General features: G+C 65.1%; 57 protein-coding genes and 1 tRNA gene (2 of these 58 running past the window's edge). 27 read left to right on the forward strand and 31 right to left on the reverse strand.

What is annotated here, in order from left to right:
* Positions 1–425, forward strand: the end of a protein-coding gene (locus N3C64_RS03830) for a glutamine synthetase family protein (RefSeq protein WP_218628475.1). Its footprint begins 943 nt before the window's first position; the window shows 425 of its 1,368 coding nt (coding positions 944–1,368); the start codon falls outside the window, past its left edge; its stop codon occupies positions 423–425.
* 4 nt (positions 426–429) lie between these two features.
* Positions 430–1,734, forward strand: coding sequence for an NAD(P)/FAD-dependent oxidoreductase (locus N3C64_RS03835; protein ID WP_260012089.1), 1,305 nt, complete (start codon positions 430–432; stop codon positions 1,732–1,734).
* Positions 1,735–1,811: 77 nt separating this feature from the next.
* Here N3C64_RS03835 and N3C64_RS03840 read toward each other — a convergent pair whose 3' ends face one another.
* Positions 1,812–2,231, reverse strand: a complete 420-nt coding sequence (locus N3C64_RS03840) for a CoA-binding protein (protein WP_260012091.1) — start codon at positions 2,229–2,231, stop codon at positions 1,812–1,814.
* Between the two features lie 186 nt (positions 2,232–2,417).
* Positions 2,418–3,200, reverse strand: coding sequence for a 23S rRNA (guanosine(2251)-2'-O)-methyltransferase RlmB (rlmB, locus tag N3C64_RS03845; protein ID WP_260012093.1), 783 nt, complete (start codon positions 3,198–3,200; stop codon positions 2,418–2,420).
* A 196-nt stretch (positions 3,201–3,396) separates the two neighbouring features.
* Between rlmB and N3C64_RS03850 the strand changes: the two genes are divergently transcribed.
* From N3C64_RS03850 to N3C64_RS03870, 5 genes are all read left to right on the forward strand, one after another.
* A tRNA-Tyr gene (locus N3C64_RS03850) sits at positions 3,397–3,480 on the forward strand.
* Between the two features lie 118 nt (positions 3,481–3,598).
* On the forward strand, positions 3,599–4,594 hold the full coding sequence (locus tag N3C64_RS03855) for a GT-B fold glycosyltransferase domain-containing protein (RefSeq protein ID WP_260012096.1): 996 nt from the start codon (positions 3,599–3,601) through the stop codon (positions 4,592–4,594).
* An 80-nt stretch (positions 4,595–4,674) separates the two neighbouring features.
* Positions 4,675–5,958 (forward strand): O-acetylhomoserine aminocarboxypropyltransferase/cysteine synthase family protein, encoded by a 1,284-nt coding sequence (locus N3C64_RS03860; RefSeq protein ID WP_260012098.1) that lies wholly within the window; start codon positions 4,675–4,677, stop codon positions 5,956–5,958.
* 153 nt (positions 5,959–6,111) lie between these two features.
* Complete coding sequence (locus N3C64_RS03865; protein WP_260012100.1) at positions 6,112–8,820, forward strand: hypothetical protein; 2,709 nt, start codon at positions 6,112–6,114, stop codon at positions 8,818–8,820.
* A gap of 153 nt (positions 8,821–8,973) precedes the next feature.
* Positions 8,974–10,863, forward strand: a complete 1,890-nt coding sequence (locus N3C64_RS03870; protein ID WP_260012103.1) for a monovalent cation:proton antiporter-2 (CPA2) family protein — start codon at positions 8,974–8,976, stop codon at positions 10,861–10,863.
* Between the two features lie 48 nt (positions 10,864–10,911).
* On the opposite strand, the gene N3C64_RS03875 is transcribed toward N3C64_RS03870, so the two are convergent.
* The 5 genes from N3C64_RS03875 to N3C64_RS03895 form a co-directional block, all read right to left on the reverse strand.
* Entirely contained in the window at positions 10,912–11,421 is a 510-nt protein-coding gene (locus tag N3C64_RS03875; protein ID WP_218628483.1) for a CarD family transcriptional regulator, read from the reverse strand.
* A 314-nt stretch (positions 11,422–11,735) separates the two neighbouring features.
* A complete protein-coding gene (fdxA, locus tag N3C64_RS03880) occupies positions 11,736–12,074 on the reverse strand; it encodes a ferredoxin FdxA (RefSeq protein ID WP_218628484.1) in 339 nt (112 codons plus the stop codon).
* 108 nt (positions 12,075–12,182) lie between these two features.
* Positions 12,183–12,497, reverse strand: coding sequence for an RNA-binding S4 domain-containing protein (locus N3C64_RS03885; RefSeq protein WP_260012107.1), 315 nt, complete (start codon positions 12,495–12,497; stop codon positions 12,183–12,185).
* 3 nt (positions 12,498–12,500) lie between these two features.
* Positions 12,501–15,257 carry a helicase-related protein gene (locus N3C64_RS03890; RefSeq protein ID WP_260012110.1) on the reverse strand — a complete coding sequence of 919 codons (2,757 nt, stop codon included), beginning with the start codon at positions 15,255–15,257 and terminating at the stop codon, positions 12,501–12,503.
* A gap of 15 nt (positions 15,258–15,272) precedes the next feature.
* Positions 15,273–15,833 carry a tetratricopeptide repeat protein gene (locus N3C64_RS03895; RefSeq protein ID WP_260012111.1) on the reverse strand — a complete coding sequence of 187 codons (561 nt, stop codon included), beginning with the start codon at positions 15,831–15,833 and terminating at the stop codon, positions 15,273–15,275.
* 65 nt (positions 15,834–15,898) lie between these two features.
* Here N3C64_RS03895 and N3C64_RS03900 point away from each other — a divergent pair, with 65 nt between their 5' ends.
* Together N3C64_RS03900 and N3C64_RS03905 are read left to right on the forward strand one after the other, a co-directional pair.
* Entirely contained in the window at positions 15,899–16,186 is a 288-nt protein-coding gene (locus tag N3C64_RS03900) for an SCP2 sterol-binding domain-containing protein (RefSeq protein WP_218628488.1), read from the forward strand.
* A complete protein-coding gene (locus N3C64_RS03905) occupies positions 16,186–17,133 on the forward strand; it encodes an alpha/beta fold hydrolase (protein WP_260012113.1) in 948 nt (315 codons plus the stop codon). The genes N3C64_RS03900 and N3C64_RS03905 overlap by 1 nt, the downstream gene beginning before the upstream one ends.
* On the opposite strand, the gene N3C64_RS03910 is transcribed toward N3C64_RS03905, so the two are convergent.
* The 4 genes from N3C64_RS03910 to N3C64_RS03925 form a co-directional block, all read right to left on the reverse strand.
* Complete coding sequence (locus N3C64_RS03910; protein ID WP_218628490.1) at positions 17,130–17,855, reverse strand: proteasome-type protease; 726 nt, start codon at positions 17,853–17,855, stop codon at positions 17,130–17,132. The genes N3C64_RS03905 and N3C64_RS03910 overlap by 4 nt on opposite strands.
* A gap of 34 nt (positions 17,856–17,889) precedes the next feature.
* Positions 17,890–18,702 carry a transglutaminase family protein gene (locus tag N3C64_RS03915; RefSeq protein ID WP_260012116.1) on the reverse strand — a complete coding sequence of 271 codons (813 nt, stop codon included), beginning with the start codon at positions 18,700–18,702 and terminating at the stop codon, positions 17,890–17,892.
* On the reverse strand, positions 18,699–19,652 hold the full coding sequence (locus tag N3C64_RS03920; RefSeq protein ID WP_260012118.1) for an alpha-E domain-containing protein: 954 nt from the start codon (positions 19,650–19,652) through the stop codon (positions 18,699–18,701). Before N3C64_RS03920 ends, N3C64_RS03915 begins: the two co-directional genes overlap by 4 nt.
* Before the next feature lie 73 nt (positions 19,653–19,725).
* Positions 19,726–21,138 carry a circularly permuted type 2 ATP-grasp protein gene (locus N3C64_RS03925; protein ID WP_260012120.1) on the reverse strand — a complete coding sequence of 471 codons (1,413 nt, stop codon included), beginning with the start codon at positions 21,136–21,138 and terminating at the stop codon, positions 19,726–19,728.
* 229 nt (positions 21,139–21,367) lie between these two features.
* Here N3C64_RS03925 and N3C64_RS03930 point away from each other — a divergent pair, with 229 nt between their 5' ends.
* Complete coding sequence (locus N3C64_RS03930; protein WP_260012122.1) at positions 21,368–23,185, forward strand: M3 family oligoendopeptidase; 1,818 nt, start codon at positions 21,368–21,370, stop codon at positions 23,183–23,185.
* 29 nt (positions 23,186–23,214) lie between these two features.
* On the opposite strand, the gene N3C64_RS03935 is transcribed toward N3C64_RS03930, so the two are convergent.
* From N3C64_RS03935 to lgt, 4 genes are all read right to left on the reverse strand, one after another.
* Positions 23,215–24,000 (reverse strand): Hint domain-containing protein, encoded by a 786-nt coding sequence (locus N3C64_RS03935; protein WP_260012124.1) that lies wholly within the window; start codon positions 23,998–24,000, stop codon positions 23,215–23,217.
* Between the two features lie 240 nt (positions 24,001–24,240).
* Positions 24,241–25,002, reverse strand: a complete 762-nt coding sequence (pgeF, locus tag N3C64_RS03940) for a peptidoglycan editing factor PgeF (protein WP_260012125.1) — start codon at positions 25,000–25,002, stop codon at positions 24,241–24,243.
* Positions 25,003–25,004: 2 nt separating this feature from the next.
* Entirely contained in the window at positions 25,005–26,087 is a 1,083-nt protein-coding gene (locus N3C64_RS03945) for a class I SAM-dependent methyltransferase (RefSeq protein WP_260012129.1), read from the reverse strand.
* The gene (gene lgt / locus N3C64_RS03950; RefSeq protein ID WP_260012130.1) at positions 26,084–26,962 is read right to left on the reverse strand and encodes a prolipoprotein diacylglyceryl transferase; all 879 of its coding nucleotides are present in this window, start codon (positions 26,960–26,962) and stop codon (positions 26,084–26,086) included. The genes N3C64_RS03945 and lgt overlap by 4 nt, the downstream gene beginning before the upstream one ends.
* A gap of 116 nt (positions 26,963–27,078) precedes the next feature.
* Here lgt and N3C64_RS03955 point away from each other — a divergent pair, with 116 nt between their 5' ends.
* Entirely contained in the window at positions 27,079–27,324 is a 246-nt protein-coding gene (locus N3C64_RS03955; RefSeq protein WP_233675717.1) for an accessory factor UbiK family protein, read from the forward strand.
* A gap of 1 nt (position 27,325) precedes the next feature.
* Here the strand turns inward: N3C64_RS03955 and N3C64_RS03960 are convergent, their stop codons facing one another.
* Positions 27,326–27,745 carry an NUDIX hydrolase gene (locus tag N3C64_RS03960; protein ID WP_260012136.1) on the reverse strand — a complete coding sequence of 140 codons (420 nt, stop codon included), beginning with the start codon at positions 27,743–27,745 and terminating at the stop codon, positions 27,326–27,328.
* Positions 27,742–28,053, reverse strand: coding sequence for a DUF6476 family protein (locus tag N3C64_RS03965; RefSeq protein WP_260012137.1), 312 nt, complete (start codon positions 28,051–28,053; stop codon positions 27,742–27,744). The genes N3C64_RS03960 and N3C64_RS03965 overlap by 4 nt, the downstream gene beginning before the upstream one ends.
* Here N3C64_RS03965 and N3C64_RS03970 point away from each other — a divergent pair.
* From N3C64_RS03970 to N3C64_RS03985, 4 genes are all read left to right on the forward strand, one after another.
* Positions 28,052–29,101, forward strand: a complete 1,050-nt coding sequence (locus N3C64_RS03970; protein WP_375546101.1) for an RluA family pseudouridine synthase — start codon at positions 28,052–28,054, stop codon at positions 29,099–29,101. The genes N3C64_RS03965 and N3C64_RS03970 overlap by 2 nt on opposite strands.
* A 151-nt stretch (positions 29,102–29,252) precedes the next feature.
* Positions 29,253–30,152 carry an RNA polymerase sigma factor RpoH gene (gene rpoH / locus N3C64_RS03975; RefSeq protein ID WP_260012142.1) on the forward strand — a complete coding sequence of 300 codons (900 nt, stop codon included), beginning with the start codon at positions 29,253–29,255 and terminating at the stop codon, positions 30,150–30,152.
* A 69-nt stretch (positions 30,153–30,221) separates the two neighbouring features.
* A complete protein-coding gene (locus tag N3C64_RS03980; protein ID WP_260012144.1) occupies positions 30,222–31,160 on the forward strand; it encodes an ankyrin repeat domain-containing protein in 939 nt (312 codons plus the stop codon).
* A 56-nt stretch (positions 31,161–31,216) separates the two neighbouring features.
* A complete protein-coding gene (locus N3C64_RS03985; RefSeq protein WP_260012147.1) occupies positions 31,217–32,191 on the forward strand; it encodes a Gfo/Idh/MocA family protein in 975 nt (324 codons plus the stop codon).
* Here the strand turns inward: N3C64_RS03985 and N3C64_RS03990 are convergent, their stop codons facing one another.
* The gene (locus tag N3C64_RS03990; RefSeq protein ID WP_260012150.1) at positions 32,192–32,692 is read right to left on the reverse strand and encodes an Lrp/AsnC family transcriptional regulator; all 501 of its coding nucleotides are present in this window, start codon (positions 32,690–32,692) and stop codon (positions 32,192–32,194) included.
* A gap of 168 nt (positions 32,693–32,860) precedes the next feature.
* Here N3C64_RS03990 and trxB point away from each other — a divergent pair, with 168 nt between their 5' ends.
* Entirely contained in the window at positions 32,861–33,802 is a 942-nt protein-coding gene (gene trxB / locus N3C64_RS03995) for a thioredoxin-disulfide reductase (protein ID WP_260012153.1), read from the forward strand.
* A 115-nt stretch (positions 33,803–33,917) separates the two neighbouring features.
* Here trxB and N3C64_RS04000 read toward each other — a convergent pair whose 3' ends face one another.
* Entirely contained in the window at positions 33,918–34,145 is a 228-nt protein-coding gene (locus N3C64_RS04000) for a DUF1150 family protein (RefSeq protein ID WP_260012156.1), read from the reverse strand.
* A gap of 10 nt (positions 34,146–34,155) precedes the next feature.
* Positions 34,156–34,569: an Hsp20 family protein gene (locus N3C64_RS04005; protein WP_218628509.1), complete on the reverse strand. Its 414-nt coding sequence runs from the start codon at positions 34,567–34,569 to the stop codon at positions 34,156–34,158.
* A 206-nt stretch (positions 34,570–34,775) separates the two neighbouring features.
* Here N3C64_RS04005 and N3C64_RS04010 point away from each other — a divergent pair, with 206 nt between their 5' ends.
* Genes N3C64_RS04010 through N3C64_RS04020 form a run of 3 tightly spaced genes read left to right on the forward strand, consistent with a single transcriptional unit; the run spans position 34,776 to position 36,594 of the window.
* A complete protein-coding gene (locus N3C64_RS04010; protein WP_218628510.1) occupies positions 34,776–34,994 on the forward strand; it encodes a YdcH family protein in 219 nt (72 codons plus the stop codon).
* A gap of 54 nt (positions 34,995–35,048) precedes the next feature.
* On the forward strand, positions 35,049–35,537 hold the full coding sequence (gene purE, locus N3C64_RS04015; protein WP_218628984.1) for a 5-(carboxyamino)imidazole ribonucleotide mutase: 489 nt from the start codon (positions 35,049–35,051) through the stop codon (positions 35,535–35,537).
* Entirely contained in the window at positions 35,530–36,594 is a 1,065-nt protein-coding gene (locus N3C64_RS04020; protein ID WP_260013075.1) for a 5-(carboxyamino)imidazole ribonucleotide synthase, read from the forward strand. The genes purE and N3C64_RS04020 overlap by 8 nt, the downstream gene beginning before the upstream one ends.
* A 67-nt stretch (positions 36,595–36,661) precedes the next feature.
* Here N3C64_RS04020 and N3C64_RS04025 read toward each other — a convergent pair whose 3' ends face one another.
* From N3C64_RS04025 to N3C64_RS04035, 3 genes are all read right to left on the reverse strand, one after another.
* Complete coding sequence (locus tag N3C64_RS04025; protein ID WP_260012158.1) at positions 36,662–37,504, reverse strand: DMT family transporter; 843 nt, start codon at positions 37,502–37,504, stop codon at positions 36,662–36,664.
* A 54-nt stretch (positions 37,505–37,558) separates the two neighbouring features.
* Entirely contained in the window at positions 37,559–38,224 is a 666-nt protein-coding gene (locus N3C64_RS04030; RefSeq protein ID WP_260012161.1) for an esterase/lipase family protein, read from the reverse strand.
* A 103-nt stretch (positions 38,225–38,327) separates the two neighbouring features.
* Complete coding sequence (locus N3C64_RS04035; RefSeq protein WP_218628514.1) at positions 38,328–39,347, reverse strand: ribose-phosphate pyrophosphokinase; 1,020 nt, start codon at positions 39,345–39,347, stop codon at positions 38,328–38,330.
* A 114-nt stretch (positions 39,348–39,461) separates the two neighbouring features.
* Between N3C64_RS04035 and N3C64_RS04040 the strand changes: the two genes are divergently transcribed.
* Entirely contained in the window at positions 39,462–40,058 is a 597-nt protein-coding gene (locus tag N3C64_RS04040) for a 2-hydroxychromene-2-carboxylate isomerase (protein ID WP_260012165.1), read from the forward strand.
* A complete protein-coding gene (locus tag N3C64_RS04045) occupies positions 40,058–40,870 on the forward strand; it encodes an alpha/beta fold hydrolase (protein WP_260012167.1) in 813 nt (270 codons plus the stop codon). Before N3C64_RS04040 ends, N3C64_RS04045 begins: the two co-directional genes overlap by 1 nt.
* 8 nt (positions 40,871–40,878) lie before the next feature.
* On the opposite strand, the gene N3C64_RS04050 is transcribed toward N3C64_RS04045, so the two are convergent.
* The 5 genes from N3C64_RS04050 to ppk2 all read right to left on the reverse strand — a co-directional run bounded on the left by N3C64_RS04050 (position 40,879) and on the right by ppk2 (position 45,221).
* Positions 40,879–42,222 carry an MATE family efflux transporter gene (locus N3C64_RS04050; RefSeq protein ID WP_218628517.1) on the reverse strand — a complete coding sequence of 448 codons (1,344 nt, stop codon included), beginning with the start codon at positions 42,220–42,222 and terminating at the stop codon, positions 40,879–40,881.
* 86 nt (positions 42,223–42,308) lie between these two features.
* Complete coding sequence (locus tag N3C64_RS04055) at positions 42,309–42,890, reverse strand: cytochrome b/b6 domain-containing protein (RefSeq protein ID WP_260012178.1); 582 nt, start codon at positions 42,888–42,890, stop codon at positions 42,309–42,311.
* A 65-nt stretch (positions 42,891–42,955) separates the two neighbouring features.
* The gene (locus N3C64_RS04060; RefSeq protein ID WP_218628519.1) at positions 42,956–43,405 is read right to left on the reverse strand and encodes a c-type cytochrome; all 450 of its coding nucleotides are present in this window, start codon (positions 43,403–43,405) and stop codon (positions 42,956–42,958) included.
* 112 nt (positions 43,406–43,517) lie between these two features.
* Positions 43,518–44,114: an SAM-dependent methyltransferase gene (locus N3C64_RS04065; RefSeq protein ID WP_260012181.1), complete on the reverse strand. Its 597-nt coding sequence runs from the start codon at positions 44,112–44,114 to the stop codon at positions 43,518–43,520.
* A 78-nt stretch (positions 44,115–44,192) separates the two neighbouring features.
* On the reverse strand, positions 44,193–45,221 hold the full coding sequence (gene ppk2, locus N3C64_RS04070; protein ID WP_218628521.1) for a polyphosphate kinase 2: 1,029 nt from the start codon (positions 45,219–45,221) through the stop codon (positions 44,193–44,195).
* Between the two features lie 157 nt (positions 45,222–45,378).
* Here ppk2 and N3C64_RS04075 point away from each other — a divergent pair, with 157 nt between their 5' ends.
* From N3C64_RS04075 to ilvD, 4 genes are all read left to right on the forward strand, one after another.
* On the forward strand, positions 45,379–46,044 hold the full coding sequence (locus N3C64_RS04075) for a glutathione S-transferase family protein (protein ID WP_218628522.1): 666 nt from the start codon (positions 45,379–45,381) through the stop codon (positions 46,042–46,044).
* Positions 46,045–46,142: 98 nt separating this feature from the next.
* Entirely contained in the window at positions 46,143–48,101 is a 1,959-nt protein-coding gene (gene parE, locus N3C64_RS04080; RefSeq protein WP_260012183.1) for a DNA topoisomerase IV subunit B, read from the forward strand.
* The gene (gene ybaK / locus N3C64_RS04085; RefSeq protein ID WP_260012184.1) at positions 48,101–48,577 is read left to right on the forward strand and encodes a Cys-tRNA(Pro) deacylase; all 477 of its coding nucleotides are present in this window, start codon (positions 48,101–48,103) and stop codon (positions 48,575–48,577) included. The genes parE and ybaK overlap by 1 nt, the downstream gene beginning before the upstream one ends.
* 110 nt (positions 48,578–48,687) lie before the next feature.
* Positions 48,688–50,523 (forward strand): dihydroxy-acid dehydratase, encoded by a 1,836-nt coding sequence (gene ilvD, locus N3C64_RS04090; RefSeq protein ID WP_260012185.1) that lies wholly within the window; start codon positions 48,688–48,690, stop codon positions 50,521–50,523.
* A 51-nt stretch (positions 50,524–50,574) separates the two neighbouring features.
* On the opposite strand, the gene N3C64_RS04095 is transcribed toward ilvD, so the two are convergent.
* Positions 50,575–50,970, reverse strand: coding sequence for a VOC family protein (locus tag N3C64_RS04095; protein ID WP_260012186.1), 396 nt, complete (start codon positions 50,968–50,970; stop codon positions 50,575–50,577).
* A 99-nt stretch (positions 50,971–51,069) separates the two neighbouring features.
* Entirely contained in the window at positions 51,070–51,768 is a 699-nt protein-coding gene (locus tag N3C64_RS04100; protein WP_218628527.1) for a GntR family transcriptional regulator, read from the reverse strand.
* 107 nt (positions 51,769–51,875) lie between these two features.
* Here N3C64_RS04100 and N3C64_RS04105 point away from each other — a divergent pair, with 107 nt between their 5' ends.
* Together N3C64_RS04105 and N3C64_RS04110 are read left to right on the forward strand one after the other, a co-directional pair.
* Complete coding sequence (locus N3C64_RS04105) at positions 51,876–53,264, forward strand: aspartate aminotransferase family protein (RefSeq protein ID WP_260012187.1); 1,389 nt, start codon at positions 51,876–51,878, stop codon at positions 53,262–53,264.
* Positions 53,261–53,671, forward strand: a complete 411-nt coding sequence (locus tag N3C64_RS04110; protein WP_260012189.1) for a nuclear transport factor 2 family protein — start codon at positions 53,261–53,263, stop codon at positions 53,669–53,671. The genes N3C64_RS04105 and N3C64_RS04110 overlap by 4 nt, the downstream gene beginning before the upstream one ends.
* Positions 53,672–53,777: 106 nt before the next feature.
* On the opposite strand, the gene N3C64_RS04115 is transcribed toward N3C64_RS04110, so the two are convergent.
* Positions 53,778–54,354: the final stretch of an ABC transporter substrate-binding protein gene (locus tag N3C64_RS04115; protein WP_260012192.1), read on the reverse strand. 623 nt of this gene lie beyond the right edge of the window; the window shows 577 of its 1,200 coding nt (coding positions 624–1,200); its start codon lies off the right edge, out of view; it ends in the stop codon at positions 53,778–53,780.

The following is a 54,354-nucleotide window of genomic DNA, read 5'->3' on the forward strand; positions in this document are numbered from 1 at the left end:
GCTACCGCCGATACGTCCCTGATTTCGCTGCGCCGATCAATCTCGAATGGGGCCGCGACAACCGCACGACGGGCCTGCGGGTGCCGATCTCGGGGCCGGCCGCGCGGCGGGTCGAGAACCGTCTGGCGGGGATGGATTGCAACCCCTATCTCGGCCTGGCGGCGACGCTGGCCTGTGTCTATCTGGGCCTCAAGGAGCGCAAGATGCCGCGCCCCGAATGCCTGGGCGATGCCTATATGGGCGACACCGACCTGCCCTACAATCTGGGCGACGCGCTGGACATCCTGGCCGATTCCGCGCCGGTGCGCGAGGTGCTGGGGATCGAGTTCTGCACCGTCTACGAGGCGGTGAAGCGCAACGAATACAAGGAGTTCCTGCAAGTGATCTCGCCCTGGGAGCGTGAGCACCTGCTGCTGAACGTGTGATGCCATGAACCTGCTTTTCGCGAATGACAAACCGGGCCACTACCCGGCGAGCTTCTATGCCGATACGCGGGATGCCGCGCCCGAACGGGCGGCGTTGCAAGGGGCGGTGCAGGCCGATGTCTGCATCGTCGGCGCGGGCTACACGGGGCTGGCGGCTGCGCTGCATCTGGCCGAGGCCGGGCGCCGCGTGATCCTGCTAGAGGCGCACCGGGTGGGCTTTGGCGCCTCGGGGCGCAACGGCGGGCAGATCGGCTCGGGCCAACGGCTCGAGGTGACCGAGCTTGAAAAGATGATGGGCAAGCCCGCCGCGCGGCGGCTGTGGGATCTGGCTGAAGAGGCCAAGGCGCTGACCTACGATCTGGCCGCGCGCGCAGGCGTGCCGACATATCGCGGCATCGCCCATGCCGCGCTGAAGCCCTCCGAGGTCACCCATGCCCATGAGATGGCCGAGCATCTGGCGACGCATTACGGATATGATCAAATCACGCCGCTCGACCGTGACGGGCTGCGCGCGCTGATCCCGTCCGAGCGTTATATCGGTGGCGACGTCGACCGTGGCGCGGGCCATGTACATCCGCTGAACCTGACGCTTGGCATGGCGCGCCTGGCCGAGGCGGCGGGCGCGGTGATCCATGAAACCTCGGTCGTGACCGGGATCGAACATGGCACCGGCACACAGAAAAGCCGCGTTCGAACCGCGCAAGGCCATGTCGAGGCCGAGCATGTGATTCTGGCCGCGAACGGGTATCTCGACCGGCTGGAACCCAAGGTGACCGCGCGGGTCATGCCACTCAACAACTATATCGTTGCGACCGAGCCCTTGGGGGAGCGCGCGCGCGAGTTGCTGACGGAGAACATCGCCGCGCATGACACCAAGTTCGTGGTGAACTACTGGCGCCTGCACGAAGACCGGCTGATCTTCGGCGGCGGTGAGTCGGTGACCTATCGCTTTCCGCGCGACATTGCCGCCAAGGCGCGGGTGCCGATGCTGCAGGTCTATCCGCAACTGCGCGACGTCAAGATCACCCATGCCTGGGGCGGAACGCTGGCGATCACGCTCAACCGGATGCCCTATTTCGGGCGGCCTTCGCCGAACTGCCTCTCGGCCTCGGGGTTCTCGGGGCATGGGGTGGCGCTGGCGACGCTGGCGGGCAAGCTGATGGCGCAGGCGGTGACCGCGACGGGCGACGGGTTCGACATGATGGCCTCGGTGCCGACATACCCTTTCCCCGGCGGCGGCTATCTGCGTTGGCCGATCCTTGTGGCGGGGATGACCTTCTACGGGTTGCGCGACAAGCTGGGGATCTGAGAAGGGGGGCTATGCGCCCCCCTCTGCTCCTGCGGAGCATTCACCCCTGCAAGGTATTTTGTCCAAGAAGAAAGGGATCACGCCATCAGGCGGCGGTATTCGATCTTGGGGCAACGGTTCATGATCACGGATTTGCCCGCGGCGACTGCGGTTTCGGCCGCAGCGTCGTGCTGGACGCCGATTTGCATCCAGATCGTGCGCAGCGCGGGAAGGTTCGCCAGCGCGGCCTCGACAATGGCGGGCACGGCGCTTGACTGGCGGAAGATGTCAACCATATCGACGGCGATCTCTTTGGGGATCGCGGCGAGGTCCGCATAGACGGTTTCGCCCAGAATCACCTGCCCCGCGAGGCCGGGGTTGACCGGAATGATGCGATAGCCAACCGCCTGAAGGAACTCGGCCACGTAATGCGAGGGGCGACCGGGATCGGCGGAAAAACCCACCACGGCGATGGTCCGGGTCTCGGTCAGTATGTTTCGAATTTCAGGATCTTGCATGGCGCGCTCCGTTTTAGTGCGACACTAAAGAAAAAGGCGCCCAAGCCAAGGGCTGGGCGCCAAGTGGCGGAACGAGGGACAGTGAACCGAAGCGCGGAGGTTCCGCAACCGCGCTTCCACAATCATGAGATAGGTATGTAAAATCCCGATTAAAGGGCCTCACGGCGATCTCGCGTCCTTGTGAACTCAGCGGTTCACTGCGGCATAGAGTGAAATCGCCGCCGCGTTCGAGACGTTGAGCGAACCGAACTCCCCCGCGAAGGGAATCTTGACGAGCTTGTCGCAGGTCTCGCGCGTCTTTTCGCGCAGGCCCGGCCCCTCGGCACCCAGCACTAGCGCAACGGGGCGGGTGCCCACTTCGGCAAGGCCCTCGGCAAGGGTCATCTCGGCCTCGCCCGCAAGGCCGAGCAGCACGAATCCCATGGCGCGCAGTTCCTCCATCGCATCGGCGAGATTGGTGACGCGCAGATAGGGCTGGCGTTCCAGCGCCCCCGAGGCAGTTTTCGCCAGCGCCCCGGTTTCGGGGGCCGAATGACGTGCGGGCGCCACGACCGCGCGGGCGCCGAAGACCTCGGACGAGCGCAGGATCGCGCCGACGTTATGCGGGTCTGTCACGCGATCCAGCATCACCACCAGCGGCGCGCCGCGGCCGGTCAGGCAGACCTCTTCGAGCGAACCCCAGTTGAGCGGTTTGACCTCAAGCGCCGCGCCCTGGTGGACGGAATCGGGGGCCAGAGTGACGTGATTGTCAAACTTGCGCGGATCGACGATCTCGGGCTCGACCCCGCTTGCCGCGATCGCCTCGAGCAGCTTGTCCGAGGCGTTCTTGGTCAGCACGAGGCGCAGCTTTTGCCGCGCGGGATTCATCAGCGCATCGCGCACGGCGTGCAGGCCGAAAAGCCAGACCGTCTCGGCGGCGGCGGCGCGTTTGGCGCGTTCCTTGTCGATTACCCAGCTCGGCTTTTTCATGTCTTACTCCTGCATTGCCGCCGTTGATGCGCGCAAATGCACAAAATCGCAAGCCTGCCGCCGATGCAGGCGGCGTTATGCAGGGGGTCCAAGGGGCAAATTTCGGCCCCTGGGCGGCGTGTGCGATTTTCTTCACGCACCGCGTTCTGCCCCCCTTGACGCCCCCCGCCCCCTTCGGTATTCCCCGCCCCACGTCGGGTGACGAGCTGCAAGGTGCGGCAGCGGACTGTAACTCCGCCGGGGAGACCCATGCCTGGTTCGATTCCAGGGTCACCCACCATCCCCCTCTCAGGAATGGTGATTACACGGGGCCTGCGCCCCGCCGTTCGCGGCGGGTGAGTGCCTTCCCCCCCTGCCGAATTCCGCTATAGTGCCGAAGCATTCAGGACTGCGGACCCATGGGCACTTCGGCTGACAACCCTCTCGATTACAACGTTTTCTGCGTCGTTCAGGCGGGGCGGCTGGAGTATGAGGCGATCATCTTCGCGCGTTCGTTCCGCGCGGCGAACCCGGGCTTTCGGGGCCGGCTGTTGATGGCCGAGCCCTCGGGGGTGCGCTGGTCGCAGCCCACACAGATATCGGAGCCGGTGCGCGAATTGTTGCTGGCAGAAGGCGTCGAATTCATTCCCTTCGAGAACCGGCACTTTGGCGAGTCCTACCCGCAGGGCAACAAGATCGAGGCGATGGCCGCCCTTCCCGCGGCCCCCTTCGTCTTTTTCGACACGGATACGGTGTTCACCGGCCCGCTTGCGTCGGTGGCGTTCGATTTCCACCGTCCCTCAGCCTCGATGCGGCGCGAGGGGACCTGGCCCGCACCGCCGCTTTACGGCCCCGGTTACACGGGTATCTGGAAGGCGCTTTACGACCGCTTCGGGTTGGATTTCGAAAGTTCGCTCGATCTGAGCCAGTTCGACGAACACTGGGAGCGGTATCTCTACTTCAACGCGGGTTGGTTCTTTGGCGCCGATGCGCAGGCCTTTGGCGAGCGTTTCCTGCATTACGCCCATGCGATCCGTTGGGATACGCCCGATGAGCTGGCCTGTCAGTCGCTCGATCCGTGGCTCGATCAGATCGCCCTGCCGCTGGTGATCCACTCGTTTGGCGGGGGGCGTCCGGGGCCGGAGCTGGCGGGGCTGGATGGCGATGTCAGCTGCCATTACCGCGCTCTGCCCTTACTTTATGCGCGCGAAGGCGATGCCGCGGTCGAGATGGTCGAACAGGTCTGCGCGCCCAATCCAGTGAAGAAGATCCTCAAGGCCTATGAGCCCCCCAAGAAACTGATCTATCAGGGAAAAGGTCGCGCGTTGCGGGCCCTGTTCGACCGCAGCGCCCTGCCCCGGCGCGAACAGGCGTTGCGCAACGCGATCCGCCGCGAGGGGCTCTGGCTGCGCTGAAACATGCGTGCAATCGAATGTGATTGAAGCCCATCGGGGCCACGGCTAGGCTCCCCCCGATTTCGTTTAGGGAGGGGCCCATGACCGACTATTCCTTCGACACCCTGCAAGTGCATGCGGGGGCCGAGCCCGATCCGGCCACCGGCGCGCGCCAGGTGCCGATCTACCAGACCACCGCCTATGTCTTCAAAGACGCAGAGCACGCCGCGCGCCTCTTCAACCTGCAAGAGGTGGGCTACATCTACTCGCGCCTGACCAACCCGACCGTTTCGGCGCTGGCCAATCGCGTGGCCGCGCTTGAGGGCGGTGTCGGTGCGGTCTGCTGCTCGTCGGGGCACGCGGCGCAGATCATGGCGCTCTTCCCGCTGATGATGCCGGGCTGCAATATCATCGCCTCAACCCGTCTTTACGGCGGCACGATCACCCAGTTCAGCCAGACCATCAAACGCTTCGGCTGGTCGGCGAAATTCGTCGATTTCGACGATCTGGAGGCGCTTGAGGCCGCGGTGGACGACAACACGCGCGCGATCTTCTGCGAGTCGGTCTCGAACCCCGGCGGCTATGTCACCGACCTGCCCGCCGTTTCGGCCGTCGCCGACAAGGTGGGCCTGCCGCTGATCGTCGACAACACGCTGGCCTCGCCCTACCTGTGCCGCCCGATCGAGCATGGCGCGACCCTCGTCGTGCATTCGGCGACCAAGTACCTGACCGGCAACGGCACCGTCACCGGCGGCGTCATCGTCGACTCGGGCAAGTTCGACTGGTCGGCCTCGGGCAAGTTCCCCTCGCTGTCGGAACCCGAGCCTGCCTATCACGGGCTGAAATTCCACGAGGCACTCGGCCCGATGGCCTATACCTTCCACTCGATCGCCATCGGCCTGCGGGATCTGGGCATGACGATGAACCCGCAGGGCGCGCATTACACGCTCATGGGGATCGAGACGCTGAGCCTGCGCATGGACAAGCATGTCGCCAACGCCAAGACCGTCGCCGCCTGGCTCGAAGCCGATCCGCGCATCGACTACGTGACCTATGCGGGCCTCGAAAGCTCGCCCTGGCATGAGCGCGCGAACCGCGTCTGCCCGAAGGGGGCCGGGGCGCTGTTCACCGTGGCGGTCAAGGGCGGCTACGATGCCTGCGTGAAACTGGTGAACAATCTCAAGCTGTTCAGCCATGTGGCGAACCTTGGCGATGCGCGCTCGCTGATCATCCACTCGGCCTCGACCACGCACCGCCAGTTGACCGAGGCGCAGCAGGTTGCCGCAGGCGCCGCGCCGAACGTGGTGCGCCTGTCGATCGGCATCGAGAATGCCGCCGACCTGATCGCCGATCTCGATCAGGCGCTGGCCGTCGCCACGGCGTGATGCCTTCGCGGGCAATTCGCGCCCGCGACCGGCAAAAACCCGACCATCGCCCCGCCCCTTTCGGGCGGGGCGCTTTTCACAGGCGGCAAACTGCTTTACGAAGGGTCGCGACGGGTGAATCCGCGCCCCTTTCGATCAGCCAGAGCCACCGGAATGAAACCCAGCTTCGCGCTCAATCTCTCGCTTGACGGCATTGGCCTTCTGCATCGCCGGGCCGATGGCTGGGCGAGGCTGGGCGAGGTCTCGCTTGAGGTCGATGACCTGCAAGGCGCGCTGACCGGCCTGCGCCGCGCAGCCCTTTCGGCCGAACCGCGTGGTCTGACCTCGAAACTGATCATCCCCGCCTCGCAGATCCTCTATACCGAGGTTCGCGCCCCCGGACCGCGCACCGCGCAGCGCCGCAGCCAGATCGCCGCCGCGCTGGAGGGGATGACGCCCTACCCCGTCGAGGATCTCATTTTCGACTGGTCCGGCAATGGCGAAACCGTGCAGGTCGCCATCGTCGCGCGCGAAACCCTGGCCGAGGCCGAGGCCTTCGCCGAGTCGCACGGCTTTTGCCCGATCTCCTTCGTCGCCCTGCCCGAGCCGGGGCAGTTCGGTGGCGAGCCGTGGTTTGGCCTCACCGCCAATGCCGCCCAGCACCTTCCCGAAGGCGCGCGCGTTGACCGCGATCAGGACCCGGTGCGCGTTGTCGAGCAGGTCAGCCTGGAAGAGTTCTTGGCCGCGACCGAAGAGCCGGATGTCGAACCTGCGCCCGAGCCTATTGCTGAAGAAGCCTTGCCGGAGGTTTCGGTCGCCCTTCCTTCCGAGCCGGAAGCCCCCGCCGAGCCCCCGGTGCCTGAGCAGGAGGATGCCGACGATGAAGAGGCTCTTACCGATCTGGAACTGGCGCTGAACGCGCCCTTCGTGCCCGACCTGCCCCCGGCAGAGGAGGCGCCGCCGCAAGAGCTGTCGCTGGCCGAAGAACCGCTCGAACCCGCTGTGCCGGATACGCCGCAGGCGGAGCTCGAGCCGCAAGAAAGCCCCGAGCAGCCGCAAGAACCCGAGGCCCCCGTTCCCGCCTTCAGTTCGCGTCGCACGCCGGAACTTGCCGCGCGCGCCGACGATGCTGGTGTCACGCCCCGTCTGGGCGGTGCGGCGCGGCTGCACCCGATGCCTCCGCGCACCATGCCGCCCGAGCAGAAGGCCAAGCTGATGCAAAGCGGCTCGGCCGGGGTCACGGCGCCGGGCCTGGCGCTGCCCGAAACGGATCTGCGCAGCGCCGCCGAAACGCTGAAACGCGCCGCGAAAGCCGGGCTGGACAAGGCCGCGCGCGGCACGGTGAAACTGGGCGACAGCGCGGGCAAGGCGCTGGTGAAAAGCCTCAAACCCAAACTGGATGACGAACCTGCCACCGCTCCGGAGGAGGCCGAACCCGCTGCCAGCCCGTTTGGCAGCTTCCAGCCCGCCCTCACAGGCGGAAAGCCCAGGCATTTTGGGCTGAAGCTTACGGCAGGGCTGGTGCTGTTCCTTGGTATCGTCGCGCTTTGGTCAAGCTTCCTTGGCGACGACACCCCGCCTGCCGAGGTCGCAAGTCTGGAAACGCAGGCACCAGCGCCCGCACCCGAAATCACGGCGCCTGCGGCAAAGCCCGCACCCGAACCGGCCGCGACCGAAACCGCCGCGCCGCCCCCCGCTACGGAACAAGCCGCGGCGGAACCGGCCCCGGCGGTGCCCCAACCTGCCGAGCCAACCCGGTCGAGCCCCGAGATCGTTCCGGCGCCGAACCTGTCGCTCTCGTCGATCTCGACGGCCGATCCGGCTCTGCGCGACACGACCGCCACGGCGACGCTGCCCCCGGCTGAAAGCCTCACCGACAGCCAACCGGTCATGCCGCCGCCGCCGCCGCCCTTCGAGCAGCTTGCGCGGCTGACACCCGAGGGCGACATTCAACCCACACCGCAAGGCGTGGTCATGCCGGGCGACTTCACGCTTTACGCGGGCAAGCCCCCGCGCCTGCCCGGGCCGCGCCCCGAAGCGATCGCCGCCGCCGCGCTGGTGGCCGCAGCGGCGCCCGCCGCCGCCCCGACCGTGGCCGAGGAACCCGCCCCCTACGCCGATCCGGCGCTGGCAGGTCTGCGTCCCAAGCCCCGCCCCGCCGCCATTGAAGCCGCCGCGCAAGCGGCAGCACAGGCTGCCACGCCAGAACCCGCCCCCGAGGCCAGCGCACCCGAGACCGACGACGGTGCCGCGCTGACGCCCGAGCAAAGCACTCGTCTGGCGCTTTTGGCCAACGCGAAACCGAAGGCGCGCCCGGCCTCGATCGCGAGTGCCTTCGCGACCGCAAGCGCCGCCGACGAGGCCGCCGCAGCCGAGGCCGCCCGCGCCGCCGAAGCGCAAACCGCCGCCCTTGCCAGCGCCACGGCGCGCGCGGTTTCCGTCTCGCGCCGCCCACCTGCGAAACCGCGCAACTTCACTACCTCGGTCGAGAACGCATTGGCCGCCGCGATTGCCGCCGAACCCGCCCCGGCAGCAACCCAGGTCGCCGCAGCCCCCGCTCGCCAGACCGCGATCGAGCCGCCTCCCGAGGAACTGGACGAACCCGAGCCCGTCTCGGTCGCCCCCAAGCTGCCCACCTCTGCCTCGGTGGCCAAGCAGGCAACGCTGAAAAACGCCATAGACCTCAAGGAAATCAATCTGATCGGGGTCTATGGCTCGTCTTCGAACCGCCGCGCGCTGGTGCGCCTGTCGAGTGGCAAGTACGTCAAGGTCTCGGTCGGCGATCGATTGGATGGTGGCAAGGTGACCGCCATCGGAGCCGGACAACTGACCTATAAGAAAGGCTCTCGCAACTATACGCTGACGCTTCTGAAAGGGAGCTAAGGCGCGATCCGATCAACTCGGGTAACAGCCGCGAAACATCGCCCGTTTCGCCTTGCGCCCAGTCCAACATTCTCTAGGCTTAGAGCCGGTCCACCATTTTTTCCTCCCCCATTCGCGCCGCGCCCCGCGTAGCCCAACCAGATAGTGCACCCGATGGAAGGCTTCCTCCTTCAAGCCACACTTTACCTTTTTGCGATGGTCATCGCTGTGCCGCTCGCCTCGCGGGCGGGGCTCGGCTCGGTTCTAGGCTATCTGATGGCGGGCATCCTGATCGGCCCGGTGCTGGGGCTTTCCGGCTCGGAAATGACCGATCTTCAGCATTTCGCCGAATTCGGCGTGGTGATGATGCTGTTTCTGATCGGATTGGAGCTGGAGCCCCGCGCGCTTTGGGCGATGCGCGACAAGCTGCTCGGGCTAGGCGGGCTTCAGGTGCTGGTGACAGTCGCGGCGGTCACGACGCTGGCGCTGCTGCTGGGGCAGCCGCTGCGCATCGCGCTCGCGCTTGGGATGATCTTCGCGCTCTCCTCGACCGCTATCGTGCTGCAAACGCTGAACGAAAAGCGCCTGATGCAGACCGCAGGCGGGCGTTCGGCCTTCGCGGTGCTACTGACGCAGGATATCGCGGTCATCCCGATGCTGGCGCTGATGCCGCTCTTGGCGCTGCCCGGTGCGCGGGCACTGTCGAAGGCCGAAGCCTCCGACAACGCTGTTGCCCATTTCATCGACAGCCTGCCGGGCTGGGGGGTAACGCTGATCACGCTGGCCGCGGTGGCGTTTGTCATCCTTGCCGGTCACCTGCTGGTGCGTCCTCTCTTCCGCTTCGTCCACGCCGCCAAGCTGCGCGAGATCAACACCGCGATGGCGCTGATGATCGTGGTCGGCATCGCCTCGCTGATGAACCTCGTGGGGCTTTCGCCCGCGCTTGGCACCTTCCTCGCGGGCGTCGTTCTGGCCGACAGCGAGTTCAAGCACGAGCTGGAAAGCGATATCGAGCCCTTCAAGGGCCTGCTGATGGGGCTGTTCTTCATCACCGTAGGCGCGGGGATCAACTTCACCGTCTTCACGGCAGCACCGGTCACGACCGTGCTTCTGGTTTTCGCTCTGGTGGGCCTCAAGGCAGCGATCCTTTACGTCCTTGCGCGGGCCTTCCGGCTGAAAGGCGGGGACAAGACGCTGTTCACGCTCGGGCTGGCGCAGGCCGGTGAATTTGGCTTCGTGCTGGTGTCCTTCGCGGTCGGACAACGCATCCTGCCGGCCGCTATCGCGGAAAAGACCCTGCTGATCATTGCGCTCTCAATGCTGATCACGCCGCTTCTGTTCATCGCGCACGAGCAACTCGCCCGGTTCCGGCGCGACGAAGATGGCCCCTCGGCCGATGAGATCGACGAGCAGCAACCTATCATCATCGCCGGGGTTGGCCGCTTCGGCCAGGTGGTCAACCGCATGATCACCATGTCGGGCTTTCAGACGACCGTTCTGGATGCCGATCTCAAGACCGTGCAGCTGATGCGGACCTTCGGCTTCAAGAGCTATTTCGGCGACCCGACGCGGCCCGATCTGCTGGCCGCCGCCGGGCTGGCCAAGGCGCGCGTGCTGGTCGTATGCCTCGACGACAAGGCCTCGACCACGCGGCTTGTGGCCTATGCGCGGCGTCTGCGGCCGGACCTGCACATCATCGCCCGCGCGCGTGATCGTATTCACGTGTTCGAGCTTTACCGGGCCGGTGCCGACGACATCGTGCGCGAGATGTTCGACTCTTCGCTGCGTTGCGCGCGCTACGTGCTTGAGAATGTCGGGCTGAGCGAATTCGAAGCCGCCGAGCTTGAAAAGACCTTCTTCAAGCTCGACCGCGCCGCAGTGCGCGATCTGGCACAGGTCTGGAAGCCCGGCGTTCCGGTCGAACAGAACCCCGAATACATCAAGCGCACGCGCGAGCTGAACGCAGAACTTGAAGCCGAAATGATGGAGCGGTTCTCGCGCCGGACCAGCAAGATCGATGCCGATGACCGGCCAGCCGACGCGGGCGTCACGAAAGAGGGCTGAAACGAAAACGGGCCCCGAAGGGCCCGTCTTGCGTAAATCTACCTGCGATCAGGCGGCGCGACCAACCAGAACGTCATCGACTTTCTTTGCGGCGCCAGCCTCGTCGGTGCCCGACACGGCGGCGACTTCGCGGGTCAGACGCTCCAGCGCGGCTTCGTAAAGCTGACGCTCGGAATAGCTCTGCTCGCGCTGATCATCGGCACGGTGCAGATCGCGCACGACCTCGGCGATCGACAGCAGATCGCCCGAGTTGATCTTTTGCTCATACTCCTGCGCGCGGCGCGACCACATCGCCCGCTTGACCTTGGCCTTGCCTTTCAGCGTTTCGAGCGCACGGGTCACCACCTCGGGCGAGCTGAGCCCGCGCATACCGATATCGACGGCCTTGTTGGTGGGAACGCGCAGCGTCATCTTGTCTTTCTCGAACGAGATGACGAAGAGTTCGAGACGGATACCAGCGATCTCCTGCTCTTCGATCGACATGATTTTGCCGACACCATGTGCGGGATAAACAACGAAATCGTCCGGGCGGAATTCGGTTTTCTTGGTCTTGGTCATTCAGTCGCTTCCTTGCAGCCGGGGCGTTCACCCTATCCGACAGCGCACAAGACACCCACGGCGCTTTAAGCTCCGCGATGCCTCTCGCAGTCAAAGATAAACCCCCGGCAGGCGAGCAGGTCTGCGAGGGCGGGATCAAACTCCAATGTCACAATAATGTAGCACAAAATTGGACCGATTCAAAGCGCGGCAAAGCATCACTGTTATGCGAATGCAGAAACTCAAGCCCTTGAAGGGCAACAAGCCTCACGCCTTCCGTTGCGTCATGCGCCGTGAACGACCCGAATCAGGGGCACGCCGGACCGAGATGAGAATCAGTCGCCCTGGCCCGGATTCGGGCTGAAGTACTTATCAAGCTTGCCGGGCTCGCCATCATACTTCTCGTGATCCGGCATCGGGTCTTTCTTCTGCGTGATCACGGGCCAAAGTTCGGCGTATTTGCGGTTGAACTCGACCCAGTCTTCCATTCCCGGCTCGGTATCGGGGCGGATCGCGTCGGCGGGGCACTCGGGCTCGCACACGCCGCAGTCGATGCATTCGTCGGGGTGGATCACCAGCGTATTCTCGCCCTCGTAGAAGCAGTCCACGGGACAGACTTCGACGCAGTCGGTGTATTTGCAGGCGATGCAGTTATCGGTGACGACATAGGTCATGGAGCAACCCCGGATCGTTTAGGTTCTGGCGATACCTAGCGGGGCGTTGCGGATCAATCAAGGGAGAGTGTCACAGAAAAGCCGGGCTGCGGCGATCTGGCCCCGCACTCAGAACGGGCGTTCGGCTTCGGGCGCCGCGTGCGGAACGTTGGGCTCGTCAAGCGCGGTATAGAGGGTCGCGGCCTCACTCGCCGGGCCGCGACGCTCACCGCAGCCCTCGATCCGGATGACGCGCACGGCCCCTGCAACGCTGACCGTCAGGACATCTCCGGGGCCAACCGCCCGCCCCGGCTTGTCGATGCGCTGGCCGTTCACGCGCACGCGCCCGGCCTGCACCAGATCGGCAGCCAGCCCGCGCGTCTTGACGACCCGCGCGTGCCAGAGCCACTTGTCGATACGGATCCGGTCAGATCCGTGCGCCATCGCTTACTTCTTGTCCTTCAGAGCCGCGAGGATCGCGAAGGGGCTATCGGGGTCGATCGGCTTTTCCTTCTTGGGCGGGCGAGCCTCGAAGTGGCGCGCGCCCTTGCCCTCATGCGGTTTGCCCTTGCCTTTGGGCTTACCACCGCCTTTGCGCTCGCCACGGAATTCGGGCTTGCCGCCCTCGCGGCGCTTGCCCTCGCCACCGTCGCGGCGCGGCGCGCGCTCGGGGCGCGGGTTGTGGCGCGGACGCGGGGCCCAGGTGAAGGTGAAGAACACTTCCATCTCGGGCGCGGCAGAGGCCGCCTCGGCCTCAGCCTCGGCGATCGGCGAGGCATCCTCGGGGATCGGGTTCTCAGCCCCAGCCTCGGGGGCCTTCGGCTCCGCCACCGGACGGGTCTTTTCGCGCTCGCCCTTCTCGGCCTTGTAGCCAAGGCCCTCCATCAGGTCGGCGAACTGGTCCAGCGTCATACCGGTGATCGAGAGCATATCGGGATTGGCCTCGAAGCCACCCCGGCTGTCCTGACCGCGCAGCAGGTCGGCCAGACGCTCGAGCATGTCGATGCGGATCGCGCGCGACCCTGCCGGGCGATAGCCCGAGAGCGTATAGGCCTGCATACCCACTTCGGGGATATGCGGGATGGTCACCAGACCCGGAGGCGGGCTTTCGGGAAATTCCGACAGGCCTTCCCAGAGCGCCGAAAGCACCAGGCGCAGACGGGTCGGCGCGGGCTTGAGCAGCGCCTGCATGAAGATCGTGTACTGGCCAAAGCGCACGCCGTGCTTGCGCAGCGCGCCGCGAGCGTCCTGATCAAGCTCCTTGACCTCTGCGGCCACGCCTTCGCGCGGCAGGATGCCCATGCCCTCGACGAGGCGGAAGGCAAAGCCACGCGCAAGTCCGGTCAGGGCCTCGTCACGGCTGATCGCCAGAAGCGGCTCGAACAGGGTTGCGACCTTGCGGTCGATGAAATGCTGCAGACGGCGCTTGACCTTCTCGGCAACCTCGGGACCGGCCTCTTCATCGACGAAGGCCTCGACCGAGGGTTTCGCCGGCTCAGAGCCCTTCACGAGCTTGCCGACGGCGATCTCGCCCCACATCAGGCCACCCTGCTCGGTGAAGTCCATCTCGGTGTCGGGCGCGTTGTAGAAACGGTCCGCCCGCAGGTTGAACTCGGGACGCAGCGCCTCGTAGGCGGCACGTGCCAGCATCTTCGCCTCATCGGGCGAGGAGGTCGCATCCTGCCGGAACCGGAATCCGTCCAGACGGCCAGCGAATTCGCCTTCGACCATCACTTCACCCTTGTCGTTCACCTCGGCCACGAGGGTCTCCTTCTGCTTGAGCCGGCGCAGCAACACAGCGGTGCGCCGGTCCACAAATCGTTGGGTCAGTGCGCCATGCAGCGCATCCGACAGGCGGTCTTCTACAGCGCGAGTCTCCTCGCGCCAATGGCTTTCGTCATCGACCCAGCCCTTGCGCTGCGCCACGTATGTCCAGGTGCGGATAAACGCGAGCCGTTTCGACAGCGCATCGATGTCCCCCTGCACCCGGTCGATCCGCTCGATCTGGCCACGCAGCCAGTCCGAAGGGATCCCTTTGCCGCCCTGCAGGAAGCCGAAGATACGCGCCAGCAAAGTCGCATGTTCCGTCTGCGAGATCGAGCGGAAATCGGGTATTCGGCACACATCCCAGAGCAGACGCACATCATTTGGGTGCCGCACCCGGTCGATGACTTCCGGATACTCGCTGAGTGCCTTGAGAGCACGCAGATCGTCCGCCTCGCGCCCGCGCGTCAGCCATTCGTCGCCGGGGCTTTCCTCAAGCGACTGGATCAGCCGGGGCAGCGTTCCGAACTCAAGCCGCGGGTTGCGCCATTGCAAACGCTGGATCGGGGCAAAGCGGTGGTTCTCGACCGCGTCGATCACCTCGGGCGGCAGCGGCGAGGCCTCACCGGTCACACCGAAGGTGCCATCCATCGTGTGCCGCCCTGCCCGTCCGGCGATCTGGCCAAGCTCATGCGGGAAGAGATGCCGCATCCGGCGCCCGTCGAATTTCGCCGTGGCCGAAAAGGCGACATGCTCGATATCTAGGTTCAGGCCCATGCCGATGGCATCTGTGGCAACGAGGTAATCGACATCGCCGTTTTGATACATGGCGACTTGCGCATTGCGCGTGCGCGGGCTGAGCGCCCCCATGACGACCGCCGCGCCACCCTTCTGGCGGCGGATCAGCTCGGCGATGGCATAGACATTTTCAACCGAAAAGCCGACAATGGCGCTGCGTGGCGGCATCCGGCTTATCTTTTTCGAACCTGCCCACTTGAGTTCCGAGAAACGCTCCCGCCGGGTGAACTGTGCCTTGGGCAGCAGCGCCGCGATGGCGCCTTTCATGGTCTCCGAGCCGAGGAACAGCGTCTCGTGCAGGCCGCGCGCGTGCAGCAGGCGGTCGGTGAAGACATGGCCACGCTCGGGGTCGGCGCAAAGCTGGATCTCGTCGAGGGCGACGAAATCGGCACCGACATCGGGCATGGCCTCGGTGGTGCAGACCCAATACTGCGTGCGCTCGGGGACGATGCGCTCCTCACCCGTGACCAGCGCCACGACCGAGGGGCCGCGCGCCTTGACGATCCGGTCATAGACCTCGCGCGCCAAAAGCCGCAGCGGCAGCCCGATGACGCCGGTGCGATGCGCTAGCATGCGTTCAATCGCGTAATGCGTCTTGCCGGTGTTGGTCGGCCCCAGCACGGCCGTGATACGCGCAGACATTTTTCCCGCCCAGTCTTACAGCGCGACGCCCGCGAGCGCCTTCTCCAGCATGTCGATTGCGTCTTTCACATCCTGCTGGTGCGGGTTCAAGGCGAAAGAGGCGCGATAGGCCGCCAGCGCGCGCTCGGGCTGCTCCATATCGTCGAGAATCATGCCCAGGCCATTCAGCGCCCCCCAATGACGCGGCTCGAGCCGCAGGGTCTGCGCGATATCCGACAGCGCCGGCCCGTAGCGACCTGCGACAAAGAACGCCGTGGCGCGCGCATTCCAACCCTCGGGGAAGTCCGGCGCGTGATCTGTCAGGGCGGTCAGATGCTCGATCGCGGCGTCGAGGTCGCCCGCGTCGAGCGCCTCGGTCCCGCGCTTGAGCAGCAGATCCATCGCCGGAGAGCCCGAACGCGACCAGGCCCGTTCGATATCCGATTGCGCACGCGCCCAGCCGGGATAGTCTGGATCGGCCAGTTCGGCGAAGTATCGCTCCAACCCGGTGGTCTCGGAATGTGCCGTAACGGCGCTGCAAAACAGCGTGAGAAATGCCGCAACGGCATATTTGTTTATGGCTGTTGGCCTGCGCATAACTAAAATGTAACCCAACCGCCGGAGAAAGCGATAGGTCCGGCGTTCACATTTCGGAGGAGTTCATGAGCGAAATCATCGAGAAGGCCGTTGCCGCGCTGCAAGAGAAGATGCCGAACGGTTTTCCCTCGACCGCGAAATTCGTCATCACCGACGAGGGCGCGATCGTGATCGACGCCGACGGGGTGCGTGCGGGCGATGACGAGGCGGACGTGACGCTGACCGCCAATGCCGAAACCTTCAAGGGCATCCTGAGCGGCGACGTCAACCCGACCATGGCTTTCATGACCGGCAAGCTGAAGATCGACGGCTCGATGGGCCTGGCGATGCAGCTTGGCTCGGCGCTGAGCTGATGGAAGAGGCCCCCTTTCACGCCGCGATTTCCGGCGGTCCTGAAGGGGGGCGCGCCCTCTGGCTGCATACGGCAGACGAGCGGCGTATCCGCCTTGGGCTCTGGCCTGCGGCGGGAGAGGCGCGCGGGACGGTGTTCATCTTTCCCGGTCGCACGGAATATATCGAGAAATACGGCCTTGCGGCGGCCGAGTTCACCGCGCGGGGCTACGATGTGCTGGCCATTGACTGGCGCGGGCAAGGGCTGGCGGATCGCCCCCTCGCCGACCAGATGATGGGCCATGTCGAGCGTTTCGCCGAGTATCAGATCGACCTCGCCGCCGTGCTTCATGCCGCCGAGGCGCTGAATCTGCCCCGCCCCTGGCTCGCGCTTGGGCATTCCATGGGCGGCACGATCGCGCTGCGCGCCCTCAGCCGTCCGCATCCCTTTGCCGCGGTCACCCTGTCGGCGCCGATGCTGGGGATCGCGCTGAACGCGCCGATGCGCCAGATCGCCCTGCCGCTGGCGCGGGTGCTGCTCGACAACCCGCGCGCGCGGCGCTACGCACCCGAAACCAGCGAAGTCACCTATGTGCTGACCGACGGGTTCCAGAATAACTTCCTGACGACAGACGCGATGATGTGGGCCAAGCTGATCGAGCAGGTGGCCGAGGTGCCCGCGCTTGCACTTGGCGGCCCCTCGCTGCACTGGGTCGCCGAGGCGTTGCTGGAGTGTCAGGCGCTGCTGAAACTGCCCGCGCCCGACCTGCCCTGCTACTGCGCCCTTGGCACGGATGAGCGCGTCGTGGACAGCACGGCGATCCGGCAGCGACTGAAAGACTGGCCCGCCGCGCGGCTTGAGATGTTCCCCGGCGTGCAGCATGAGATCATGATGGATAAGCCCGAAACCGGCGCGCGTTTCTATGCAAGCTGCCTGGCGCTGTTCGACGCGGCCACGGGCGCTGCTTAGAGCTCGATCTGGCTGAAACCTTCGCGCAGCGCGCTGGACCAAGCCTCGGACATACGGGCAAAATCAGGGTCTTTCGCCTCTATCCGACGCCGCGAGGAAACCCGGCAGGCATCGCGCTCGATCACCGCCAGATCCAGCGGCATCCCCACCGACAGGTTCGAGCGCAGCGTCGAATCCATCGACAGCAGCACCGCCTTTTGCGCGTCCTCGATGCTGGTCGAGGGGGTCACCACGCGGTCGAGGATCGGCTTGCCGTATTTATGCTCGCCGATCTGCAGGAAGGGCGTGTCCTCGGTCGCTTCGATGAAATTGCCCTCAGGGTAGACGAGGAACATCCGCATCGCCCCGCCCGCGCGCTGCCCCGCCACGATCATCGAGGCCGAGACGCTGACTTTCGCTGCGTTCATCTTGTGGTCGATATCCTCGCGGACCGAGGCCAGCGTATTGCCGATGATCTCGGCCACTTTCAACATGCTCGGCGCCAGCATGATCGAGGTCTCACCCGTCGCATCGTCATCCTCGATCGCCTCGCGCAGGCGCGCGATGGTGGTCTGGGTGACCGAAAGCGACCCGGCCGTCAGCACGGTGATGACCCGCTCGCCCGGATCCTCGAAGGTGAACATCTTGCGGTAGGTCGCGATATTATCGAGCCCCGCATTCGTGCGGGTATCGCTCAGCAGCACCATGCCCGCATCCAGCAGCAGGCCAACGCAATAGGTCATTCTTTCCCCCGGGGATTCGCGCCGACGGCCGAGATTATTGTTGGGTTGCCTCCAAGGCAACTGCGACATCAAGACTCTCTTCGCCAAGACCGAGGGCAATCCCCTTGATCGGCGCTGCATCCCGCGCATCCGCGCCCGAGCCGAGGCGAATATACCGCTGGTCAGGGCAACACGCATTGGCGGGATCAAAGCCGATCCAACCTATGTTCGGCACATGCACCTCGGCCCAGGCGTGAGTGGCTTCGTGCGGCTCGCCATCATCGCGGGCAAAGAGGTACCCAGACACATAGCGGGCCGGAAGGCCCACGGCCCGCGCCGCGGCAATCAGCGCATGGGCATGATCCTGGCAGACTCCCTCGCCCAACGACAGCGCCTCGGCGGCGGTGGTGTGGGCTTGTGTGACGCCAGGCTTGTAGGCGATGGCAGCCGAGACGGCGCGGGACAGGCGGTGCGCGCGATCCAGATCGTCCTCGGCACCAAGGACAGCTTCATTGGCAAGGGTTTCCAGCGCATCATCGACCCAGGTCGCGGTGGTCTCGCACAGGTAGGACAGCGGCGGAACCTGCTCACGGTGGCCGCGCAGCACGCCGGCCAGATCGATCGTCTCGACCTGTCCCGATGCAGTTATCGTGACCTTGCTGACCGGGCCGCGCACCGACCAGCCCTCGATCCTGTCGCCCGCACCGTCCTTGAACGAACCGCCCCGGATGCCGCCCTCGACCGACACATCCCAACGGATGATCCGCTGCCCGTCGAAGCGCGACGGGAAGAGGCGCAGCGTCTGCACCGCAGAGCGCATCGGCACATCGTATTGGTAGGTGGTAACGTGGTTGACTGTCAGGATCATCTGGCTTCTCCGCTCAGATAGGCGTTGTGCACCATTACGGACAGCTCTCCGACCTCGCGGATGAACCGCGTGAGGAACTCATGCAGGCCCTCTTCGAAGATGTCCTCGACACGGGTTTCGGCCAGCTCACTTACCAGCGCGCAAGCGCGCATCTGCGCCGGGCCGCTCTTGTTGTAATTCTGGCTGAGCGCGTCGAGATGCTCCATCGCGGCGTCGGCCGCCGAAATCAGCGAGCGCGGCGACTGCCGGTTCAGGATCAGGAAGTGGGCGATCTTGGCGGCCGTGACCTCGCCGCCGTAAGCCCAGTGGAAGGCCCGCGTGGCCGAAAAGGCGCGCAAGAGCGTCTGCCACTGGTAGTTGTCGAGCCCCGAGCCCACGAAATCAACCGACGGCAGCAGGACGTAGTATTTCACGTCGATCAGGCGCGCGGTGTTGTCGGCGCGCTCCAGCGCGAAACCGAGGTTGAGGAAGCTGTAGCCGTCATTGCGCAGCAGCGTGGCATCCATCGTGCCGCGCACGAGCGCCGCCTGCCGGTTCACCCATTCGGTCAGTTCGGTCAGCTCCAGCTCCGAGCGCGGCATCCGCTCCAGTTGCCGGATTTCCTGATAGGCCATGTTCAGCGCGTCCCAGACCTGGCTGGTCATTGCAGTCCGCACGATACGGGCGTTCTCTCGTGCGCTGGCGATGCAGGAAATCACCGAGGACGGGTTGTCGCGGTCTAAGAACAGGTAGCTTTCGATGTTGCGCTGCACCGGGTCGCCATATTTCGCGGCAAACCCCTCGGAGGTACCCGAGGCCTGCAACAGGCTTTCCCATTCCGAGCGATAGCCATGCCCCGCCGAGGGCATCAGCGCGATGCGCGCGCCGACCTCAAGCAGTCGCGCCATGGTTTCGGCCCGCTCGATATAGCGTGCGATCCAGAACAGGTTTTCCGCAGTCCGGCTTAGCATTCCGCCTCTCCGCTGAAATGAGACGTTCCGGGCAGTGCGGAACGGTATTGATAGCTCGCTTCGGGGCGCTGTCTCATTCGGCCAACACCCATGTATCCTTGACACCGCCGCCTTGCGACGAGTTCACCACCAGCGAGCCCTCGGTCAGCGCCACGCGCGTCAGCCCGCCTGGCACCAGCTCGATCTTCTCGCCCACCAGGCAATAGGGCCGCAGATCGACGTGGCGGGGCGCGATCCCTTCCTCGACGAAGGTCGGCGTGGTTGACAGCGCGAGCGTCGGTTGCGCGATGTAATTGTCGGGGTCTTCGACGATCTTGGCACGGAAGGACTCGATCTGCTCCTTGGTCGATTTCGGGCCGACAAGCATCCCGTATCCGCCCGAGCCATGCACCTCCTTGACGACCAGATCGCCAAGGTTTTCCAGCACATATTTGCATTCATCCGCCTTGGCGCATTGCCAGGTGGGGACGTTTTGCAAGATCGGCTCTTCGCCCAGGTAGAAGCGCACCATCTCGGGGACGAAGGTGTAAACCGCCTTGTCATCCGCCACGCCCGCACCCGGCGCCGAGCAGATCGACACGCCGCCCGAGCGATAGACATCCATCAACCCCGGCACACCCAGCATCGACTCGGGCCGGAAGCAGAGCGGATCAAGGTAGGCGTCATCGATCCGGCGATAGATCACGTCAAGCTTCTTGGGCCCTTCCGTCGTGCGCATCCACACAAAGCCGCCCTCGACGAACAGATCCGCGCCCTCGACCAGTTCGACCCCCATCAGGTCGGCCAGAAAGCTGTGCTCGTAATAGGCCGAGTTGTAATGCCCCGGTGTGAGGATGGCGATGGTGGGCTCGCGCTCGCATTTCGCGGGCGCGACCGAGGCCAGCGTGCGGCGCAGCGCATCGGCATAGCCATCGACCGGCTCGATCCGGTTCTCGCGGAAGATCTGCGGGAACATGCGCATCATGATCTCGCGGTTTTCCAGCATGTAGCTGACGCCCGAGGGCGTGCGGCAGTTGTCTTCGAGCACATAGAACTCGTCCGGCCCTGTGCGCACTAGGTCGATGCCGACGATATGGCTGTAGATCCCGCGCGGGGGCGTAAAGCCCGTCACGGCGCGTTCGAATGCGTCGTTCTGATAAACCAGTCGCGCCGGGATCTTGCCCGCCCGCACGATCTCGCCGCGCCCGTAAACATCGAGCAGGAAGGCGTTGAGCGCCCTTGCGCGCTGCTTGATACCACGTTCCAGCCGGCGCCATTCAAGCTGGGTGAAGACGCGCGGAAACATGTCGAAGGGGATCAGGCGGTCCGGGTCGCCGCCCTCGCCATAGACCGCGAAGGTGATCCCGATACGGCGAAACAGGGCCTCAGCCTCGGCCTGCTTCATCTGCCGCAACTCGGCGGGCATATCGCGGGTCCAGCCCTCAAGCCGGGCGTAAGGCTCGCGGACTTTGCCGCCGTCATACATCTCGTTGAAATAGTTCGTCATGGGGCGTGATTCCTCCGGCCTTGATCGAATCTTAGGCAGCGGATTGGGCGAGTAAAAGCGGATGTCGCCAAGGAAAGGGAAAAGCCCACGGCTTTTGCCTGAAATTTGGGATTGCGCCCAAATAATAAGCGAACAGCCATGACCGCGGCGAAACTTCGGCCCTCCCGGCCCCTTGCCCCCACCGGGGCCAAGCCCCTATGTCTTGGGCTATACCTAGCAAGAGGCCGCCATGACATTTCCCCTGCCCCAACCCGTCTTCGATGCGAACGCCAGCACCGGGGGGTTCGGCGATCTGCCCGATTGGGATCTGAGCGACCTCTACCCCGCCCCGGACGCCCCCGAATTCGCGCGCGACATGGCGCAGCTTGAGAATGACTGCGGCGCCTTTGCCGCCGATTACGAGGGCAAGCTGGCGACGCTCGACGCCGCCCAGATGGCGCAATGCATCGCGCGCTACGAGACGATCGAAACCACCGCCGGGCGGCTGATGTCCTATGCCGGTCTGCGCTATTACCAGAACACCACCGATGCCGGGCGCGTCAAACTGATGGCCGACGCGCAGGACAAGATCACCACCTTCACCACGCCGCTGGTGTTCTTCTCGCTGGAGTTCAACCGTATCGACGACGCCCGCTATGAGGCGGTGTTCAACGACCCGCTGGTCAACCGCTACAAGCGCGTCTTCGACCGGATGCGCGCGATGAAGCCCCATCAGCTGTCCGACGAGATGGAGAAATTCCTGCACGACCAGTCGGTCGTCGGCGCCGCCGCCTGGAACCGGCTCTTCGATGAAACCACCGCCGCTCTTGAATTCGAGGTGCTGGGCGAGACGCTGAACCTGGAGGCCACGACGACGCTGCTGTCGGATCACGACCGCGCCAAGCGCGAGGCCGCCGCGCGCGAACTGGCCCGCGTGTTTGGCGAGAACATCAAGATCTTCGCGCGCGTCCACAACACGCTGGCCAAGGAAAAGGAGATCGAGGACCGCTGGCGCAAGATGCCCACCCCGCAGACCGGGCGCCACCTGTCGAACGATGTCGAACCCGAGGTGGTCGAGGCGCTGCGCAACGCCGTTGTTGCCGCCTATCCGCGCCTGTCGCACCGCTATTATGCGCTGAAGGCGCGCTGGCTTGGCCTCGATAAACTGCAAGTCTGGGACCGCAACGCACCGCTGCCGACCGAGGCCCCGCGCAAGATCATGTGGGACGAGGCGCGCGCGACCGTGCTTGAGGCCTATGCCGCCTTCGCCCCGCAGATGGCCGAGCTTGCGCAGCCTTTCTTCGACAAGGGCTGGATCGACGCGGGTGTCAAACCCGGCAAGGCGCCGGGCGCCTTCGCGCACCCGACCGTGACCACGGTGCACCCCTATGTGATGCTGAACTATCTCGGCAAGCCGCGCGACGTGATGACCTTGGCGCATGAGCTTGGCCATGGCGTGCACCAGGTTCTGGCCGCCGGTCAGGGCGAGATGCTGGCCTCGACCCCGCTGACGCTGGCCGAGACCGCCTCGGTCTTCGGCGAGATGCTGACCTTCCGCAAGCTGCTCGACGGTGCCAAGACAAAGGCCGAGCGCAAGACGCTTCTGGCGGGCAAGGTCGAGGACATGATCAACACCGTCGTGCGCCAGATCGCCTTCTACGATTTCGAATGCAAACTGCACGCCGCCCGCGCGCAGGGCGAACTGACGCCCGACGATATCAACGCGCTGTGGATGTCGGTGCAGGCCGAAAGCCTCGGTCCGGCGTTTGAGTTCATGGAGGGGTATGAGACCTTCTGGTCCTATATCCCGCATTTCGTCCATTCGCCCTTCTACGTTTATGCCTATGCCTTCGGCGACGGGCTGGTGAACGCGCTTTACGCGGCCTATGCCGACGGGCTGCCCGAGTTCCAGCAGAAGTATTTCGAGATGCTCAAGGCGGGCGGCTCGAAGCACCACAAGGAGCTGCTGGCGCCCTTCGGGCTCGACGCCTCAGACCCGGCCTTCTGGGACAAGGGTCTGTCGATGATCGCGGGCTTCATCGACGAGTTGGAAGCGATGGAAGACTGATCGAGAAACGGGGCCGCGAGGCCCCGTTTTCATTCCCAGAGCGCCGCCATCGCCTTCATACCAAGGCGCGGCAGGGCCATCTCGCCGAAATCCTCGATCCGGCGGATATGCGGAAAGAGCGCAACGAACAGCTCCAGCATCCGCGGATCGACCAGTTGCTCAAGACCGACGCCCGGATGATAGCTTTCCACCTCGACCCCGGCGACGCGCAGGGCTGCGTGGCGATCCAGAACGACGTGATAGGTGGTGATCGGAGCGACGGGGGCGACCTCGATGATGCCGATGCCGTCCACCAGCGCGCAGGCGGGCACAAAGGCCGCCTCCGCGTCCGCAATGCGACGAACCCGCGCGCTGTCCATGCGGATACGCGCACCCGGCCCGAGCACCAGATCGGCGACCGGGCGCCCCTCGCCCAAGGCCTCGGCGGTCAGGCGCGTCATGCAGGTCCGGCCGTCGCTACAGTCCGGCCGCATCGCGGCAAAATGCGTCATCGATCCGATCCAGCGGACCAGGCAGGTCTCGCCGCCCGCAACCAGAACCTGACTGCCCGGCATCAGATCCTCGATCGCGCAGGGCCCTGCGGCGGTCTGTACGACAGCGCCACGCGCAAGCGCGGAACAGGCGTGTTCGAACAGCGGAATGGCGGGCGCAATACGGTTTGAGGTCTCAATCTCGCCCGAAGACGTGAGCCAGGCGGCCTCGTATCGGCGCGTCAGAGGAATCGCGCGCAGAGGCCGCCGCTCAGTTCCAACGTGCCCGCGCAGATGCGCGTGCGATGGGCCAGACCGGTCCCCGCCAGAGATTGCAACACCCATGGCAGGAGGGTGAGGATATGACATGCGAACAGCCCTTTCGGTCTGGTCACATCTGCTACGGCCCCCACCGGATGCAGAGAGACAGACCAATTATGGGCGGCCGGCGCATTGGCGTCAAATTTATGAAGCTATTGTGACGACCCGCGAGACCAGTCCGCGCCCGGCATCGTCACTGTTTCCCCGAACACGGATTCCGCCGCATTCTCGCCACAGTTCGAGGCACTCACAGCGAATCGCGGATCACAGCCGGATGGTCGAGATCAGGCGGCCATAGTCGGCTTCGCCCACATGGGTTGTGCGGCGATAGGAGTAGAACCGCTCGCTATCCGAGTAGGTGCAGTGGCGCGTCCATTCAGCCTCACCCACGCCGGCCTCGCGCAGGCGATGCAACCCGAAGGCTGGCAGATCGAACATCGGCTTACCCGCCGGTCCGCCCGAGAAGAAGCGGCCATAATCGGGGTCTTCGACAAGGAAGTTTTCCATGAAGTCGTGGCCAACTTCATAGGCGCGCTGCGAGATGCAGGGGCCGATGACCGCCGTGATATTCGCGCGCTCCGCCCCGAGGGCCTCCATGGCCTCGACCGTCGCCTCAAGCACCCCCTCAAGTGCGCCACGCCAGCCCGCATGGGCCGCACCCACGACCCCGGCCTGACGGTCGGCAAACAGCACCGGCTGGCAATCGGCGGTCAGCACGGTCAGCAGCACGCCCGGGGTCGCCGTCACCAGCGCATCGGCCTGCACCGGCGCATCGAGCGGGCCTGTCACGCTTAGCACATCGGCGGAATGGATCTGGTGCACACCCACCATCGCCTCGGGCGTCACGCCCATGGCCGCAGCTACGCGATCGCGGTTCACGTTGACAGCATCCGTCAGATCGCTGGACCCATGGCCGCAATTCAACCCCTGGAACACACCCGAAGAGGCGCCCCCCTTGCGGGTGAAAAAGCCGTGCGCGACACCGTTCAGCGCGGGCGAAGTCAGAATTTCAAGCGTGGTCGGCATGATCAGTCAGCGGCCCCATCGAACCCCGGAGGCAGTGGGGCGGTAGCGGGATAGATGGCAAGGGTTTGGAACAGGTGACCCATTTCCTCGGGGTGGGTCAAGCGGCGATGCGCAGCGATATGGCTTTCGAGCGCCGCGCCGCTCAGCTTGCTGGCAAGGCCCTGCGCGCGCGCCGTGATGCCGAGACGTTCGAGCAACACGCCCTGCGGCGTCATCGCGCTGACGGCAGCGCCCGCTTCGCGCGCGGCATGGGCGAGCGGTGCGAACGCGACATGGGCGGTCAGATCCGCCTCGCCGGGGTTGGCGAAGGGGCTTTCGGGCTTGTGCGCGCGCAGGGCCTGAAACGTATCGCCAAGGCTGCGCCAGTTGCCGTAATCGATGAAGATCGCAACCCCGCCCTGCGCCGCGATGCGCCCCGCGACGGCCGAGGCCACGGACGGAGCGCCGGGGCAGATCTCGACGACATCGCCCTCTGCCGTATCGGCCATGCGATCGCGCAGCAAAGCCAGCGGCAGCGGCGCGGTGAGGCCGGGCACCAGCGCGCCATCGGGGCCGAGGCCCACCTGACGCTCGGCCCAGGCATTGCCGTGGCGCTCAAACTGGCGGATCGGCAGAGCGTCAATGAATTCGTTGGCGACGAGATAAAGCGGGCCTTCGGGCAACTCCTCGACGCTTTCGTGCCAGGTCACGTCCAGCCCCGCCAACCGGTCGCGCTGGATACCGCGCAGGGTGGCGGAAGCCTCGACCAGATGGATCTCGGCGGCCTCGAGCATACCGGGCACGGCGCGCATCGCGCGGGTCATATCGGCCATCAAGGTGCCGCGCCCCGGCCCCGGCTCGGCCAGGATAAAGCGCGCGGGCCGCCCCTGATCGACCCAGACCTGCGCGAGGCACAGGCCCAGCATCTCACCGAACATCTGCGAGATTTCGGGCGCGGTGATAAAATCGCCCGCCGCCCCGAAGGGATCGCGCGTCGCGTAATAGCCGTGCGCGGGATGCAGCAGGCATTCGGCCATATAGTGATCAAGCCGCATCGGCCCCTCGGTTGCGATCTTGCGGGCGAGAATCGCGGCCAGCGGGGTCATGCCGCGCTCCGCGCGCGCCAGATCAGCCACAGACCCACGACGATCATCGGCAGCGACAGGATCTGCCCCATCGTCAGCCCTCCGCCCGCGAATTGCAGCGCATAACCCAAGGGGTTGTCCACGCTGGCAAATTGCGCATCGGGCTGGCGGAACAGTTCGACAAAGGCGCGGGCCGCACCGTAACCGATCAGGAAGACACCAAAGAGCGTGCCGGGGCGGCGCAGCGCGCCCGCCTGCAACATCACCCACAGGATGACGCCGAGCAAAAGCCCCTCAAGCCCAGCCTCGTAAAGCTGCGAGGGATGACGCGCGCAGAGGCCATCGACCTGCCCGGCCCAGCCGTAACAGGCCTGCGCCTCGGGCACCGGGAAGATCACGCCCCAGGGCATGTCGGTCGGGCGGCCCCAAAGCTCGGGCTTGATGAAGTTCGCGATGCGCCCCAGGAACAGCCCGATCGGCGCGACCAGCGCGGCGGCATCGGCGATGTTCAGAACCGGCAGCATGTTGCGGCGGCAATACCACCAGATCGCCACGACGACGCCCAGAAACCCGCCATGGAAGGACATGCCGCCCTGCCAGACCTTCAGGATCTCAAGCGGATTGCTGAAATAATAGCCCGGCTGGTAGAACAGCACGAAACCAAGCCGCCCACCCAGAACCACGCCCACGATCACGGCGGTCAGCAAATCCTCGACCCGCTCGGGCGGCATCGGCACCTGCCCGCCCCACAGCTTGGGGCGCCGCATCAGGCCAACGACCATACGCCAGCCCAGCACCAGCCCCGCGATATAGGCCAGCGCATACCAGCGGATCGGCAGGTTCACACCCGGGATGACAAAGGCGTTCGGGTCGATATCTGGGAAGGGAATGGCCATGGCGCTCCTCGTGTCGGGGCGCACAACACCTCGGCCCCGCGGCGAAGTCAACCTTGTCTCTGGGCGCGTGCAGGCTCATATAGGGCAAAACCCCGTGATACGACCGGAGAGACCCGATGGAAGCGCCGAACAAGTTCTTTGACGAGATGTCCAAGCTGATGACCAACGCCATGGGCGTGGCCCAGGGCGCCAAGACCGAGGCCGAGACCGCGATGAAAAGCTGGATGGACCGCTGGCTGGCCGACCGCGATTTCGTCACCCGCGAGGAATTCGACGCGGTGAAAGCCATGGCCCAGAAGGCGCGCGAGGAGAACGAGGCCCTCAAGGCCCGCATCGCCAAGCTCGAAAACGCCGAGAAGTAAGTCAGTCGCGCCCGAGCGCGCGACGCAGCACCTCATCGACGCGGCGGCTCATCGGGAGTTGCCGCGCGAGCACCTGCCCGACCTCGACCCATGCCGCCTCAAGCGCGTCATCGGCGGCGACGGGCTCGCCCACCCGGTAGCGGCATTGCACAGCGACAAGGTGATAGTGGAAGGCCACGGCGCCGCTATCATCGTGCGAGATCGCATCGGCGCCGGCGATGATCTGGCCCTGATCCGCGCTGACGCCGGTTTCCTCGGCCAGTTCGCGCAGGGCGGCCGCCTCCACCGTCTCGCCCCAATCGACCTTGCCACCCGGAAAGCCCCAAAGCCCCGCATCAGGCGGATTGGCGCGGCGCACCAGCAAGACCGAGTCGCCCCGCAGCACCACGGCCAGAACGCCAAGGCGCGGAATGCCGATCATTGCCCGCCAGCCAGAACGGTTTGGCCAATCAGCCGCCCGTCGGTCGCATAGACCAGCACGCGATCATCGGCGCTCAGCACCACGATGCGCTCACCTGCAAAGGTGATGGCGGCGGGCGAGACACCCTCGGGCAGCGCGATCGTCTCGGGCAGGACGGGCATCACCGCCTTGTCCGGCATGCGGATGACAATCAGCGCGACGATGATTATAAGCCCCAGGATCATCGTGGCCGTCAGCGCCGTCACCAGAACTTTGAGAAAGCGGACCTCGGGCAGCGGGGTCTGATCGGAAGGCATCATGTCGGACATGGAAGAACGTATCCTGAAGCTGGTGATCGAAGCCGGAGAGGACGGCAATCCCCCCGCTGACCGCCTTGATAAGGCGCTTGCCGCCATTGTGCCAGAGGAAGCGGCCCTGTCGCGCTCGCGCCTGGCGAAGATGATCGCCGAGGGTGCGGTGCTGCGCAATGGCGCGCCGATCACCGACCAGAAGGCCAAGGTGGCCGTGGGCGATGTCTACGAGATTACGCTGGAGCCCCCCAAACCCGTCGAGACCGTCGCGCAGGAAATCCCGCTGGAGGTGCTGTGGGAGGATGACGACCTGATCGTCATCGACAAGCCTGCGGGCATGGTCGTGCACCCCGCGCCGGGGTCTGAGGATGGCACGCTGGTCAACGCACTCTTGCACCATTTCGGCGGCAATCTGTCGGGTATCGGCGGCGAGGCGCGGCCCGGCATCGTGCATCGCATCGACAAGGACACCTCGGGGCTGCTCGTTGTGGCGAAATCCGACCGCGCGCATCACGGGCTTGCCGCACAGTTCGAGAAGCACTCGGTCCACCGCCATTACCTGGCCGTGGTGCATGGCGTGCCCAATGCCGCCGACCCGCGCCTGCGCGGCACGCGCGGGGTCAGCTTTGAGGCCGGGAATATCCTGAAAGTCACCTCGCAGCTTGCGCGCCACAAGACCGACCGCCAGCGTCAGGCGGTGCTGTTCGACGGCGGCCGCCATGCTGTCACCCGCGCCCGCGTGGTCGAGGATTTCGCCGGCACCGCGTCACTGGTGGATTGCTGGCTCGAGACCGGGCGCACGCACCAGATCCGTGTGCACCTGGCCCATGCGGGTCACGGGCTGATCGGCGATCCGGTCTATGGCGGCAAGCGCAAGCTGCCCGCCAAGGTGATCGGCGAGGCCGCCGCCCAGGCCGCCTCCAGCTTCCCCCGGCAGGCGCTGCACGCAGCCACGCTTGGCTTCATCCACCCCGTCACGCGCGAGGAGCTGAGCTTCTCCTCCCCCCTGCCCGCCGACATGGAGGCGCTGCTGGACGCCCTGCGCAACGGCGCGCAGAAGGGCTGAGCTGTTAGCGTTCACGAAAGCGTCAGCTAGTGTTGCGATACGACGGAAAGCGCTTCATTCTGCGTTCAGCACTCTGAGATATCGGCCGAACAGCACTTGAACGGCGCGTCAGCGTTCCCACTTTTGGGGGTCGATGAGGGAGAAGGTCTGAATGACAACTTATGCCAACCTGCCTGCGCCCAGTCCTGAACAGGGCCTGAACCGCTATCTGCAGGAAATCCGCAAGTTTCCGCTCCTCGAACCCGAGGAGGAATACATGCTGGCCAAGGCTTGGGTCGATCACCAGGATTCGGAATCCGCACATCGGCTGGTGACCTCGCACCTGCGCCTGGCTGCCAAGATCGCCATGGGCTACCGTGGCTATGGCCTGCCGCAAGCCGAGGTGATCTCGGAGGCGAACGTGGGCCTGATGCAGGCCGTCAAGCGTTTCGACCCGGAAAAGGGCTTCCGTCTGGCCACCTATGCGATGTGGTGGATCCGCGCTGCGATTCAGGAATATATCCTGCGCTCGTGGTCGCTGGTGAAGCTTGGAACGACCTCAGCGCAGAAGAAGCTGTTCTTCAACCTGCGCAAGGCCAAATCGAAGATCGGCGCCTATGAAGACGGCGACCTGCGCCCCGAGAACGTGGCCCAGATCGCGCGCGATCTGAACGTGACCGAGGAAGAGGTCATCTCGATGAACCGCCGCCTGTCGGGCTCTGACGCGTCGCTGAATGCGCAGGTCGGGGCCACCGACGGGGACGGCGGATCGCAATGGCAGGACTGGCTTGAGGATACCGACGCCGACCAGGCCGAGGCCTATGCCGAGGCAGACGAGCTGGAGGCCCGCCGCGCCATGCTGATCGCCGCGATGGACGTTCTGAACGAGCGCGAGCGCGATATCCTGATGCAGCGCCGCCTGCGCGATGAGCCCGTCACGCTGGAAGAACTCTCAAGCCAGTATGACGTCTCGCGCGAGCGAATTCGCCAGATCGAGGTGCGCGCCTTCGAGAAGTTGCAGGACCGGATGCGGACCCTTGCCCGCGAAAAGGGCATGGCAATACCCGCTTAAGGCCGTATTCGCGCCATGAAACTCTGCAAAAACGGGCCATCGCGGCCCGTTTTTCTTGCCGAGGATTTCATGACGAAGATTCGCAAAGATAGTGCTTTGCACCCGCATACGACCCTGCGCCCCACCGCTGCCGCCACCCGCGCGCGCACGGTGCAGCCGGTTGTGATCGAAGATATCGCCCGCAACGCCGCGGCCGACCGGGCCGAGCTTTGGCTGACCCAGGTCCGCGCGGCCGAGCAATCGGGCAATATGGAGCGCGTGGCCGCCCTGGTGCAGATGCTGCGCGCCAACTCGGCGCGCCCGGCCTGCAATAGCGCCGATCCGAACCACGAGCTTCGCGATGCAATCGAAAGCGGGGATCTTGCCGCCCTGACAAACCTGCTCGCCTCGGGCATCGACCTGAACGCCCTGACGGACGGTTTCGGAATGCCGCCGCTGATCTGGGCCATGAGCGCCAATCACCGCTCGGCCAAGGTCATCGGTGCGTTGCTGGCGCATGGGGCCGATGCGCGCTTTGTCAGCGACGAGGGCTATAACCCGCTGCATTTTGTGGGTGGCTACCCCTGGGGCGAAGAAACCCCCAAGGAGCTTTGCACCATCGTCGGGCTGCTGAAAAAGCACGGCGCGCGGATCGAGGGGCGCACCCATTGGGGCTGGACGCCGCTTTACCGCGCCGTCTTCGAGGGCAACACCACCGAGGTCGCGGCGCTCCTGCGCCATGGAGCCGATCCGAATGCCGCCCCGGCCGAGCGCGCGGCCCCCGGCTATGCCCGCGCCGAACATATGCTGATCGCCGCCGGACATCAGGCCGGCAAGCTGCGCCTGCTGCTTGAACACGGCGCCGACCCGCGCCCGGTCATCGGCAGTTTCGCCGTGAAGGCCGCGCAAGCCGAGATGGCGCTGGCCGAACGCCGCGCCAATGGCCGCGATGCGCGCTACGAAGCGGAAGTGGTCGAAGGTTACGAGGCATCGCTTGCACTGATGCGCGCGGCGCTTGCCCGCCACTAGACCCCGCCCTGCGGTTCGGGATAGGGTGCCCGCGTTAGCGCAAACGGAGGGGCATCATGAAACCGATCAACTGGGGCATCCTGGGGGCGTCGAATTTCGCGCTGAAGCATATGGGGCCCGCAATCCATGCCGCAAGCGGCGCACGGCTCGGCGCACTTGCCACCTCCTCGCCCGAGAAAGCCGCGCCCTTCTGCGCCTTCTGCCCCGACTTGCGGGTGCATGACAGCTACGACGCGCTGCTGGCCGACCCCGAGATCGAGGCCGTCTATATTCCCCTGCCCAACACGCTCCACATCGAATGGAGCCTCAAGGCGCTGGCCGCAGGCAAGCATGTCCTGTGCGAGAAACCCATCGCCATGCGTGCCGAGGAAATCGACCCGCTGATCGCCGCGCGCGATGCCGCGGGCCTCTTCGCAACCGAGGCCTATATGATCGTGCATCACCCGCAATGGGAACAGGTGCGCGAGTGGCTCGACGAGGGGCAGATCGGCGAATTGCGCCATGCCGACGTGGTGTTTTCCTTCAACAACCCTGACCCGGCGAATATTCGCAACCGGGCGGAAACAGGGGGCGGCTCGATCCCCGATATCGGCGTCTATGCCTATTCCTCGGTGCGCTACGCCGCGCGGGCGGAACCGGGCGCGCTACGCGCGCTGATCCGGCGCGAGAATGGCGTGGATGTCTTTGCGCAGGTGACCGGCGAGATGATCGGCCCGCAGGGCGGCTTCAGCTACTCTGCCATCACCTCGACGCGTCTGCACCCGAGGCAAGAGGTCACCTTTCAGGGCGATCGCGGCCTGATCCGGGTGCATGTGCCCTTCAACGCCGGTGTGGCCGGCGAAGCTGCGCTGACCCTGCAACGCACGGGCGAGCCCGACCGCGTCCTGCGCTATCCCGGCATCAATCAATACGTGCTTCAGGTCGAGAACTTCGCCCGCCACATCCGCGAGGGCGCGCCCTACCCCTGGACGCTTGAAGACGCGCGCGCGGGGCAGTCGATGATCGACAAGGTGCGGGCGTCCGAGGCCTGATCAGGCCAGCTTGGCCAGACGCTCTTCGAGCACATCGAAGGGCACGCCGGGTTCATCCTTGGCACAGCGGATCACCAGCGAGGTCTTGACCGAGGCGACGTTCTCGGCCGCGGTCAACTGCCCGGTCAGGAAGCTCTGGAAGGTGCTCAGATCGGGCGCGGCGCATTTCAGCACGAAGTCGATCTCGCCATTCAGCATGTGGCACTCACGCACGAGCGGCCAGGCGCGGCAGCGGCTCTCGAAAGCCGACAGGTCGGCCTCGGCCTGGCTTTGCAGACGCACCATGGCAAAGACCTGAACCTCGAACCCCAGCTCTCGCGGGTTCACATCGGCATGGTAACCGCGAATATAGCCCGCCTCTTCCAGCGTGCGGACACGGCGCAAGCAGGGCGGCGCCGAGATCCCGACGCGTTTGGCCAGTTCGACGTTGGTCATCCGGCCGTCCGCCTGCAGCTCGGCCAGAATCTTCCGGTCGATCTCATCAAGCTTTGTACTGGCCATGGTTACCTCCACAATTGCGCGCGAACTTACTCGCGAGACGGGATGGGCGCAATAATATTTCGCACAGGCGAGATCAAGAGCAATTGACATAGTCACCCAAGCGCAACGAAGGGGTTTCCGCCGCGCTCCGCTCTGACTATATCGGTCGGGGAATGACAGGAGGCCGGCATGGGCGAGACGAAGAAAACCAAGGTTCTGATCATCGGGTCCGGCCCGGCGGGCTACACGGCAGCGGTTTATTCCGCGCGCGCCATGCTGAACCCCGTTCTGGTACAGGGCCTGCAGCCCGGCGGCCAGCTGACCATCACCACCGAGGTCGAGAACTGGCCGGGCCGCACCGAGGTGCAGGGCCCCGACCTGATGGTGCAGATGGAAGAGCACGCTCGCGCGATGGGCGCCGAGATCATCAGCGACACGATCATGTCGCTTGACCTTTCCAAGCGACCCTTCGTCGCACAGGGCGATCTGGGCACCACCTACGAGGCCGACGCCGTGATCCTTGCAACCGGTGCTCAGGCGCGTTGGCTCGGGCTGCCCTCGGAAGAGAAGTTCAAGGGCTTTGGCGTCTCCGCCTGCGCGACCTGCGACGGGTTCTTCTATCGCGGCAAAGAAGTGGTCGTGATCGGCGGCGGCAACACGGCCGTTGAAGAGGCGCTGTTCCTGACCAACTTCGCCTCGAAGGTGACGGTGATCCACCGCCGCGACAGCTTCCGCGCCGAGAAGATCCTGCAAGAGCGCCTGTTCAAGAACCCCAAGGTTGAGGTGCTCTGGAACCATACGGTCGAAGAGGTCGTCGGCACCGAGGCGCCGCTTGGCGTGACCGGCGTGCGTGCGAAAGACGTGAATTCCGGCGAAGAGCGCGTGGTCCCCTGCGACGGTTTCTTCGTCGCCATCGGCCATGCCCCTGCCTCGGAACTGGTCAAGGACCAGTTGGAGCTGCACCACGGCGGCTATGTGAAGGTCGAGCCGGGCACCACCCAAACCTCGATCGAGGGCGTGTTCGCTGCGGGCGACCTGACCGACCACGTCTATCGCCAGGCCGTGACCTCGGCGGGCATGGGCTGCATGGCCGCGCTTGATGCCGAGCGTTGGCTGGCCGAGCACGAATAACCGTGCCATCGACCATCGAAACAGCAAACGCCCCGGCCTGCCGGGGCGTTTTGCATTTCACGGGCAAATGACAAAGGGGGCCAGCCGGCCCCCTTGGTATTCGCCTGTCGCGGGCTCAGTGCACGTTCACCGGCGCCAGATCGTTCAGCCGCGCCAGGATGAAGGCCTGCGCGCGATCCTTCACCAGCGCCAGCCGCTCGCCATTGGCGTCGTGCACCGCATAAAGCTTGCGCAGCCCGCCCGCCTGGGCTTGCACCTCTTCAGGCAGTTCGCTCACATCGACGGGGCGGACATAGACGATGCGCTCGCCGCCTTCGTGACCGAAGTCGAATTTCGTATCCATGCGCGCCTCCTTACTTGCGGTGGATCGGGATCGTCTGCACGACAGGGTCGGGCTGCGCCCGCTTCAGGTCGATATGCAGAAGACCGTTTTCCAGCCCTGCGCCCGCAACCTCGACCCCCTCGGCCAGCACGAAGCTGCGCTGGAAGGCACGCGCCGCGATACCGCGGTGCAGGAACAGGCGCTCTGCCCCCTCATCGGCCTGCCGTCCGCGGATGACCAGAGCGCGGTCCTCCATGGTGATCGACAGATCGGCGTCGGAAAAGCCGGCCACGGCCAGCGTGATGCGAAACGCGTCGGCCCCGGATTGCTCAATGTTATACGGCGGGTAGCCGTCCGAGCCGGATTTCACCGTCCGCTCGACAAGGCGCTCAAGCTGGTCGAAGCCCAGCAGGTACGGATGCGCGCCAAAGCTCAGTTTCGTCATGTGGCAAGCCCTTCTTCAAGCGACGTTGCAAACAGGATCCCGCGCGTGCGGCCATCCCTTCCTTCAAGATATGGGCAGATGAAAGATGCGCTGCAAGAGGGTGCGGCCTTCGCGCACAGGCCGATTTTTCCACCGCAAGGGCGCGCAATTGTTATATTAACGTTCTCTGCGACCGAGTCGTCACGCCAGCCAAACGGATGCCAGATATGAACGCACATATCGAGATGAACCCTGAAGAGGTGCTCCGCATGAAACTTGAGGTGCTCAGAAGCGAGCACCGCGACCTTGATGAGGCGATTCACGCGCTGCAACAGGCCGGGCATCCCGACCAATTGCGCCTTGTGCGGTTGAAGAAGCAGAAACTCGCGCTCAAGGACCAGATTGCGCGGATCGAGGACCACCTGACGCCCGACATCATCGCCTGAGCCCTTGCTCCCGCGACGCACCTGCCTATAGTGCGCGCCTCGGACGGAGGGACGATCATGGGCGTTAAAGTTGGAATCATCATGGGCAGCCAGTCGGACTGGTCCACCATGCGCGAGGCGGCAACCATCCTCGACGAGCTTGGCATCGCCTACGAGAAAAAGATCGTCTCGGCGCACCGCACCCCCGACCGTCTCTGGACCTATGGCAAGAGCGCCGTCGAGCGCGGCCTGCATGTGATCATCGCGGGCGCGGGTGGCGCGGCACACCTGCCGGGCATGATGGCCTCGAAGACCCGCGTGCCGGTGATTGGCGTGCCGGTCCAGACCCGCGCGCTGTCGGGCGTGGACAGCCTTTATTCGATCGTGCAGATGCCCAAGGGCTTTCCGGTCGCCACCATGGCGATCGGTGCGGCGGGCGCGGCCAATGCTGGCCTGATGGCCGCTGGCATCCTCGCCATCAATGACGCCGATCTGGCCGCGCGCCTTGATGCATGGCGCGACGCCCTTTCCGCCTCGATCCCGGATGAGCCTGCCGATGAGTGAGATGCTGCAACCCGGCGCGACCATTGGCATTCTTGGCGGCGGGCAGCTGGGGCGGATGCTCTCGGTTGCGGCCTCGCGCCTTGGCTTCAAGTGCCACATCTTCGAGCCGGGCGCCGAGCCCCCGGCGGGCCATGTTGCGCATCGGGTGACCACCGCAAGCTATGACGATGCGGCGGCGCTGGTCGAGTTCGCGGCCTCGGTCGATGTGGTGACCTACGAGTTCGAGAATATCCCCACCGAGGCGCTGGACCTGATCGAGGCCACCCGCGCGATCCGCCCGGGTCGCCGCGTTCTGGCGATCAGCCAGGATCGCATTCACGAGAAGAGCTTTCTGAACGAGATCGGCTTGGCCACCGCGCCCTGGGCCGAGGTGACCGACATGGCCTCGCTTGAGGCCGCGATCGCGAAGATCGGAACGCCCTCCATCCTCAAGACCACGCGGCTTGGCTATGACGGCAAGGGTCAGGCGCGGATCATGGCGCCCGAGGATGCCCCCGCCGCGCTGGCCGCGATGGAGGGCGCCACCGCCGTTCTGGAAGGCTTTGTCGATTTCTCGGCCGAGATCTCGGTGATCGCGGCGCGCGGGCTGGATGGCTCGGTCGCCTGTTTCGATCCGGGCGAGAATGTCCACAAGAGCGGCATCCTGCACACGACCACCGTGCCCGCGCGGATCTCGGAGGCGCAGCGCACCGATGCGATCCTGATCGCGGCGCGGATCCTCAACGCGCTCGACTATGTCGGCGTGATGGGGGTGGAGCTGTTCGTGACACCCAAGGGTCTATTGGTGAACGAGATTGCGCCGCGGGTGCATAACTCGGGCCACTGGACGCAGGCAGGCTGTGCGGTCGATCAGTTCGAGCAGCATATCCGCGCGGTCGCCGGTTGGCCGCTTGGCGATGGCAGCCGCTATGCCGATGTCGAGATGCTGAACCTGATTGGCGACGATGTGGCGATGGTGCCGGATCTGGCCAAGACGCCGCGCACGCAGATCCATCTTTACGGCAAGGCCGAAGCAAAGGCCGGGCGCAAGATGGGGCATGTGAACCGCGTGCTCTGAGCGCGCGGGGGCGCTGCCCCCTCGGGCCTGCGGCCCTCTCCCCCGAGGTATTTCCGCCAAGAAGAAATCAGGATTTCTTCAGCGAGAGCGCAATGCCCCCAAGGACGAGGGTGGCCGAGATCCAGAAGCGGGGGCCGGGCACCTCGGCCAGCAAGAGCGCGCCGCCAAGCGCCGCGATGAGGGGCACCGAGAGCTGCGCGATCGCGGCGAGGCTGGCGGGAACCTGCGGTAGCACGCGATACCAGAGCGCATAGCCAAGCCCGGAGGTGATCGCGCCCGACGCCAGTGCGGGCCAGATACCCCAAGCCTGCCCCTGCCCCGGATCGCCCGAGGCTGCAAGCCAGCCGAGCGCCAGAACCAGCGCCAGCGTGAAGTTGAGGGCGGATGCCGCGAGCGGGTCGCGCACGCCCCGCCCGTTGAGCGAGTAGAGTCCCCAGCCGATACCGCCGAGCACCATGAGACCCACGCCCGGCGGATCGATATGAGCGCCACTCGAACCGGGTAGGAGCAGCGTCACCAGGCCCGCGAAGGCCAGCGCCGCGCCGATCAGGCGCCAGCGGGTCAGGCGCTCTCGCGTGATCCAGGCGCCCACGAACATGGTGATCTGGACCGAGCCGAACAGCACCAGCGCGCCGACGCCCGCGTCGATCAACCCGCTCGCGATGGAGAAGCCGTAGATATAGAGAAACAGCGTCGCCATGCCCACCAGAACGATCTTGGGGCTGATCCGTAGCGACTGCGCGCCTTGCAGCGCCAACGTCAACCCGAGCAGCACGACCGCGCCCGCGCCCAGGCGCAGAACCGCCACCCATTCCGGGTCGAGCCCGGCGCCGAAAACCGCCATCCGGTTCAGTACCGAATTCGCGGCAAAGGCCACCATGACAAGCGAGACAAGCAGGAAGAGACGCATGGCGGCATCCTGCGCGAGGGGCGCGGGGAATGCAACGCGCCTTCTGTGCGGCGGTTAGTGGCGGGAGGCCAGCTCTTTGAAGGCCGCTATCCAGCTCATTTCAGGGCGAAAATCGCCGGTTTCGATGAAGCTCAGCACCTCGAGGATCACCCGGGGATCGTTCATCATCCAGGTATGGGTCACGGGCAGAACGATATGCGCGCTGATCCCTGCGCCGAGGGTACTGGTGACCGAGACCTTGCCGTCATCCGGTCCCGGGATCAGCGCCGAGGTCACCGGGTTGAGGCTTTCGTTTCCCGCGATCACCCCGGCGGGAAAATTCACGGGCGGCAGTTGGGCCGCGATCCCGTCGGGGCCGGTCCCGAGGCGCAGGCCGGCGGGGCCGTTCAGCCAGGCAAACCACGCCTGATCGCCGAAGGTATCGACAATCTCCGATCCCTGCGCAGGCGGCGCCAGCATGACCGCGCGGCCGATGCGCGCGCTGTTTCCCGGCTCGGTCGCCCAAAGTCGCAGCAAGATCCCGCCCATCGAATGGGTCACGACCTTCACGGGGCCCTCGGAGCAGCGGGTCACGGCATCCTCGACATAGCTGACAAGCTCGGGCAGAGCGCGGCTGGTCGAGGGGTAGTCGGCGTTCACGACCTGATAGCCGCGCCGCGTGAGCACCTTTTCCAGCACGCTCAGACTGGCGGGGCCACGCGCAAGCCCGTGCAGTAGCACGACGCACTCCGCCGAGGCGGGCAAAGTCGACAGCAGGAAAAGAAGAAAGGCCCGGACCCACATGGACCGGACCTTATCGCGGCTCTCGGGTGCTGGCCAGAACTCAGCCCTGCGAATAGAGACCTTCGTAGATCGGCACGAGCGTGTCGGTCTCGAAGAGCGACGACACCGAGGTACCCGACCAGGTATTCAGGATCGCCTGGGCAAACATCGGCGCGGTCGGCACGATGCGGATGTTCTTGGCGGCCCTCACGGCGTCGGTCGGCTCGATCGAGTCGGTGATGACCAGCGATTTCATGACCGAATTGGTCACACGCTCTATCGCCGGGCCCGACAGGACGCCATGCGAGATATAGGCGTGAACCTCGGTCGCGCCGGCCTCCATCAGCACCTCGGCGGCCTTGCACAGCGTGCCTGCGGTGTCGCAGATGTCGTCCACGATGATGCACTTCTTGCCGCTCACGTCGCCGATCACGGTCATGCCGGCGACTTCGCCGGCCTTCTCGCGGCGCTTGTCCACGATGGCGAGGGGGGCGTTGATCCGCTTGGCAAGCTCACGCGCGCGGGCCACGCCGCCGACGTCGGGCGAGATCACCATGATGTCGTCGGTCTGGCCCTTGAAGTGGTGCAGGATATCCAGCGCGAAGATCGGCGAGGCATAGAGGTTGTCCACCGGAATATCGAAGAAGCCCTGGATCTGGGCTGCGTGCAGATCAAGCGTCAGGATGCGGTCGACGCCCGCCTCGGTCAGCAGGTTCGCCACCAGCTTGGCCGAGATCGGCGTGCGCGCCTTGGCGCGGCGATCCTGGCGGGCATAGCCGAAATAGGGGATCACGGCGGTGATGCGATCGGCCGAGGAGCGCTTGAGCGCATCGGTGATGATCAGCAGTTCCATCAGGTTGTCGTTCGCCGGGCGCGAGGTCGACTGGATGATGTACATGTCCTCGCCGCGGACGTTTTCGTAGACCTCGACGAAGATCTCCTGGTCGTTGAAACGCTCGACGCGCGCATCGACCAGTCCGACCGACATGCCGCGGTGCATGGACATCCGCCGTGCGATGGAAGTCGCCAGCACCTTATTGGCATTGCCGGAGATCAGTTTCGGTTCGGTCATGGCAGGCATCAGGTCACCTTTCGGCTGCGCCGGGAGCAGCGCCGGCGGATTCGGGGGGATTGCGCCTGCCTTAGCACCGGCCTAGCCTGCCCGCAAACATGACGCGCGCGTGAAAGGTGCCCGATGGCCCATATTGACTATTTTTTCTCTGTTCTCAGCCCCTGGACCTATCTGGCGGGCACCCGTCTTGAGGAAATTGCGGCTCGCCACGGCGCGACGATCACCTATCGGCCGTTTGACGTGATGTCCCTGTTCGACCGTACCGGGGGCACGCGTCCCGCCGCGCGCCACCCCAATCGCGTGGCCTACCGCAAGCAAGAGCTTGATCGCTGGTCGAAGCGCCTTGGGATGGAGATGGACACCGGCATGGTCACGCCGCACAACCCCGCGCCTGCGTCTTACGCGATCATTGCCGCGCAGAAGGCCGGCGGCGGCGATCTGGGGGGGCTGACCCATGCGATCTTGCGCGCGCGTTGGGCCGAGGACAAGGACATCGCCGATGATGCGGTAATCCGCGCGGCGCTGGAGGCCAATGGGTTCGACGGCAATCTCGTGACCACGGGGCTGTTCGACGGCGCGATGGCCTATGAACGCAACCTCGAAGACGCCGTCGAACAGGGTGTCTTCGGCACGCCTTTCTATATCGTGCGAAAGACCGATCAGCGTTTCTGGGGGCAGGACCGGCTGGAGTTCCTCGACGAGCATCTGGGAACGCTCTGATGCCCAGGGATATTCGACAGGGCGCCGAGACCAACTGGCAGGTCATCGGCGAAGGAGAGCGTCCTGCGCTGGCGATCCATTGCATGTTGGGCGCAGGCGAGATGTGGGCGCCGGTTCTCGCGCCGCTTGGCGCGCAGATCAGCGCAATAACCTTTGACCTTCCCGGTCATGGCAAAAGCGCGCCGTGGACCCCGGAGACGGTCGAGCCGGGCGCCTATCAGCGGCTGGCCACGCAAATCGCGGCCTCTTTCATCGAACGGCCAGTGGATCTGATCGGGCACAGTTTCGGCGCTATCGTAGCGCTGCGTATCGCCGTGGCCGCTCCGGAAGCGGTACGATCCCTGACGCTGGTTGAACCGGTCCTGTTCGCGGCCGCCCGGAACACGGCGGAATGGAACACCCTGCGGCCCCACCAGGACCACCTCGAGGCGCTGATGGCTGCCGGGGAGCACGAAGAGGCTGCACGTCGTTTTGTCCGGGACTGGGGAGTTGGGCTGCCGTGGGAGGCGCTGCCGGCGCATCAGCGCGCGCAGTTCATCGCGCAGATGGCGATCATCGCCGAAGTCGCGCCGGGCAATTTCGACGACCCCGGGAATATCTGCCGCGAGGGCGGCCTGGAGCAGATCGACGCACCGGTGCTGCTGGTTCACGGAGACCGCAGCCCGCCGATCACGGCCCGCGTGTGCGAGTCCATCGCCGCGCGCCTGCCCGATGTCGGAACCGCCTGCGTGCCGGGCGCGGGGCACATGCTACCGCTTACCCACGCGCAGCAACTGTCCGAACTGATCGCCCTGAACCTCGACCGCAGCTGACGCGCCCTTCAGGCGCGCAGCCACGGCCCGCGCCAGAAGCGAACGCTCAGCGTCAGGCCGACGCAGGCCAGCCCGATCACGAGGCCAAGCCACAGACCGACCCCGCCGTAGCCAAGCGGGAAGGCCAGAACGTAGCTTGAGGGGATGCCGATCAGCCAATAGCTGATCGTGGCCACCCACATCGGCACGCGCGTGTCATGCACCCCGCGCAGAAGCCCAAGCACCATGACCTGCGTCGAGTCGAACAGCTGGAACAGCGCAGCGACAACCATCAGCCGCGCGCCAAACGCCATGATTGCGGGCGCCTCGGGGTTGGTGCGGTCCAGAAACAGCCCAATAAGCTGCTGAGGGATCGCCAGAAACACCACAACGGTCACCAGCCCGAACACGAGCGAGAGCACCTGCGCGACCAGCGCCCCATCGCGCAGACGCACTATGTCGCGCGCGCCCGAGGCACGGCCCGCGCGCACCGTGGCCGCGTTCGACAGGCCCATATGCACCATGAAGGTCAGCGAGGCGAGTTCCAGCGCGATCCCGTGTGCCGCCAGTTCGCGCGTGCCAATCCAGCCCATCATCAGCGCCGAGGCCTGAAACAACCCCGCCTCGGACAGCGAGGTCAGCCCGATCGGAATCCCCATCCGCGCGACCGAGTAGAAGGACGGCCAATCCGGGCGCCAGAAGCGCTGGAACAGATGCACATGACGCAAAGCGGGCGCATAGGCCGCGTAAAGCATCAAAAGCCCCGCGGTTGCGATCTGCACCGCAACCGAAGCCAGCGCCGCCCCGCGCACCCCCATCTCGGGGGCACCCAGGTTGCCGAAGATGAACATCCAGTTCAGCACGATGTTCAGGCCCACCCCCAGCCAGGTGACCCACATCACGACCTGAGTTCGCTCCTGCGCGGCAAGAAAGCCTTTGAGGACGGCAATGATCAGCGCGGGCACCATGCCCAGCATCGCGATCCGCAGATATTCCTGCGCCAGCGCGGCAAGCTCGGGCTGTTGGCCCAGCAGGATCAGGATCTGCCCCGAATTCCACATCAGCGGCGTCACCAGCGCACCGTAGAGGATCGACAGCCACAGCCCCATCCGCGCATCGCGTCGCGCCTGCGTATCGTCCCCCGCGCCAAGGCTGGCGGCAACGCGCCCCATCACGGCATAGGAGAACCCGGACCCAAGGATGAACAGGAAGAAGAAATAGCTCGAACCCAGTACGACCGAGGCCAGCTCGGGCACGCCATACCAGCCCAGCATGATCGTATCGGTGACATGCAGCCCCATCTGCGCCAGGTTGGAGCCGATAATCGGCAGGCCGAGCGTCAGGAGCGCTTTGGAATGGCCCGTAAATGTCATCCGGCCCGCATCTAAATTTGACTGCAAGGTAAACATCGAGCGACGCTAGCCGAGCGAATTTGCCTCGTCCACAGATTCCTGCGTGCCTAGCGCTCTTTGCGCCGCCCGGTGATCATCTGCGTCACAAGGTCTTCGCGCTTCCAGAAACGGTAGAACAGGATGGCGCCGACATGGAGCACCACAAGGATCAGCAGCAACACCCCCAGCCGGTGATGCCAGCCAAGCGCCCAACGGTTCCAGGACGTCGAGACCGAATCCGCAAACGGCCCGATATTGATATAATCCTCGGGGTCGATGATGAGACCCGTTCCCACCTGCCCCGCCAACACCAGCAGCATTGCCACGACCGACAATCCGCCAAGCGGGTTATGGCCATCGCTGTGCGAAGCCGCCCGCGCGGGCAAGGTCCGCAGATAGGCCAGCACCGCCTTGGGTCCTTTGACGAATTGCGCGAAACGCGCGTTGGCCGGACCGATCAGCCCCCAGATCAGGCGAAACGCCAGCAGCCCGATGACCGTGTAACCCGCGTAAAAATGCAGCGTCATCTTCAGCGGACCGAACTGGCCCAGCATCCAGCCGCCGACCACGGCCAGCACCAGCAGCCAATGGAAGGCGCGCAGCGCCGGGTCCCAGATCTGCGGCGCGGATTTTTCGGGGGGTGAACTCATGGGGCGTCACTCCTTCTTGCGAGGCCGCGCGCGGCGCGGCCTCACGAGGTCATTGCGTGGCGCGATCACTCGGGCAGGCGATAGACGTCGTGGCAGGCCTTGCAGGCGCCGCCAAACTTCTCATAGGCGGCAGCAAACTCGGCGCCATCCCCGCCTTGGGCCACAGCGATCAGCTCGGCCCCGGCCTCATGCATGGCTTTGCCCTTTGCGCCGAAATTCTCCATATCTTCCCAGATCTTGGCCATGGCACGGGTCTTGCCCGGCACATCCGCATCCGAGGTTCCCGGCGCGAAAAGCGGCGCGGTATCCGTCGCCAGAATGGCTTCAAGCTTGGCGGTCTCGGCCTTAGCAGCCTCGGCATCAAAGGACTGGGTCAGCGGCCCCATCGCCTTCATCGACGCGCCAAGCGACTTGAAATAGGCCTGACGGGCCTCGACCGTGGCCATCGGGTCGGCGAAGGCAGAGGATGCGAACACGAGGGCTGCGGGAATGGCGGCAAGAAGAATTCGGCGCATGAAGCGTCTCCTTTGAATGGATGGTTCCGGTGTTACGCGGTCGGGTATCGTTTCCGGCGCAAATATCGCCGAAACGGAATGTGACATTCCCCGGCGGGCAACGTCCAGCCCTTCAGGGCTTGCTCGCGATAAAGTCAACAAGCGCCGCGCGCCCGGCGTGTCCCACACCCTCGTCAAGGATCGCGTCGTAATCGGCCTGATGCAGGATGGGCCACCCGGGGAAAGCCTCGCGCAGCAGATCGAGCGTGTAGAGGTGAGCGACATTTCCCGGCCCGCCCGAGCCGTAGCCGGGCTGGCGCGTGGCGAAACCATGGATCAGCATCAGACCGCCCGCCCGCAGCGCTCGAGCGGCTCCGTCGAAGATCCGCGCACGGAAGGCGGGATCGGCGAATTGGATGAAACAGGCCAGAACCGCGTCAAATTGCGCCTCGGGCCAGTCAACACTGGCAAGATCCGCCGCGCGCCAATCGACGCTGACACCACGCGCCTGCGCCAGATCCCGCGCCTTTGCCAGCGCGTTGGGCGAGGATTCAAACGCCGTCACCCGCAGCCCCTGCCCCGCCAGATAGACCGCGTTGCGCCCCTCGCCCTCGGCCAGGCTCAGCACGCGGGCGCCCGGCGCTAGCCGCCACGCCTGGCGGCGCACAAAATCCGCAGGCTCGGTGCCAAAAAGAAAGTCAGGTCCGGAAAAACGCTCGTTCCAACTCATCTCAACCCCCGTTCGACCAGATCAAGGATGGTGGAAAAACGGCGCGCGGCAAGCTGACGACCTGCCGCGCGCGATTGTTCAGGTCCGGGTGCGGCGCTGATCGGGATGCAGCGAGGCGCCCAGGATATGCTCCGACTGATGGACCACATGACTTGCGTGACCGACGATCAGCGGATCGGGCGGCGTTGCGATGCTCAGGTCCTTGTCCGGGTAATCGAGCGTCGAGAGGAAGTGCTTCATGCAGTTCAGCCGTGCGCGCTTCTTGTCGTTCGACTTGACGATGGTCCAGGGCGCGTCGGCGGTGTCGGTGTAGAAGAACATCGCCTCCTTTGCCTCGGTGTAGTCATCCCACTTGTCCAGCGACGCCAGATCGATCGGGCTGAGCTTCCAGCGCTTGAGCGGATCGGTCTCGCGCGATTTGAAGCGGCGACGCTGTTCATCGCGCGTAACGGAGAACCAGTATTTGTAGAGCCGGATCCCCGAGCGCACGAGCATCCGCTCCAGCTCAGGCGTCTGGCGCATGAATTCGAGGTATTCGGTGGCGGAACAGAAGCCCATGACCCGCTCCACGCCCGCACGGTTATACCAGCTGCGGTCGTAGAAAACCATCTCGCCCGCCGTCGGCATCCAGCGGATATAGCGCTGGAAATACCATTGGCCGCGCTCTTCGTCAGTGGGCTTGTTCAGCGCCACGACGCGCGCGAAACGCGGATTGAGGTGTTCGTTGAAACGCTTGATGGTGCCACCCTTGCCGGCGGCGTCGCGGCCTTCGAAAAGAATGACGAATTTCTGCCCCGTCTCCAGCGCCCACAGCTGAACCTTGAGCAGTTCGGCCTGAAGCTGGGCCTTTTCCTTCTCGTAGGTCGGGCGGCCCAAGCGGCGAGAATAGGGGTATTTCCCGGTCTCAAAAGCAAGGCGGATGGCATTGGGATCGACGCGCGGAAAACTCTTGGGGCCGACGCTCTCTGGCTCGCCGGGAACGACTGCGGGGTGCGGCTCGTTCGGATCGACAGGTTTCGCCACAGGAACCGCTTCGACCTTGGCGGCCGGAACAGTCGGAGCTTCCTCTACAGCTTGAATTTCTTCTTTTGCGATCTGATCTTCCATGCACATCCCTCCAATCAATCTGAACTCGATGCGCCATAGCGGAAAACCGGCAAACCCGCCTTGATGCGCATCAACCTAGAGCAATTCCAGATCGAAAATCGCTCTTTTCTTCCGGACACAGGCAGGCCAACCTGCCCCCATCGAACAGGAGACGGCGATGATTACCCTTTACGGCATGTACCGCTCGCGCGCGACGCGCAACATCTGGGCGCTTGAGGAACTGGGCCTGCCCTACACCCTCAAGCCGGTCATCCAGGCCTACCGGCTTGAGGCCAAGGGCATCGACCCGCTGGCACCGGATGCCCCTTTCAACACGCGCAGCCCGGAGTATCTGCGGCTGACCTCGGCAGGCGCGATCCCGGTGATGGAGGATGCAGGCCTGCTGCTGTCCGAGTCGCTTGCGATCAACCTCTATCTTGCCAAGAAGGCTGGCGGCACGCTGGCTCCGCGCGATGCGCGCGAAGAGGCGCTGATGATGCAATGGGCGCTTTACGGCGCCACCGCGATCGAGGGTCCCGCGCTCGAGATCACCTTCGCCTATGCCAAGGGCGTGGATGAGGGCGGCCAGCGCGTGATCGAGACTTCGGCCGACCAGTTGCTGCGCCCGCTCAAGGCGCTCGAGGTCCATCTGGCCGCGCATAGCCACATGGTTGGCGGGCGCTTCACGGTGGCCGACATCAACATGGCCGAGATCGTGCGCTATGCCCAACCCCACGCGCCGTTGATGGCGCAGGTGCCGCGCGTCAAGAGCTGGCTGGAGCTGTGCCAGTCCCGTCCAGCCTTCAAGAAGATGTGGGCAACGCGCGACGGCGAGCCGGCCTGATCGGGTCCAAAGCAGGCGCGGGTCTGCCCCCGTGCTTGCTCACCCGCCCCTAGCTGCTGTATCTCTTTCCCTCAAAGCTACAAAAGAAAGCGAGCAGCATGGCCGACGATCTTCTCTCCGCGCAGCCCGAGAAAGCCTATGACGCCTCCTCGATCGAGGTGCTCGAAGGGCTGGAGCCGGTGCGCAAGCGGCCGGGGATGTATATCGGCGGCACGGATGAACGCGCGCTGCACCATATGGTGGCCGAGATCCTCGACAACTCGATGGACGAGGCCGTGGCGGGTCACGCCAGCCGCATCGAGGTCGAGCTGAACGCCGATTACTCGGTCACGATCCGCGACAACGGCCGCGGCATCCCGATCGACCCGCACCCCAAATTCCCCGGCAAATCGGCGCTTGAGGTCATCTTGTGCACCCTGCACGCGGGCGGCAAGTTCTCGGGCGATGCCTACCAGACCTCGGGCGGTCTGCACGGGGTGGGCGCCTCGGTCGTGAACGCGCTGTCGGATACGATGGTCGTGCAGGTGGCGCGCAACAAGGAGCTGTTCGAGCAGCGTTTCTCGCGCGGCCTCCCGCAGGGGCCGGTCGCCAAGATCGGCGCGGCGCCGAACCGGCGCGGCACCACGGTCACCTTCCATGCCGACGAGCAGATCTTTGGCCATCACCGCTTCAAGCCCGCGCGGATGATGAAGATGGTGCGCTCGAAGGCCTATCTCTTCTCGGGCGTCGAGATCCGCTGGAAAACCGAGATCGACGATGGCGAGACCCCGAGCGAGGCGGTGTTTCACTTCCCGGGCGGTCTTGCCGACTACCTGACCGAGACGCTTGGCAAGGCCGCGACCTATGCCGACCGCCCCTTCGCGGGCAAGGTGCAGTTCCAGGAGAAGTTCGGCGTGCCCGGCCTGGTCGAGTGGGCGATCAACTGGACGCCCTCGCGCGACGGGTTCATCCAGTCCTACTGTAACACCGTCCCCACCCCCGAAGGTGGCACGCATGAGGCGGGCTTCTGGGCCGCGATCCTCAAGGGCATCCGCGCCTATGGCGAGCTGGTCAACAACAAGAAATCCAAGGAGATCACCCGCGAGGATCTGCTGACGGGCGGCTGCGCGCTTGTGTCGTGCTTCATCCGCGAGCCGGAATTCGTGGGCCAGACTAAGGACCGGCTTGCCACCGTCGAGGCACAGCGGCTGGTCGAGGGCGCGGTGCGCGACCACTTCGACAACTGGCTGGCGGCCGACACGAAATCGGCCGGCGCGATCCTCGATTTCCTCGTGCTGCGCGCCGAAGAGCGCCTGCGGCGCCGTCAGGAAAAGGAAACGCAGCGTAAATCTGCCACCAAGAAGCTGCGCCTGCCCGGCAAGCTCGTGGATTGCTCGGCCACCAATCGCGCCGGGACCGAGTTGTTCATCGTCGAGGGCGACTCGGCGGGTGGTTCGGCCAAGATGGCGCGCGACCGGCAGACCCAGGCGCTATTGCCCCTGCGCGGCAAGATCCTGAACGTGCTTGGGGCGGCGTCGAACAAGCTCGGCCAGAACCAGGAGATCAACGACCTGTCGCAGGCGCTTGGCGTGGGTCTTGGCACCAAGTTCAACATCGACGATCTGCGCTACGACAAGATCATCATCATGACGGACGCCGACGTGGACGGGGCGCATATCGCCTCGCTTTTGATGACGTTCTTCTTCACCCAGATGCGCCCGATGATAGACAAGGGGCACCTCTATCTGGCCTGCCCGCCGCTTTACCGCCTGACACAGGGGGCGAAGCGGCTGTATGTAGCCGATGATGCCGAGAAAGAGGAATGGCTGAAGAAGGGTCTGGGCGGCAAAGGCAAGATCGACGTGCAGCGCTTTAAGGGTCTGGGCGAGATGGACGCCAAGGATCTGAAGGACACCACGATGAACCCCGCCACGCGCAAGCTGATCCGGGTGACGATCCATGACGATCTGCCCGGCGAAACCGCCGATCTGGTCGAGCGTCTGATGGGCAAGAAGCCCGAGCTGCGCTTCCAGTACATTCAGGAAAACGCCCAATTCGTGGAAGAGCTGGACGTGTAATGAGCACCCAGACCCCGGCCACCCGCGCGCTGACACAGGCGAAGGTGGCCTTTCGCGTGATGGAATACGACTACGTGTCCGGGCAGGACAAGATCGGCCTGCACGCGGCCGAGGCGGTCGGGGCCGATCCGGGCCGGGTCCTCAAGACGCTGATGGTCGAGGTCGATGGCAAACCCGCCTGCGCGGTGATCCCCTCGGACCGCTCGCTGTCGATGAAACGGGTAGCCACGGCTTTCGGCGGCAAGTCGGCCACGATGATGCCCCCCGACAAGGCCGAGCGCCTGACCGGCTTTCACACCGGCGGCATCAGTCCCTTCGGGCAAAAGCGCCGCGTGCCGGTGGCCTTCGAGGCCAGCGCCCTTACCGTGCCTGAGGTCGTCATCAACGGCGGCAAGCGCGGCATGATGGTGGCCCTCGCCCCCGCCGATGCGCTGGCCGCCAGCTGCGGTGCGCCCCACCCGCTTTGCGCCGACTGACCCCTTGATTTGCAGCGTTGCAACGCCGTTCGGCGTTGGCAAATCCCCCTCGCCTGCGCTATGAGGGCGCAACGCCGCGCTTCGGGCGGCCAAGATCTCGGAGGAGCCAGATGCCCTATTACCGTTCCCGCAAATCCACCCATGGCCGCAACATGGCGGGCGCCCGTGGCCTCTGGCGCGCCACCGGCATGACCGACAGCGACTTCGGCAAGCCGATCATCGCGGTCGTCAACTCGTTCACGCAATTCGTGCCGGGCCACGTCCACCTCAAGGATCTGGGCCAGATGGTCGCGCGCGAGATCGAGGCCGCAGGCGGTGTGGCCAAGGAATTCAACACCATCGCCATCGACGACGGCATCGCGATGGGCCATGACGGGATGCTCTACTCGCTGCCCTCGCGCGAGGTGATTGCCGATAGCGTCGAATACATGGTCAACGGCCACTGCGCCGATGCGATGGTCTGCATTTCGAACTGCGACAAGATCACGCCCGGCATGATGATGGCCGCCATGCGCCTCAACATCCCGGTGATCTTCGTCTCGGGCGGCCCGATGGAAGCGGGCAAGGAAGGCGCCGATATCGTCGGCCACGACCTCGACCTGGTCGATGCGATGGTCGCCGCCGCCGATGACAAATACACCGACGAGGAAGTTCTCGCGATCGAGAAGGCCGCTTGCCCGACCTGCGGGTCGTGCTCGGGGATGTTCACCGCGAACTCGATGAACTGTCTCGCCGAGGCGCTTGGTCTTGCGCTGCCGGGCAACGGCTCGATGCTGGCCACCCACGCCGACCGCAAGGAGCTGTTCCTTGAAGCCGGCCGCAAGATCGTCGAGATCACCAAGCGCCATTACGAGGGTGAAGAGAAGGGCCTGCTGCCGCGCGAGATCGCGACCTTTGAGGCCTTCGAGAACGCCATGAGCCTCGATATCGCCATGGGCGGCTCGACCAACACCGTGCTGCACCTGCTGGCCATTGCCCATGAGGGCGAGGTGGATTTCACCATGGCCGACATGGACCGCCTGTCGCGCAAGGTTCCGTGCCTGTCGAAGGTCGCGCCCGCCAAGCAGGACGTGCATATGGAAGACGTGCACCGCGCAGGCGGCATCATGGCCATTCTGGGCGAGCTGAACCGTGGCGGCCTGCTGCATGGCGACGTGCGCACCGTTCATTCCGACACGCTGGCCGAAGCCATCGCCAAGTGGGACGTGATGACCGCCAACGACCCCAAGGTCGAGGAATTCTACCGGGCGGCGCCGGGCGGCGTGCGCACCACGCAGGCCTTCTCGACCCAGAACCGCTACAAGGAGCTGGACCGCGACCGCGCCAAGGGCGTGATCCGCTCGGTCGAACACGCTTTCTCGAAGGATGGCGGGCTTGCGGTGCTGTCGGGCAATATCGCACTTGATGGCTGCATCGTGAAAACTGCGGGCGTGGATGACTCGATCCTCAAGTTCTCGGGCCCGGCCAAGGTGTTCGAATCGCAAGATGACGCCGTGTCGGGCATCCTGACCGGCAAGGTCGTCGCTGGCGAAGTGGTGGTGATCCGCTACGAAGGACCGCGCGGCGGGCCGGGGATGCAAGAGATGCTCTACCCGACCTCCTATCTGAAATCGAAGGGCCTTGGCGCCAAATGCGCGCTGCTGACGGATGGCCGCTTCTCGGGCGGCACCTCGGGCCTTTCGATCGGGCACGTCTCGCCCGAGGCAGAGGAAGGCGGGCTGATCGGTCTGGTGGAAACCGGCGATCTGATCGAGATCGACATCCCGAACCGCACGATCCACCTGGCCGTGGCCGAGGATGTGCTGGAGGCGCGCCGCGCCGCCAAGGGCCCCCTGCCTTGGGCCCCCGCCGCACCGCGCCCGCGCGCCGTTTCGACCGCGCTCAAGGCCTATGCGATGCTGGCGTCGTCGGCGGCCAAGGGTGGCGTGCGCATCCTGCCGAAGTGATCGCGTCTCAACGAAGTGAAAAGGCCGCGCTCTCTGGCGCGGCCTTTTTCGTTAGAGGTAGCGCCCACCGCGTTCGAGCACCTCAATCTGATAACCATCGGGGTCGGCGATAAAGAAGAACCGCGCAATCACCTGCCCTGCGGGAGCGAAATCGACGATCTTGCGCGGGGCAAGACCCGCCGCCTCCATCCGCGCATGTTCGGCCGCCGCATCCACAACCGAGACCGCCATATGGCCATAGCCATCGCCCAGATCGTAAGGCTCGGACCGGCCCTTGTTGACCGTCAACTCCAGCTCGAAGGTGCTTTCCGGGTTCGACAGGTAGAGCAATGTGAAATCCGGAAAATCGAGCCGCTCGGCTACGCTGAGACCAAACGCCGCCTCGTAGAAGGCGACCGAACGCGCCTCGTCCAGCACGCGGATCATCGAATGGATCATCTTGGCCATGGGCCCCTCCTGTTCTGGCGCGCAGATTAGAAAGCGCGGCACCCAGCCGCAACCTCTGGCGCGGCGCCGCTCAGCCCCGCCTGCGCGACGGATCCTCTCTCAACCCTGCGGCAGGGCGCCTGCGGTGATCGCCTGCACCCCGTCCATCACATCGGCGGAAAGCGCGGCCTGCGCGGCCGCCCCATCGCGGCGCAACAAGGCGCGCAGGATCTGGTCATGATAGTCAGTCGTGCGCAGCATATTCGCGCGATCGGGCGTCAGTTCGCGCACCACGGGGCCAAGCCTCATCCAAAGCGGGTCAAGCAACGCCTCCAGGAAGTGGATTCGCGCCGCCGCCGCAAGGCCGCGGTGAAAACGCAGGTTCGCGGCCAGGAAGGCGGTGGTATCTCCCCGCTCGGCCGCAATGCGCATCGCGGCATTATCCTCGGAAAGATCGGCCAGATCCTCTTCGCTCCGCCGTTCGGCAGCCGCATGCACGGTCTCGGTTTCCAGCAGCATTCGTAGCCGGATCAGATCGGCGCGCTCCTCGCTGCTGAGTTGCGGCACCATCATCGTGCGTCCGGGCGTCGAGACCAGCGCCCCAAGGCTTTCGAGCCGCTGGACCGCGTCGCGCACCGGCATCAGACTCGTGCCCATCTCCACGGCAAGCGCCCGCAGCGGCAGCTTCTGTCCGGCGGCGAAGCGCCCGGCCATGAGATCGGCGCTGAGTCGGCGAAACACCTGTTCATGCAACGGCCCCTGCGGCGCCGGAGCAGAGGTCTCGGAAGGGGCAACTGGGTCGGCGTCTAGGTCAGGCATCGGGTCCATAGCAAAAATTTGTTATAACAAGTTGCACGACTCATTGCGAATTTCAAGCACTCCTGAAAAACTGTCGCGAATCGTTATAACAAAATCGCCGAGGTCGCATGTTCGTCTCTCCACTGTCCAACTCGCTCGCAGCCGCCGACATCGCATCGACGCTGCACCCAAACACCAATGCGCGCCTGCATGAGAAAAACGGGCCCGTGATCATCGAACGCGGTGACGGGATCCGGGTCTGGGACACCAATGGCAAGGATTACATCGAAGGTCTGGCAGGGCTGTGGTCAGTCGCGGTCGGCTTTTCCGAGAAGCGCCTCGCCGACGTCGCCTATCAGCAGATGCTGAAGCTACCCTATTACCACACCTTTGCCTCGAAGGCGCACGAGCCCTCGATCCGGCTTGCCGAGAAGCTGATCGAGATGACGCCCGCGGGCCTCGACCGGGTGTTCTTCACCAACTCAGGCTCTGAGGCGAACGACACGATCGTCAAGCTCGTCTGGTATTACAACAACGCGCGCGGCCTACCCAAGAAGAAGAAATTCCTCGCCCGGAACAAAGGCTATCACGGGATCACCGTCGCGTCAGGCAGCCTGACCGGCCTGCCCGTCAACCACAAGGACTTCGACCTTCCCGCGATCCCCGTGCGGCACCTGACGTGTCCGCACCACTACCGCTTCGGCCTTCCCGGCGAGAGCGAGGCAGAGTTTGCCGCGCGCCTCGTCGCGGAGGCCGAGGCGGTTTTTTTGGAGGAAGGGCCGGATACCATTGCCGCTTTCATCGGCGAACCGCTGATGGCTGCGGGCGGCGTCATGCCTCCGCCCGAAGGATATTGGCAGGGGATCGAGGCACTCTGCCGGAGATACGACATCCTGCTGGTGTCGGACGAGGTGATCTGCGGTTTCGGCCGGCTCGGAACGCCGTTCGGCTGCCAGAAATACGGGTTCAAGCCCGACATCATGACCGTCTCGAAACAGATCGTCTCGTCTTACATGCCGTTGGCTGCGCTGCTCTTCTCGGACGAGATCTATCAGGTGGTTGCGGACAACACGAACAAGCTCAACAGTTTTGGCCATGGCTTCACCGCCTCCGGGCATCCGGTGGCCACGGCGGTTGCACTTGAGAACCTCGCGATCATGGAAGAGCGTGATCTGATGGGGAATGCCGCTCGGCTGGAAGCTACGTTCCAGTCAGGACTGCGCAGGCTTGGCGCGCATCCGCTCGTGGGCGAGGCGCGCGGCGCGGGGCTGATCGGGGCGCTTGAACTGGTGGCCGACAAGGCGACCAAACGGCCCTTCGACCCGATTGGGCGCGTGGGCGCCATCGCCACCGAGGAAGGCCATGCGGCGGGGCTGATCTTCCGCGCGATCGGTGATCAACTCGCGCTCTGCCCGCCCCTGATCGTGAACGAGGCCGACATCGCCGAAATCCTCGCGCGGATGGAAACGACGCTTGAGCGCACCGCCGCACGGGTCGCGGCAGAGGGGATCGCATGACCCAAGCGCAACGCGCAATCGACGCGCAGGATTTGGCCCTCGAGGCCGCGCGGAGAAGGACGCTCGCGGCCTTCGCAGAAGCGTGGAATGCCCGTGATCTCGCGGGGCTGATGCGCTGCATGGCCGTGGATTGCGCCTTTCACGGCGCGGCGGGCCCAGACCCCGAAGGGGTCCGCCACGCCGGGCGCGCGGCGGTCGAGGCGGCCTATGCGGCGATCTTCGCGGCCTTCCCCGATGCACATTGGGCCCCGCGCGAGACGCTACTGATCGGGGATCGCGCTTTGACGAGTTGGCGCTTTACCGGCACCCGGACGGATGGAACCAAGGTCGAGGTCGACGGCTGCGACATCCTCGTCTTCGATCAGGATCGTATCGCGCGCAAGGACAGCTATCGCAAGGCGGGCTAGTCCTACCGCCTGCGACCAACAAGAAAACGCCCGGGCAGATCGCCCGGGCGTTGTCGTTTCCAAGGAGGCCCGTGGCCGCGCCGGGGAATGCCCCGGCGCGCCAGGATCACTTCATCAGCGCTTCCATCGGCACCGGCTCCGAGATCGTCCATTCGTCGACGATGCCCGGCGTGCCATCCTTGACTTCGGCGATCAGATAGCGCGCCTTGTTCTGGTGGTGCAGCTCGGGGGTGAAGGTGCGCGGACCGAAGAGCGTGGGCTCGCCGTCCATCTTTTCAAGCTCGGCGACAACGGCACCTGCATCAATCGAACCGGCGCGCTCGACGGCCTTGGCCCAGACGTCGATCATCACGTAACCCGGATAGGTGTACTGCGTTGCCGGGTCCGAACCGGTCTTTTCCTTGTAGAGCGCGTTGAACGCGTTCACGTCCGGGTTCGGGTCATCGCCATAGACCGAACCCTGCACCGGCACGTAGAAGTCCGACAGATCCGGCACCGCCGAAAGCCAGTAGCTGCCGTCGACCGCCGAACCGTTGAGGATCATCGAATTGATGCCAGCGGCGCGGATTTGTTTGATGGCCGACACAGCCCCCGGCATCATGGTGCAGAGCATGATCGCGTCGGGCTCTTTCGGCAGCGCCTTGATGCGGCTGATCTGGGCCGCAATCGAGGCGTCGTCGTTC

It is taken from the genome of Sedimentimonas flavescens, assembly GCF_025154035.1.
GTDB lineage: Bacteria > Pseudomonadota > Alphaproteobacteria > Rhodobacterales > Rhodobacteraceae > Rhodobacter > Rhodobacter flavescens.

What these genes read in the sequence shown, in the direction of transcription:
- N3C64_RS03835 (WP_260012089.1), top strand. Translation starts at nt 430, where the DNA reads ATGAACCTGCTTTTCGCGAATGACAAACCGGGCCACTACCCGGCGAGC.
- N3C64_RS03840 (WP_260012091.1), bottom strand. Translation starts at nt 2,231, where the DNA reads ATGCAAGATCCTGAAATTCGAAACATACTGACCGAGACCCGGACCATC.
- rlmB (WP_260012093.1), bottom strand. Translation starts at nt 3,200, where the DNA reads ATGAAAAAGCCGAGCTGGGTAATCGACAAGGAACGCGCCAAACGCGCC.
- N3C64_RS03855 (WP_260012096.1), top strand. Translation starts at nt 3,599, where the DNA reads ATGGGCACTTCGGCTGACAACCCTCTCGATTACAACGTTTTCTGCGTC.
- N3C64_RS03860 (WP_260012098.1), top strand. Translation starts at nt 4,675, where the DNA reads ATGACCGACTATTCCTTCGACACCCTGCAAGTGCATGCGGGGGCCGAG.
- N3C64_RS03865 (WP_260012100.1), top strand. Translation starts at nt 6,112, where the DNA reads ATGAAACCCAGCTTCGCGCTCAATCTCTCGCTTGACGGCATTGGCCTT.
- N3C64_RS03870 (WP_260012103.1), top strand. Translation starts at nt 8,974, where the DNA reads ATGGAAGGCTTCCTCCTTCAAGCCACACTTTACCTTTTTGCGATGGTC.
- N3C64_RS03875 (WP_218628483.1), bottom strand. Translation starts at nt 11,421, where the DNA reads ATGACCAAGACCAAGAAAACCGAATTCCGCCCGGACGATTTCGTTGTT.
- fdxA (WP_218628484.1), bottom strand. Translation starts at nt 12,074, where the DNA reads ATGACCTATGTCGTCACCGATAACTGCATCGCCTGCAAATACACCGAC.
- N3C64_RS03885 (WP_260012107.1), bottom strand. Translation starts at nt 12,497, where the DNA reads ATGGCGCACGGATCTGACCGGATCCGTATCGACAAGTGGCTCTGGCAC.
- N3C64_RS03890 (WP_260012110.1), bottom strand. Translation starts at nt 15,257, where the DNA reads ATGTCTGCGCGTATCACGGCCGTGCTGGGGCCGACCAACACCGGCAAG.
- N3C64_RS03895 (WP_260012111.1), bottom strand. Translation starts at nt 15,833, where the DNA reads ATGCGCAGGCCAACAGCCATAAACAAATATGCCGTTGCGGCATTTCTC.
- N3C64_RS03900 (WP_218628488.1), top strand. Translation starts at nt 15,899, where the DNA reads ATGAGCGAAATCATCGAGAAGGCCGTTGCCGCGCTGCAAGAGAAGATG.
- N3C64_RS03905 (WP_260012113.1), top strand. Translation starts at nt 16,186, where the DNA reads ATGGAAGAGGCCCCCTTTCACGCCGCGATTTCCGGCGGTCCTGAAGGG.
- N3C64_RS03910 (WP_218628490.1), bottom strand. Translation starts at nt 17,855, where the DNA reads ATGACCTATTGCGTTGGCCTGCTGCTGGATGCGGGCATGGTGCTGCTG.
- N3C64_RS03915 (WP_260012116.1), bottom strand. Translation starts at nt 18,702, where the DNA reads ATGATCCTGACAGTCAACCACGTTACCACCTACCAATACGATGTGCCG.
- N3C64_RS03920 (WP_260012118.1), bottom strand. Translation starts at nt 19,652, where the DNA reads ATGCTAAGCCGGACTGCGGAAAACCTGTTCTGGATCGCACGCTATATC.
- N3C64_RS03925 (WP_260012120.1), bottom strand. Translation starts at nt 21,138, where the DNA reads ATGACGAACTATTTCAACGAGATGTATGACGGCGGCAAAGTCCGCGAG.
- N3C64_RS03930 (WP_260012122.1), top strand. Translation starts at nt 21,368, where the DNA reads ATGACATTTCCCCTGCCCCAACCCGTCTTCGATGCGAACGCCAGCACC.
- N3C64_RS03935 (WP_260012124.1), bottom strand. Translation starts at nt 24,000, where the DNA reads ATGGGTGTTGCAATCTCTGGCGGGGACCGGTCTGGCCCATCGCACGCG.
- pgeF (WP_260012125.1), bottom strand. Translation starts at nt 25,002, where the DNA reads ATGCCGACCACGCTTGAAATTCTGACTTCGCCCGCGCTGAACGGTGTC.
- N3C64_RS03945 (WP_260012129.1), bottom strand. Translation starts at nt 26,087, where the DNA reads ATGACCCCGCTGGCCGCGATTCTCGCCCGCAAGATCGCAACCGAGGGG.
- lgt (WP_260012130.1), bottom strand. Translation starts at nt 26,962, where the DNA reads ATGGCCATTCCCTTCCCAGATATCGACCCGAACGCCTTTGTCATCCCG.
- N3C64_RS03955 (WP_233675717.1), top strand. Translation starts at nt 27,079, where the DNA reads ATGGAAGCGCCGAACAAGTTCTTTGACGAGATGTCCAAGCTGATGACC.
- N3C64_RS03960 (WP_260012136.1), bottom strand. Translation starts at nt 27,745, where the DNA reads ATGATCGGCATTCCGCGCCTTGGCGTTCTGGCCGTGGTGCTGCGGGGC.
- N3C64_RS03970 (WP_375546101.1), top strand. Translation starts at nt 28,052, where the DNA reads ATGGAAGAACGTATCCTGAAGCTGGTGATCGAAGCCGGAGAGGACGGC.
- N3C64_RS03965 (WP_260012137.1), bottom strand. Translation starts at nt 28,053, where the DNA reads ATGTCCGACATGATGCCTTCCGATCAGACCCCGCTGCCCGAGGTCCGC.
- rpoH (WP_260012142.1), top strand. Translation starts at nt 29,253, where the DNA reads ATGACAACTTATGCCAACCTGCCTGCGCCCAGTCCTGAACAGGGCCTG.
- N3C64_RS03980 (WP_260012144.1), top strand. Translation starts at nt 30,222, where the DNA reads ATGACGAAGATTCGCAAAGATAGTGCTTTGCACCCGCATACGACCCTG.
- N3C64_RS03985 (WP_260012147.1), top strand. Translation starts at nt 31,217, where the DNA reads ATGAAACCGATCAACTGGGGCATCCTGGGGGCGTCGAATTTCGCGCTG.
- N3C64_RS03990 (WP_260012150.1), bottom strand. Translation starts at nt 32,692, where the DNA reads ATGGCCAGTACAAAGCTTGATGAGATCGACCGGAAGATTCTGGCCGAG.
- trxB (WP_260012153.1), top strand. Translation starts at nt 32,861, where the DNA reads ATGGGCGAGACGAAGAAAACCAAGGTTCTGATCATCGGGTCCGGCCCG.
- N3C64_RS04000 (WP_260012156.1), bottom strand. Translation starts at nt 34,145, where the DNA reads ATGGATACGAAATTCGACTTCGGTCACGAAGGCGGCGAGCGCATCGTC.
- N3C64_RS04005 (WP_218628509.1), bottom strand. Translation starts at nt 34,569, where the DNA reads ATGACGAAACTGAGCTTTGGCGCGCATCCGTACCTGCTGGGCTTCGAC.
- N3C64_RS04010 (WP_218628510.1), top strand. Translation starts at nt 34,776, where the DNA reads ATGAACGCACATATCGAGATGAACCCTGAAGAGGTGCTCCGCATGAAA.
- N3C64_RS04020 (WP_260013075.1), top strand. Translation starts at nt 35,530, where the DNA reads ATGAGTGAGATGCTGCAACCCGGCGCGACCATTGGCATTCTTGGCGGC.
- N3C64_RS04025 (WP_260012158.1), bottom strand. Translation starts at nt 37,504, where the DNA reads ATGCGTCTCTTCCTGCTTGTCTCGCTTGTCATGGTGGCCTTTGCCGCG.
- N3C64_RS04035 (WP_218628514.1), bottom strand. Translation starts at nt 39,347, where the DNA reads ATGCCTGCCATGACCGAACCGAAACTGATCTCCGGCAATGCCAATAAG.
- N3C64_RS04040 (WP_260012165.1), top strand. Translation starts at nt 39,462, where the DNA reads ATGGCCCATATTGACTATTTTTTCTCTGTTCTCAGCCCCTGGACCTAT.
- N3C64_RS04045 (WP_260012167.1), top strand. Translation starts at nt 40,058, where the DNA reads ATGCCCAGGGATATTCGACAGGGCGCCGAGACCAACTGGCAGGTCATC.
- N3C64_RS04050 (WP_218628517.1), bottom strand. Translation starts at nt 42,222, where the DNA reads ATGACATTTACGGGCCATTCCAAAGCGCTCCTGACGCTCGGCCTGCCG.
- N3C64_RS04055 (WP_260012178.1), bottom strand. Translation starts at nt 42,890, where the DNA reads ATGAGTTCACCCCCCGAAAAATCCGCGCCGCAGATCTGGGACCCGGCG.
- N3C64_RS04060 (WP_218628519.1), bottom strand. Translation starts at nt 43,405, where the DNA reads ATGCGCCGAATTCTTCTTGCCGCCATTCCCGCAGCCCTCGTGTTCGCA.
- N3C64_RS04065 (WP_260012181.1), bottom strand. Translation starts at nt 44,114, where the DNA reads ATGAGTTGGAACGAGCGTTTTTCCGGACCTGACTTTCTTTTTGGCACC.
- ppk2 (WP_218628521.1), bottom strand. Translation starts at nt 45,221, where the DNA reads ATGGAAGATCAGATCGCAAAAGAAGAAATTCAAGCTGTAGAGGAAGCT.
- N3C64_RS04075 (WP_218628522.1), top strand. Translation starts at nt 45,379, where the DNA reads ATGATTACCCTTTACGGCATGTACCGCTCGCGCGCGACGCGCAACATC.
- parE (WP_260012183.1), top strand. Translation starts at nt 46,143, where the DNA reads ATGGCCGACGATCTTCTCTCCGCGCAGCCCGAGAAAGCCTATGACGCC.
- ybaK (WP_260012184.1), top strand. Translation starts at nt 48,101, where the DNA reads ATGAGCACCCAGACCCCGGCCACCCGCGCGCTGACACAGGCGAAGGTG.
- ilvD (WP_260012185.1), top strand. Translation starts at nt 48,688, where the DNA reads ATGCCCTATTACCGTTCCCGCAAATCCACCCATGGCCGCAACATGGCG.
- N3C64_RS04095 (WP_260012186.1), bottom strand. Translation starts at nt 50,970, where the DNA reads ATGGCCAAGATGATCCATTCGATGATCCGCGTGCTGGACGAGGCGCGT.
- N3C64_RS04100 (WP_218628527.1), bottom strand. Translation starts at nt 51,768, where the DNA reads ATGCCTGACCTAGACGCCGACCCAGTTGCCCCTTCCGAGACCTCTGCT.
- N3C64_RS04105 (WP_260012187.1), top strand. Translation starts at nt 51,876, where the DNA reads ATGTTCGTCTCTCCACTGTCCAACTCGCTCGCAGCCGCCGACATCGCA.
- N3C64_RS04110 (WP_260012189.1), top strand. Translation starts at nt 53,261, where the DNA reads ATGACCCAAGCGCAACGCGCAATCGACGCGCAGGATTTGGCCCTCGAG.